We start from the raw sequence: 55,153 nt of genomic DNA, 5'->3' as shown, positions 1-55,153 counted from the left end.
GCCGCGGCGCTTGCGCGGGCGCTCCCGCCGACGGCCGCCGCTGGACCGGCAGCAGCCTGCGTACCAGCAGCGCCGCGCCGACGCCCAGCGCGGCGCCGGCCACCACGTCGCTCGGGTAGTGCACGCCGGTGTAGACGCGGGAGAACGCCACGCTCGCCGCGACCGGCGCCACCGCCGCGCCCCACGCGCCGGACTGCGCCGCCACCCCAGCCGCGAACGCCGCCGCGGAGGCGGCGTGCCCGGACGGGAAGGACGTCGTGACCGGCTGCCGCTGCAACTGCCGGATCACCGGCACCGCGTCCAGCAGCGGCCGCGCCCTGCGCACCGCGCCCTTGCCCACCGTGTTCACCGCCAGCGAGGCCAGCGCCAGCGAGCCCATCCCGCGCAGCGCCGCCTTGCGGCCGTTCGGCCCGCCCACCGCCGCCATGCCCGCCGCCAGCCCGCACCACAGCCGCCCGTGGTTCGCCAGCCGGCTCAGCCGGGGCAGCACGGGCTCCGCGCCCGGCCAGCGCCGCCCGGCCACGGCGGCGAACAGTTCCCGGTCCCAGTCCTTCCACGGATACGTCATGCGGCTCGGCTACCCCGGCCCGGCCCGCCCGCACCTGCCGTCCGGCTGGTGGCTGACCGCCGTCCGACGGGCGGTGAACCCCGAAACGGGGGAAGGTGGGGCACAGGGGGGCCGTTTTCCACGCCTGGAGGGTGCGCGATGCCGTGGGCCGACGGGACGAGACCCGATCCGGGGCTGCCGGTGCCCGGGTACTGGGCGGCGCGCGTGGCCGCGGCGGCGGCCGGGACGGAGCCGGTCGGAGGCGGCCCGGACCTGCTGGCCGCGGCCGACGGGTACTGGGCGCGGCGCGCGCTGCCCGGCGGCGCGGCCCACCTGCTGGCCGCGCCGGGCGCCGAGCAGCTGCTGCTCGCGGTGCTCGCGGCGAGCGAGGGCGACCCGGTGCTGGCCCGCCCGGCCGCGGCCTGGCAGCCCCCGGTGGCGCGGCTGCTCGGCCGCCGCGTGCACACCGTGCCCACGGCCGCCGAGGGCGGCGGCGTCCCCGACCCGGTCGCGCTGCTGGAGACCGTACGGCGGGCCCGGGCGCGCGGCGCGGACCCGCGGCTGCTGGTGCTGTCGGCCGCGGACGACCCGACCGGCACCGTCACCGCGCCCGAGCTGCTCCACGAGACGTGCGAGGCCGCCGCGGAGGCGGGCCTGCTGATCGTGTCCGACGAGACGTACTCCGACACGCTGCACCACCGCGAGACGGTCCTGCTCAGCCCGGCCGAGATGCTGCCCGAGCACACGGTGGTGCTCACCGACCTCGGCGCGACGCTGGTGCCCGCGGACTTCCCGGCCGCGCTGGCCCGCTTCCCCGGCACCGCGCACGGCACGTCCTGGCGGCGGCGCGCCGCGGAGGTGCTGGCCGGCCTGCGGGCGGTGCTGCCCGCGCCGGTCGCCGCCGCGACCGCGTACGTGCTCGGCGAGCCGGCCGAGGTTGCCGGCCGGGCCGCCGCCGCGAACCTGCTGCACGCGCGGACGGCGGCGGCCGCGTACCGGGCGATCACCGAGGCCGGGGCGTCCTGCCGCCCGCCGCGCGCCGGCTGGCAGCTCTACCCGACGGCCGGTCCGGCCGGCCCCGAGGCGGCCCGGCGGGTGGAGGAGTTCCTCACCGGCGCGCTGGGCCGTCCCGTGCCCGGCGGCCACCGCTTCGGCGACGACCCTCAGGAGCCGCGGGCCAGGATCGGCACCGGGGTGCTGCTCGGCGCCACCGAGGACGAGCGGCGCGCCGCGCTGGCCGCCGCCGACCCGGTCGCGGTGCCGCACGTCGCGGCCGGACTGGCCGCGCTGACCGACGCGTTCACCGCGCTGACCGGCCTGGGCGCGGTCAGCGGTTCGGCCGACACCGGATCGCGGGGCGGTGGGGCCTGACATACGTTCGGCAGAAGCGTTCCGGCCAGGCGGGGGAGCGAGGGAGCCCAGATGAGCGACCAGCGCGCGTCCGCCCCGACCGCGCCCGCGGCCACCGGCGCCCCCCGCCCGGACGGCTCTCCCCGCCCCGACAGCGCTCCCGGCCCGGACGGCGCGCCCGGCAGCGGCGGCCGGCTCGCCTCCGGCCGGCCGCGCGCCGCCGACGCGCCCGAGCCGTCCGCCCGGCCCCGCCGCTGGCCGGCCACTTTCGTCGACCGCCTCTCCGAACCGCTCCCGGCGACCGGCATCCGCGACATCGCCCGGCTGGTCCGCGAGTGCGCGGCCCGCCCGCCCGCGCACACCCTCAAGGACGTGCCCCTCCTGCCGGTCGCGCCCGCCCCGCTGCCCGCCGCCGGGCCCGGCACGGTCAGCGTGACCTGGGCCGGGCACGCCAGCTGGGTGGTCCGGATCGGCGGGCTGACGGTGCTCACCGACCCCGTCTGGTCCCGCCGCATCCCCGGCACCCCCCGCCGCATCACCCCGGTCGGCGTGCCGTGGCGGGCGCTCCCGCCGATCGACGCGGTCGTCATCAGCCACAACCACTACGACCACCTCGACGCGCCCACCGTCAAACGGCTGCCGCGCTCCACGCCCTGCTACGTGCCGGCCGGGCTCGGCAGCTGGTTTAGGCGCCGCGGCTTCCACCGCGTCACCGAACTGGACTGGTGGGAGGGCACCTGGCTGCGCGGGGTGCGGTTCGACTTCGTGCCCGCGCACCACTGGAGCCGCCGCACCCTGACCGACACCTGCCGGACGCTATGGGGCGGGTGGGTGCTCACCGACGCCGACGGGCACCGCGTGTACTTCGCCGGGGACACCGGATACGGCGCCTACTTCGCCGAGATCGCCCGGGTGCACCCCGGCATCGACCTCGCGCTGCTGCCGATCGGCGCGTACACGCCCCGCTGGATGCTGCGGCCGGTGCACACCGACCCCGACGAGGCGGTGCAGGCGTACCTCGACCTCGGCGCGGCCGCGATGGCCCCGATGCACTGGGCGACGTTCCTGCTCTCCGGCGAGCCGCCCCTCGAACCGCTCACCCGGCTGCGCGCCGCGTGGACCTCCGCCGGGCTGCCGCGCGAGGCGCTGTGGGACCTGCCGATCGGCGCGTCCCGCGTGCTGGTGCCCTGACCCCCGGGCCGTCAGCGCGTCAGGGCGCCGTACGCGGCTGCTCCGGCCGGTCGGCCGTACCCGCCCGGCGGACCTTCCGCACCCGCCCGGTGACCGCGGGCCCGGCCGCGATCAGGATCGTCAGCGCCACCGCCAGCACCACACCCTGCCACGGCTTGTCGAAGAGCGACCCGCCGAGTATCCCGATGAGCTGATAGGCCGCCGCCCACGCCAGGCACGCCGGGATGTCGCCGCGCACGAAGCGACGCAGCGGCATCTGCGCCAGCAGGCACGCCACCATCACCGGGATGCGCCCGGCCGGCACCAGCCGGGACAGCACCAGCACCGCCGCCCCGTGCCGGTCGAGCTGCCGCTCCGCCCGCTCCAGCGTGCCCTGTTCGGCGCGCCGCTGGAGCCGGTGCAGCCAGCGCGAGCCGTTGCGCGACCGCACCCCGCGCAGCCCCAGCCAGTACAGCGCCACATCGCCGAGGAACGCCGCGACCGACGCCACCGCGAAGACGAAGGCCAGCGCGACCGGTTCGGTCTGGTGGAAGGCGACCACCGCCGCTCCCGACACCAGCGCGCCGGTCGGCACCACGGGCACCAGCGAGCCGAGCACGATCAGCAGGAACAGCGACGGGTAGCCGACCGCCGACTGGGTGCCCTGCGACGCCGCCGGGTGCGCGGCCGGATGCGCCGCCGCCGCGGCCAGCAGGCCCATCATCCGCCGGCCCCCTGCCCGGCCCGGCCCAGGTCCGCGACCCGCACGCTCTGCCCGTGCGCCGGGCGGTGCACCGCCACCCCGGGCGCGAGTTCGGCGGCGAACCGCTCGAACTCCGCACCGGGCGCGTGGAACTCGTGCGGCCGCACCGCGTCCATGCCGATCGGCCAGTAGGTGCCGTAGTGCACCGGCACCGCCGTGCGCGGCCCCAGTTCGGCCAGCGCGCGCGCCGCCCGCTCGGCGTTCAGGTGCCCGGTGCCCAGGAACGGCCCCCAACCGCCCACCGGCAGCAGCGCGATGTCGCACGGTCCGACCGCGTCGGCCATCCCGTCGAACAGCCCGGTGTCCCCGGCGAAGTACGTCCGCGCCTCCCCGGCCACCACGTATCCGAGCGGCGCGGCGCGCTGCGGCCCGTACGGCAGCCGCCGCCCGTCGTGCGCGGCCGGCACCGCGCGCACCGTCAGGCCGCCGAACTCCACCGCCTCGCCGGCCACCACCTCCACCAGCCGCAGCCGGTCCCGTACCCGCCGCAGCGCCGGCACCGCGGCCCGCGCGCCGCGCGGCAGCAGCACGGTGGTGCCCGGCGCGAGCCGCGCCAGCGAGCCGACGTGCAGGTGGTCGGCGTGCAGATGGGACACCAGCACCACGTCGGCCCGGGCGGCCGCGGGGGTGGGCAGTGCGCCGCGCCGCCGGCGCAGGTGCGCCAACCGCCGTACGAACAGCGGGTCGGTGAGCACCCGGACGCCCGAGTCCTGGACGGTCACCGTGGCGTGCCCCCACCATGTGATCTCCACCACCACGCCGCCACGCCCTTCCCGCCGCTCACGGCACCGACCGGCCACCCGGCCCGGCCGTCCGCGGGTCCGCCCGCCTCTTCGGTGCCGGCGTCGCCGCCGGGGCCGTCCGACCTCGAGCGTATGCCCTGGCCGCCCCGGCCCGCCCGCCGCCACCCGATGACGCCCGCTGCCGCCTTCTGCCACGTGCTGCCACCTGATGAGACCTGCCGCCACCTGCCCGCCGTCGGTTGTCCACAGGCCCGAACCGGGCAGACCGGCGGATATGGCAGTCTGGTCGGGTGCCTCAGCCGGGAGAGAGTCGGAGACGGGCCGCGAGGCGCAGCGCCGTGCGGACCGTCGGCCGTGTGCTCGCGGTGTGGGTGGTCGCCTCGGCGACGCTCGCCGTACTCGCCGCGGTGCTGCCGGACTTCACGCTGGAGGCGCCCGGTGGCGACAGCCCCACCCAGGTCGCGGTCACCGCGGGGCTGGGGGCCGGCGCGTTCGGCGTGCTGAGCGCGCTGGTGTGGCCGCTGCTGGTCCGCGCGCTGCTGCTGGTGCCCGCGCTGGTGCTGGGCGCGCTGGTGTTCTTCCTCAACGGCTCGCTGCTGCTGGTCGCTTTGAGCCTGACCCCGCACGGCCGCAGCGAGGTCACCCCGGCCACCGCGGTGGTGATCGCCGCCGTGATGTCTGCGGCGTCCTCGGCGACGAGTACGGCGCTGGCCGTGCGCGACGACGCCGCCTACGGCCGCCGGCTGGCCCGGCTGGCCGGGCGCAGGCGGCGGCACGTCGGCGACCCGCCGCTGCCGACCACGCCCGGCACGGTCTTCCTCCAACTCGACGGTGTCGGCCACGACGTGCTGCGCGACGCGCTCACCGCCCGCCCGCCCGCGATGCCCACCGTCGCCTCCTGGCTGGACCGCACCCACCACCTCGTCGGCTGGCGCACGGACTGGAGCAGCCAGACCGGCGCCAGCCAGCTGGCGATCCTGCACGGCAGCAACCACGACGTGCCCGCCTTCCGCTGGTACGAGAAGGAGACCGGGCAGGTCATGGTCTGCAACCGGCCCTCCAGCGCGGCGGAGCTGGAGCGGCGGGCGGTGCGGCGCACCGGCTGCGGCGGGCTGCTCGCCGACGACGGGGCCAGCCGCGGCAACCTGTTCACCGGCGGCGCCGAGCAGTCCGCGCTGGTGATGTCGGTGGCGGCGCAGCGCGCGAAGTTCACCCGGTCCCGGTCGGGTTACTTCGCCTACTTCTCCGACCCGGCCAACGCGGTGCGCACCGCCTGGTCCTTCGCGGCCGAGGTGGGCCGCGAGATAGGCGAGTCCACCGCGGCCCGGCTGCGGCGCGACCGCCCGCGGATCAAGCGCGGCGGCCTGTACCCGCTGCTGCGCGCCTTCGCCACGGTCGTCGAGCGGGACGTGGCGGTGGCGGCCGTCGTCGGCGACATGCTCGCCGGGCGCACCGCGGTCTACGCCGACCTGGTCGCCTACGACGAGGTCGCCCACCACTCCGGTCCGCGCAGCCGCGACGCCCGCAAGGTGCTGGCCCGGCTGGACCGTTCGGTGCGGCTGATCGCCGACTCGGCCCGCTACGCCCCGCGCCCGTACCGGATCGTGCTGCTGTCCGACCACGGCCAGAGCGCGGGCGAGACCTTCGAGGGCGCCTACGGTACGGGGCTGCGCGAGCTGGTGCGGACCGGCTGCGGGCTGCCGGCGCACGGCAGGAGCGGCCGGCGGGCCGAGCGGCGCCGCGGCGGCGCCGAGGCGCGGACGGCGGCGCGCACCGCGCTGCGGCGCCCGGAGCGGGGCCGGCGGGCGGAGGAGGCGGAGTGCGAGGGGCCGCCGTCCGATCCGGTGGTGCTCGCCTCGGGGAACCTGGGGCTGGTGGCGTTCCCCGACATCGCCGGGCGGGCGACGCTGGAGGAGCTGGAGCGGCGCTGCCCGGACCTGCTGCCGACGCTCACCGCGCACCCCGGGATCGGGTTCGTACTGGTGCGCAGTGCCGTACGGGGCCCGGTGGTGCTCGGCCGGGGCGGCGCGCACGACCTGGCCACCGGGCGGGTGACCGGCGCCGACCCGCTGGCGCCGTTCGGCCCGGGCGCGGCCGCGGCGGTGCTGCGCACGGACGGCTTTCCGCACACCGCCGACCTGATGGTCAACTCCGCCTGCGACCAGGCGGCCGGCACCGTGCACGCCTTCGAGGAGCAGGCCGGTTCGCACGGCGGCCTCGGCGGGCCGCAGACCCACCCCTTCCTGCTGCACCCGGTGGAACTGCCGCTGCCGACGGCGCCGTTGGTCGGCGCACAGGCCCTGCACCAGCTCTTCCACGGCTGGCTCACCGCGCCGAACCGGCCGTCAGGACCGGACCCGCGATGTGATCGTCAACTGATGGTTGACGATGAGGAGGCGTCAACCTATAGTTGACGCATGACGGAACAGCAGCAGACCGTACGACTCGACGACCTCATCGACTACGTGAAGCAGCAGAACCCCGGCGACGACCCGCTCCAGAACCTGGAGCACGCCGTGGGTGTCGCCGGACACCTCGGCGACGTCGCGGACCACCTGATCGGACACTTCGTGGACCAGGCCCGGCGGGCCGGCGCGTCGTGGACCGACATCGGCCGGCACATGGGGGTCAGCAAGCAGGCCGCGCAGAAGCGGTTCGTGCCCAAGGCCCCGGAGGACCTCGGGCTCATGGACGGCGAGGCGGCCTTCTCCCGCTTCACCCCCCGCGCCCGCACGTCGGTGGCGTCGGCCGAGCAGGAGGCGCGCGAGGCCCGGCACTCCCTGGTCGAACCCGAGCACCTGGTGCTCGGGCTGCTCGACCAGGCCGACACCCTCGCGGTGCGCGCGCTCGTCGCGCTCGGCACCACCGTGGCGGACGTCCGCGCCGCGGTCGCCACCCCGGGGACCGAGGAACAGCCGATCATGGGCCACGTCCCGGTGAGCGCGGCGACCAAGCGCGTCCTGCAACTGGTGCTGCGCGAGGCACTGCGGCTCGGCCACAACTACATCGGCACCGAGCACATCCTGCTCGGCGTGCTCAGCGACGAACAGCAGCCCGCCGCCCAGGCGTTGACCACGCTCGGGATCACCCACGAGGCGGTCGAGCAGTGGGTGGTCGCCACGTTGGCCGCGTACGTCGAGGCCCGTCACACCGAGCAGTGAACGTCAGCCGCCGGCGGCTGCCGCCGGGCCGGCCGGCTCACGCCTCCTTGCGCAGCGCCAGCAGCCGGTAGACCGGATCGGCGCGCGGCACGTCGGGGTCCGGCAGCAGCGACAGGCGCCGGGCCAGCGCCCCGGACTGCTCCGCGTCCAGGGCGCCGGCCGGCGCGAAGTCGCCGCGCGCCACCTTCCCGGCCGCCCACGCCGGCGACATCCCCTGGCCGTGCCCGGTGAAGCGGGCCTCGCCAGCCCGGCGCAGGCCGTGCTCGGCGCCCACCGTCAGCACCCGCAGCGTCGCGTCATGGGCGCGCGCGGGCCGGAAGGGCGCGAGGAGTTCGCTGACGTCGCTGCCCATGTCGTACCCGGCGTCATGGTCCACCGAGGCCACGAACATCCCGCCCGGCCGCAGCACCCGCGCGCACTCCGCGACCACCGCGGCCGCGTCCGGCAGCAGGTGCAGCAGCCACACCGCGCTCACCGCGTCCAGGCTCCCGTCGGCGAACGGCAGCCTGCGGCAGTCCGCCAACACCAACCCGCCGCACAGCCGTTCGGACGCCAGCCGGGTCATCCCCGACGAAAGGTCCACGCCGAGCACCCGAAGTCCCGGCCGCAGCAGCCGCTCGGTCACCAGTCCGGTGCCGCAGCCCACGTCCAGCAGGGTGCGGGCCCGTTCCGGGACCAGGGCGAGCACCGCCCGCGCCGCGGAGCCCGCGCGCGGAACACCCCCGCGGGCGGCGTCGTAGCACGCCGCCTCCACGTCGTAGTCCAGCATGACGACGAATGTACGGGCGCCGGATGAACGGCGCTCCACCCCGCGTCTTGCGGTCCGGTTACACCTGCGGGTGCTGTGCAACAGGCGGGTGTGCCGTACCCTCACGGCCGGGTCCGCACGGGGGTGCGGCGGAAGGGGGAAACAGGCGCCGTGGCGGACAGGGACGGGGACCGGGATACGGATACGGATACGGGTACGGCCGGCGGAGCGGCGGCGCGGGCGCGCGGGCGGGGTCGCCCGGACCTGGCGCGGCGGCCCTTCCCGGCGGTGGCCGCCGGCACCCCGGCCGCCCAGCGGCAGGCCCTCGCCGACCTGCGCGGATGGGCCGAGCGCGGCGCCGAGGACGCCATCGACTGGTATCTGCGGGACAAGCGGGCCAAGCGCACCGCGTCACGGCTGCTCCAGGGGCTGGCGATCCTCCTCGCGGTCGCCGGGACCGCGCTGCCGCTGGGCGCCGCCGCCACCGGCTCGGCCGGCCAGGGCTGGGGATACGTCCTGCTCGCGGCCGCGGCCGGCTGCAAGGGCTTCGACCACTTCTTCGGGCTGTCCGCGGCCTGGATGCGGGACATCGAGGCCGCGCACACGCTGCGCTTCGAACTGAGCGCGGTCCAGTTGGAGTGGGCCGCCGACGTGCTGCGGGCCGGGCCCGCCGGCCAAAACCCGCCCGACGTGCCGCTCGAACCCGCCGAGGTGGAGCGGCAGTTGGCCCTGATCGGACGGCTCGCGGCAGCCGTGCGCGGGCAGGTCGAACGCGAGACGGCCACCTGGCAGGCCGAGTTCGGCGCGGCGACCCGGCAACTCCACGAGCAGGCCGGGCTGCCCGGGCCGCAGCGCGCACCGGGTGCCTGACCGCCGCGCCGACCGTATACCGCCCGACCGCCGACCACCGTGCGCGGCAGGCTGGTCGACGGCTGCCGCCGCGTCCCTCAGGCCCGGTACAGCGCGTCGATCTCCGCCGCGTACACCGTCTCGATCACGCGCCGCTTCAGCTTCATCGACGGCGTCAGGGTGCCGCGCTCCTCGGAGAACTGCGCGCCCAGGATGCGGAAGGTGCGGATCGACTCGGCCTGGGAGACAAGGGTGTTGGCGGCGACCACGGCCCGCCGGATCTCCGTCTCCAGCTCGGGGTCGTGCAGCAGCTGGGTGATCGGCAGCTGCGGCTTGCCGCGCATCTGGAGCCAGTGCCTGACCGCGTCGGGGTCGAGCGTCACCAGCGCGGCGACGTAGGGGCGGTTGTTGCCGACCGCCACGCACTGGCCGACCAGCGGGTGGGCGCGCACCCGGTCCTCCAGCGGGGTCGGCGAGACCGTCTTGCCGCCGCTGGTGACCAGGACCTCCTTCTTCCGCCCGGTGATGGTCAGATAGCCGTCCTCGTCGAGGGAGCCGATGTCGCCGGTGGCCAGCCAGCCGTCCCGCAGCACCTCGGCGGTGGTCTTCTCGTCGTTGAGGTAGCCGGCGAAGACCTGCCCGCCGCCGAGCCAGATCTCGCCGTCCTCGGCGATCAGCACGGTGGTGCCCGGCACCGGCAGCCCCACCGTGCCGAACCGGGTCTGCTCCGGGGGGTTCGCGGTGGCCGCGGCGGTGGTCTCGGTCAGGCCGTAGCCCTCGTAGATGGTCACCCCGGCGCCCGCGAAGAACAGGCCGAGCCGCCGCTCCATCGCCGAACCGCCCGAGATGCCGTGCCGCACCCGGCCGCCCAGCGCGCCGCGGACCTTGCTGTAGACCAGCTTGTCGTAGAGCTGGTGCTGCATGCGCAGGCCCGCGCTCGGACCCGGTCCGGTGCCGAACGCCCTGGCCTCCTGCGCCTCGGCGTACCGCACCGCGATGTCGACGGCCTTCTCGAACGGCCCGAGCCGCCCGCTCGCCTCGGCGCTGCGGCGCGCACCCTGGAAGACCTTCTCGAAGACGTACGGCACCGCCAGCACGAACGTCGGCCGGAAGGCGGCCAGATCCGGCAGCAGGTCGGCGGCGGACATGCTCGGCTGGTGGCCGAGCTTCACCCGGGCGCGGATGCAGCCCACCTCCACCATCCGCCCGAAGACGTGCGCCAGCGGCAGGAACAGCAGCGTGGACGGCTCCTCGCCCGGCCGGCTGCGGAACACCGGCTCCCAGCGGGCCACCACGTTGTCGGTCTCGGCCATGAAGTTGGCGTGCGTGATCACACAGCCCTTGGGGCGGCCGACCGTGCCCGAGGTGTAGATGATCGTGGCGACCGCGTCCGGCGTCACCGCGAGCCGGTGCCGCTCCACCACGTCGTCGGCCAGATGGCTCCCGGCCGCGCTCAGTTCCGCGACGCAGTCGGCGTCCAGCTGCCACAGCCGGGTCAGCCGGGGCAGTTCGTCGACGGCCGCGCCGATCGTCATCGCGTGGTCGCCGTGCTCCACGACCGCGGCGACCGCCTCCGAGTCGTGCAGCATCCACCGCACCTGCTCGGAGGAGGAGGTCGGGTACACCGGGACCGGCTGCGCGCCGATCGACCACAGCGCGAAGTCGAAGAGCGTCCACTCGTAGCGGGTCCTGGACATGATCGCGACGCGGTCGCCGAACCGGATGCCCTCGGCGAGCAGGCCCTTGGCCACCGCCAGCACCTCGTCGCGGAACTCCGCGGCCGTCACGTCGCGCCAGCCGCCCTGCCCGTCCGCACGCCCGAGCACCACCTGGCCGGGGTGGTCCCGGCCGTTGCCGTAGACGGCATCGGCCAGCCCTCCCGCCTGCGGCGTCGTGACCAGTGGGGGGACAGTGAACTGACGCAACTGTGGTTCTCCTATGGGGCCCTTCTGCGAGCCCGTAAGCTACCTGATCCCTGTCACCCGCGGGAGGGGCCGGACAGTACCCGCTCGGTCACTCATCCATGCGTTCCCACCACTGGTTACCGGTCGTAGCAGGGTAGGCGCCCGGTCGTCGGGACCGACCCGTGGGCGGCGCGGAACACGGATCTCCACCAAACCTGCCCTGGTCGAGCACGCCCACTCCACCCCGATTGCGCGGACGTGCGCCCTGGTCAGCGCTTTCGCGTCACTGGCGGGTGCCCGCCCCTCCCGTGCCCCCGGCTGCCGCGCTCACGCCTCCAGCGGCCGGTGCAGGGTGTCCCCGGCGGCGAGGAGCGCCCGCGACAGCGCGGCGGCCGCCTCCTGCGCCGCGCCGCGGGGCGCGCCGTGCAGCAGGACGAAGTCCACGCCGCCCAGTTCCGGCAGCCCCGCGGCGCGCGGCGGCAGCCGCACCAGCCCGGCCGGTACGAGCGAGCGGGCGTGCGCCATCACGCCCAACCCCGCGCGGGCGGCCGCGACCAGGCCGCTGAGCGACGCGCTGGTGCAGACCACCCGCCAGGTCCGGCCCTGCCGCTCCAGCACCTCCAGCGCGCGGGCCCGGGTGATCCCGGGAGCGGGGAAGACGATCAGCGGCACCGGACGCCGCGGGTCCAGCCGCAGCCGCTCGCTGCCGATCCACACCAGCGTGTCCTGGTAGACCAGTTGCCCCGGGCCGTCCGGCCCCGACCGCTTGGCCAGGCACAGGTCCAACTGCCCCGCGTCCAGCATCCGGTGCAGGATGCCCGACAGCTCGACGGTCAACTCCAGGTCCACCTCGGGGTGTTCCTGCCGGAAGGCGGCCAGGATCTCCGGCAGCCGGGTGAGCACGAAGTCCTCGGAGACGCCGAACCGCAGCCGCCCGCGCAGCCGGGTGCCCGCGAAGAAGCCGGCCGCCCGCTCGTTGGCGGCCAGGATCGTGCGGGTGAAGCCGAGCATGGCCTCGCCGTCCTCGGTCAGCTCCACGCCGTGGGTGTCCCGCAGGAACAGCCGGCAGCCCGCGGCCTCCTCCAGCCGCCGCACATGCTGGCTGACCGTGGACTGCCGCAGCTCCAGGCGCCTGGCGGCCTGCGTGAAGCTCAGGGTCTGGGCGACGGCCAGGAACGTGCGTAGCTGCACCGGTTCGAACACGCCACCCATCCTAGCGGCGGTCATCGCGATACGTGATGACAGTCAGTGCGGTGAGTTGGCTTGCCGATGTCGCTGGTGGCGGGCAGGGTGGAGGCGTGCCCAGCCCCACCGGGAGCCCGTCCCGCCGCAAGAACCCCGCTGCCGTGCTCCTGCGGCGCCTGCCCGTCGACCCGTACGTCGCCGCGCTGCTGGCCACCGTGCTGCTCGCCGCGCTGCTGCCCGCCACCGGCAGCGGGGCGCATGTCGCGAGCGGCGCCTCCGACGCCGCCGTGGGCCTGCTGTTCTTCCTCTACGGCAGCCGGCTGTCCACCGGCGAGGCGATGGCCGGACTGCGGCACTGGCGGCTGCACCTGGCGGTGCTCGCCGCCACCTTCGCCGTCTTCCCGCTGCTCGGGCTGGCCGCGCGCGGCCTGGTGCCCCACGTCCTCGCGCCCGAGCTCTACCCCGGCTTCCTCTTCCTGTGCGTGCTGCCCTCCACCATCCAGTCCTCGATCGCCTTCACCTCGATCGCCCGCGGCAACGTGGCCGCCGCGATCTGCGCCGGCTCCTTCTCCAGCCTCGCCGGGATCGTGCTCACCCCGCTGCTGGCCGCGCTGCTGATCGGGGGCGACGCGGGCGTCAGCGGGCACGCCGTGACCGGTATCGCGCTCCAACTCCTCGCGCCCTTCCTCGCCGGACAGCTGCTGCGCCGCTGGACCGCGCCGCTGCTCGCCCGCCACCGCAAGGCGCTCGGCTACGTCGACCGCGGCTCGATCCTGCTCGTGGTCTACACCGCCTTCAGCGAGGGCATGGCGGAGGGCATCTGGCACCAGGTGGCGGTGCCGCGGCTGCTGGAACTCCTGGCCGCCGAGGCCGCGCTGCTCGCACTGATGCTGACGGCCACCTCCTACGGCGCCCGCGCGCTCGGGTTCGGCCGGGCGGACCGGATCACCGTGGTGTTCGCCGGGTCCAAGAAGAGCCTGGCCTCCGGGCTGCCCATGGCCACGGTGCTGTTCGGCTCGGGCGCGGGCCTGGCGGTGCTGCCGCTGATGCTCTTCCACCAGATGCAGCTGATGGTCTGCGCGGTGATCGCGAAGCGGTGGGCGCGCGATGCGGAGGCCGGGCAGGACGAGGCGGGGCAGGAGGAGGCCGGGCTACGGTTGCCCGGTGACTCAGGAGAAGGCGTGGGGGACGGCCCGGCGGACGAACGGTTCCAAACCGGGGGTGTCGCCGCAGCGGGCGGCGGCGGACAGGGCTGACCGGGGAGGCGACGGGAGCGGTGACGGGGGCGGCGGTGACGGCAGCGGCTGGGGCGGTGACCTGCGTCCGCCGGAGGCCGAGACCGACGAGCGGACCACCCTGCTGACCTTCCTGGGCTACCTGCGCGAGTCGTTGATCCGCAAGGCCGAGGGCGTCCCCGACGACGTGGCGCGGACACCCGCGGTGCCGTCGGGCACCAGCCTGACCGGCATGCTGCGGCACCTGGCCGCCGTCGAGCTGAACTGGTTCGTGTGGGCGTACGCCGGCGAGGGCGGCGCCGAGCCGTGGGACGACGAACTGGCCGCCCCCGACGGCGACACCGTCGAGGCGGCCGCGGCGGCGTACCGGGAGGCGGCGCGCCGGGCCGACGCGGTGGTGCGGGGCTGCACGGACCTGGCGTGGCCGGGGGCGCGCTCGCTGCGGGAGACGCCCGCGCCGTCGATGCGGTGGGTGCTGGTGCACATGGTCGAGGAGACCGGCCGGCACGCCGGCCACGCGGACATCCTGCGGGAGCTGTACGACGGGTCGGTGGGGCGCTGACCCGGGCGGCCCCGTACCGACCGGCCGCGTACCCGCAGCGCTCCGGCGGGCATCAGTCCCGTACGGGCGCGGCGGGCGCGGGCTCGGCCGCCGGGGCGAAGCGCTCCTCGCCGGCGTAGACGTTCATCGAACTGCCGCGCAGGAAGCCGACCAGGGTCAGCCCCGACTCCGCGGCCAGGTCCACCGCGAGCGAGGACGGCGCGGAGACCGCCGCCAGCACCGGGATACCGGCCATCACCGCCTTCTGCACCAGCTCGAACGAGGCCCGCCCCGACACCATCAGCACCCGCCCGGCCAGCGGCAGCAGCCCCTCCCGCAGCGCCCGTCCGACCAGCTTGTCCACCGCGTTGTGCCGCCCGACGTCCTCGCGTACGTCCAGCAGCTCCCCGTCGCCGTCGAACAGCGCCGCCGCGTGCAGGCCCCCCGTACGGTCGAACACGCTCTGCGCCGCCCGCAGCCGCTCCGGCAGCGCGCTCAGCAACTCGGGTGTCAGGCGCGGCAGTCCCGGATCGAGCGGCGGCATACGGCTCGCGGTGCGCACCGCGTCCAGGCTCGCCTTGCCGCACAGGCCGCAGGAGGACGAGGTGTACACGTTCCGCTCCAGGGCGATGTCCGGGAGCGGCACGCCGGGGGCGAGGGCCACGTCCACCACGTTGTACGTGTTGCCGCCGTCGGCGGTGGCGCCCGCGCAGTACACCACGCTGGCCACGTCCTCCGCCCGGGCCAGCACCCCTTCGCTGACCAGGAAGCCGACCGCGAGCGCGAAGTCGTCGCCCGGGGTGCGCATGGTGATCGCCAGCGGGCGGCCGTTCAGCCGGATCTCCAGCGGCTCCTCGGCCACCAGCGTGTCCGCGCGGTGCCCGGCCGCGCCGTCCCTGATCCGCAGTATCCGCCGCCGCTCGGTGACGCGTCCCATGCCGTACCCGTCCTGGTGGTCTCGTCGGTTCCGGCCGGTGCTGCCCGCCGTCGGCCGGTTGTCGCGGTTGTCCCGTCGGGCCGCCCCGCCCGCGCACCTTGCCATAGGGTGTGCCAGGCAGAAATCGGACCACCACGGACTTCCCAGGATGGCAGACCGCATGACAGACCAGCCGACGCCGGCCGCAGAACACACCCTGGGCGGAAACGAACAGGCCCTGGCGAAGCTGCGCACCCTGCGCGGCAGCATCGACAACCTCGACGCGGCCCTCGTCCACCTGCTCGCCGAGCGCTTCAAGTGCACGCAGGAAGTGGGGGAGTTGAAGGCCGCGCACGACCTGCCGGCCGCCGACCCCGCACGCGAGGCCGACCAGATCGCCCGACTGCGGCGACTGGCGGCCGACGCCCGCCTCGACCCGGCCTTCGCCGAGAAGTTCCTCAACTTCATCATCGACGAGGTCGTCCGCCACCACCGGGCGATCGCCGCCCGCCAGGACGGCTCCGCGGAGGCGTGACCCGCCCCGCACCGTCCCTCCCCGCGGCCCCCGCGGCCGGGCGCCGCACCCTCTGCGCCCACCGGAATCCCAGGTGAGGAGCACCCCGAATCCTTGGTATCGTGGAGTCGTCACCGAGACCCACCGGTCCCGGCGGCTCCACCGGTCCGGGTGGCGGAATGGCAGACGCGCTAGCTTGAGGTGCTAGTGCCCTTTATCGGGCGTGGGGGTTCAAGTCCCCCCTCGGACACTTTCACTATGCCTACGGGTGTCGGCTGAGTTCCGGCCGAGGCGCGGATACCCCGCAGTTGGGCCTCGCAGCCCCGGCCGCCGACGCCCCGCGGGCCGCAAGGCCCCACCGGCACTCTGTCGCACTCACCTCGCAGAGGCGCTCCTGTCCGGCCACACGGCGCGAACCGCGTCCGGAAGTCCCGACACTCGCCCGGAGCCGAGTGACGCCAACTGGAGGATGTAGCCGGGTACCGTGGCCACGATCACCTGGGTGAGGGGCTCTGCCGCAACATCCGGCGGAAGGTCTCCGGTTTCCTGACTCGCCCGCACGATCCGGGCGAGTTCGGCGGTCACCTGGGTGAGCGTGGCCCTGATCCGCTCGGCGAGCCTCGGGTCGCGCAGGGACTCGGACCACACCAGGAGTGCCATGGCGGCGAAGCCGTTCTCCTCGTGCTTGGCCTCGATCACCCGGAAGAGGTCGGCGAGCAGCTCTCCGATGCCGACCGCCGGTTCGCGGTTCACCACCTTGTCGACCTCGGCCACGACCTCGCGCAGGTTCTCCTCGGCGATCGCGGCGATCATGTCCTGCTTGCTGGCGAAGTACCGGTACACCGCCCCCGCCGACAGCCCCGCCTCGACCAGCAGGTCCTGCATGGACGTCGCGTGGAAACCTTCGCGCAGGAAGCAGCGCCTGGCCGCGGCGAGGATCTCCGCGCGACGTGCGTCGAGGTGCTGCTGGCTCACTTTGGGCATGGCGCCGAATATACATGAAAAGCGATCATTCGTTCTCCTGGAAGGAGGCGGGAGTGTGCCCATCCGGAATGCGTGGCAATCCGCTCCGCGGTCAGGTGGAGTCGATCAGGTCATGGTGCGCAGGTACGTGATCATCGGACGGGCGGATCGAGTTCGACGCGCAGGAGGGCGGCGTTGCGCACGATGCCTTCGGGTGGGGCGGTACGGCCGCCGTCGGTCGTGACATACAGGACACGGCCGTGGTCGCCGGGCTCGCCGCCCCAGTAGGCGCTGGACGGCCCGGCGATCACCGGGTCGAAGGGGTCGCCGGCGAGGTGGCGCACCTCGCTGCCGTGGGTCGGTGCGAGCGGGACGCGGTCGAGGGTGTTGGCCCGGTGCCGGGTGACGTACGCGAAGCCGGCGTCCTCGTCGACGCAGAAGTCGTCGGCGTTGTCGATGGCGGCGACGAATTCGGGGGCGCCGGACGGGTCGAGCGTGGTCGGGTCGACCGGCACACGCATGAACACCTTCTGGGCGGTGGAGGTGTAGTACAGGTAGCCGGTCTTCGCGCCGTACCGCACGCCGTTGATGCCCGGCTGCGGCGGCGGGGCGACCTCGCCGTCGGGGTCCCAGGCCATCGTGTCGTGTGCGAGCCATACCCGGGCGGTGGCGTGGTGGGCCCCGTCGGCCAGGTCGACGCGCCAGACCAGTCCGGCGAAGCAGTCGGCGACCGCGAGCACCCCGGGGCCGAGCGCACAGCTGCCGTTGAGGGCGCGGACCCTCTCGTCGAACGTGAAGATGATCTCCGGAACGACCGGAGTGCCCGGTGCCCAGCCGTTGAAGTCGAGCCGGGCCAGGTGGGATTCGTGCGTGGTGTAGCCCTCGGTGAGACTGACGACGAAGACGTCCGGTTCGACCTCGACGATGCCGGTGACCGGGTGGTCGAAGGTGTGCACGAGCACCGGGTCGACCAGGGTGCGAGGGGCGGGGCCGGGGACGTACCACAGCTCCTGCTGCACCACGGCGGTGATCAGCAGCGAGCCGTCGGCGCGGACGACCAGGTTTTCCAGGAAGTGGCCCTGCGGGAAGTGGGCCACCGGGGTCAGGGTGACGTCGGGAAGAGGCGCGATGGCCATGGCGGTTTCCTTTGATTCCTCGTTTGTCGTGCGGTGTCGTGGGGTTGGGCCGGGTGTCGTGGCGCTGGAGTTGCTGCTACTGCTCGAGCCCGACAGCACCGGACGGCACGTCGTAGGCCATCAGCGTCAGGCAGACCGCGGTGAACCAGCCCATCAGGACAGTGACGTCGACGATGCCCGGGTCGCCGAGCAGTTCCTGCGCACGGCGGAACAGGCTCTTGGGCACCACGCGCGCCGCCGCCAGCGCCGAGGACAGCTCGTAGACCACCTGCCGGCGCGGGTCGTCGAACGCGGTGGGCCGGCCGGTGATCAGGGACTCGACCTGTGACGCGTCGAGTTCGCCGAAGATCACGCCGATCTTCTCGTGCTCGAAGTTGCTGTACGCCGCGCCCCAGCGCCCGTTGATGACGTTGGTGACGATCTCGATTTCGGCCTTCGACAGGCTCGACTTCGTCTGGAAGTACGCTCCGGTGGGCACGATCGTCATCGACAGTGCCGGGTTGGCCAGCCATATCTTGTGCGGGCCGGGTACCAGCCCGCGCATCCTCGTTGTCACGTCGTACGCCTCGCGCATGGCCGCCGGCATCTCGTCGACCGGCGTCTCCACGAAGCGGCCGAAGGTGCCGAAGTCGGTGGGGTCCTCGAGCCGGGCCAGCAGTTCCTTGGCACTCGTCATGCTTTCCCTCCTTCGGGAGCGCCGGCCACGGGACGGCCGGCGGGCACGTCGTAGGCGTTGAGCAGGACGCCCAATGCCACGTAGTGGACGGTGATGAACACCACGGCGTCGAAGCCCGGACGGCCGAGCTTGGCGACGGCGGCGTCGTACAGCGGCCCGGGAACCGCGCCGGCGCGGACCAGCGCTCCGGCCACGTCAGCGGCCAGCAGTTCTTCCTCGCTCAGGTCGGCGGGGCGCGCCCCGGCACTGAGGGCCGCGATCTGGTCCGCGCGCAGTCCGGCGCGTGCCGCCAGCGGAGCGTGCGCGTACAGCTCGTACGCGACATTGAAGCGGGCCCCGACCGTCAGGATCACGACCTGCCGGGCTCTCTCACCGAGCCCGGGCAACTTCTGCGCGAGGTCGATGAACCGGCCCAGCGGCACGGCGAGTTCAGGGAAGTGGAGCATGACGCCCCACGGGCCGACGAACGCACCCTGGGGGTCTCGCACCTCGAAGCCCTGGTACTCGGCGTCCCGGGTCATCGTCTCGAATGCCTCGTAGAGGGGGCGCTGCCCGGCGGTCAGCTCCGCCGGGGGCACCAGTGGCAGTCGCATGGGACTCCCCTCTCTCAAAACGAACGATCAATCGCTTTCTTTTTGAACCGTAGCCCGTTCTCGGCCTCATCACAAGGCGAATGTTCGTTTTTTTACAGACTCCCGCCTCCAGGAGCGCGATGGCGTGCGGCAAGCCACGGCCTGGCAGCCGACGTCTCCCGGACCTGTCGCTCCTCCCGCGGCCGGGCCTCGCCGGTGGGACCGTTCATTGCGGCGCACGGACCTCGGAGCTGTCGGAGATCCGCAGAGCTTCGCCGCGCCCGGCACTGCGGTTGGTCTACGGTGTCGATTCCCCCGGGCACACGAACCCCTGTTGAGCAGGGGCTTTTCTGTTTTCGCCGGCTGCCGCGGCTCGGCGGTGCTCGCTCAGGGTCCGGTCAGGGCTTTTGCAGGGCTTCGGCGAGCATCACGATGATGCCGCTGGGGCCGCGGACGTAGGTGAGTTTGTAGATGTCCTCGTAGGTGGCCACACCGCGCAGGGGGTGGCAGCCGTGTCGCGCCGCGGTCGCGAGGGCCTCGTCGAGGTTGTCGACGGAGAAGGCGACGCGGTGCATGCCGATCTCGTTCGGGCGCGTGGGCTGCGTCTCGATCGCCTCGGGGTGGAGGTACTCGAAGAGTTCGAGTCGGCCGTGGCCGTCGGGCGTCTGGAGCATGGCGATCCTGGCGTGGTTGCCGTCGAGGCCGACCGCGGTGTCGGTCCACTCGCCGCTGACCGTGTCCCGGCCGAGGACGGTGAGGCCGAGGTCGGTGAAGAAGGCGATCGCGGCTTCGAGGTCCCGGACGGCGATGCCGACGTTCTCGAGTCTGATGGGCATGCCTCGCATGCTAGGCCCGGCGGCCGGGTGGGATGCGTCAGACGGCCTGGCCCGCCGGGGTGAAGTAGTCGCCGTGGGCGAGGTCGTCGAGGAGGGTCGGGTGGGTGGGGGTCCAGCGCAGCAACTCCTGGGTGCGGGCGCTGGATACGGGGGAGTCGTGGGCGTAGAGGCGTGCCATGAACGGGGAGGCGTAGTGGCCTGAGGCCTGGTCCGGGGTGAGGGAGCGGGTGGGGACGGCCAGTTCGTCGGCGATGGCCTGCGCGATGTGCCGCAGGGGCACCCCGGTCTCGGCCACGCCGTGCAGCACGCTGCCCGCGGGGGCGCCCTCCAGGGCCAGCCGGAAGAGGACGGCCGCGTCGCGGCGGTGGACGGCGGGCCAGCGGTTGGCGCCGTCGCCGACGTACGCGGAGCAGCCGGTCGCGCGGGCGGTGGCGATGAGCATGGGGACGAAGCCGTGGTCGCGCGGCCCGTGGACGGTGGGTGCCAGGCGGACCACGCTCGCGCGGACCCCGCGGTCGGCGAAGTCCAGGCAGGCCCGCTCGCCCGCGATGCGGAAGGCGGCGATCCCGGAGGCGTCGGGGGCGTCCCGTTCGGTGGTCTCGCGGCCCTCGGGCATGACGAGCGTGCCCGAGGTGACGACGAGCGGCTTGCCGGTGTGCTCCAGCGGCCCGCCGAGCGCCTCGATCGCCGTCCGGTCGCGCCGCTTCATGTCGTCCAGGTCGGAGAAGTCGCCCCCGTAGGCCATGTGCAGCACGCCGTCGGCGGCCTCCGCGCCCCGGCGCAGGCTGTCGTGGTCGTCGAGCGAGCCGCGGTGCACCGCCGCGCCCAGCGCTTCCAGGGTGGCCGCGCCCGCGTCCGAGCGGGCCAGGCCGGTGACGTCGTGGCCGGCTGCGACGAGTTCGGCGACGACGGCGGGACCGGTCTGGCCGGTGCCGCCGGTGACGAAGATGCGCATGGGGCGCCTTTCGGTAGGTCGGGGTGGGGGGGGACGGGTGGGTCCGCCGCGGTGCGACGGCCGGGCGGAAGGGGAGCTCCGGCCCGTAGCGCCAGTCACTGACTCTAAGTAGCGCCAGTCGCTGGCGTCAAGTAGTGCCAGTGACTGGCACATGGGGTACGTTCGAGAGGTGCCACGTAGCGGAGCAGAAGCGCGCCGCCGCCTCCAGCAGGCGGCCCTGGAGCTGTACCGGGAGCGCGGGTTCGACCGGACCACCACCGCCGAGATCGCCGCGCGCGCGGGGGTGAACGAGCGGACCTTCTTCCGGCACTTCCCCGACAAGCGGGAGGTCCTCTTCGACGGCGAGGCCGACCTGCGGGCCGCGCTCACCCGCGAGGTCGCCGCCGCCCCCGCGGACCTGCCGCCGCTCGCCGTACTGCTGCGGGCCTTCCGCAAGGCCGCGCGGATACTGGAGGACAACCGGCCGTTCGCCGAGCCGCGGCTCGCGCTCATCGCCGAGACCCCGGCGCTGCGCGAACGCGACCTGGCCAAGGGCGCGGCGGTGTCCGAAGCCCTTGCCGAGGCGCTGCGCGGGCGCGGCGTCCCCGACCGGAAGGCCGACCTGGCCGCGCGGACCGGCTGGGCCGCCTTCCACCACGCCGCCCAGGCGTGGATCGACGACTCCGCCCCGGGCGACCTGGCCGAGGGCGGTTCGGCTGCGGGCGGCCCCGCAGCGGGCGGCTCCGCGCAGGGGCTCGACCGGCACCTGCTGCGGGCCTTCGAGGACCTGCGGTCGCTGGCGGCGCAGGCGCGCTGAGCACGTCCTCGGCCTCGGCTGACGGCTGCTCACCTTGCTGTGCGGAGAGCCCAGGAGGGCCCTGTTCGGACGGCGGTACGGGCCGGGGCGGGCGGCTGCCGTGGCCGTGACCTGTGGCCCGTTCGCTCGGGAGGGTGAACATCGCGGGGGGTGGGAACAGCGGTGGGGCGCCGGGGCTTGATACCGGCATGAGGATCTTTCGTACGTATGCGCGGGTGTATGGCAGCGACCTGGACGCGGTGGCGGTGCCGCTCGGCGAGATGACCGGGGAGCCGGTCACCGGCCGGTTCGCGCTGCCGAACGGGCTGGAGCTGGCCGCTGTCGGCCGGGTGCTGGTGGTGGCGGGGGAGGAGCAGACCCTGGCCCCCTACCGGGAGACGTCGGCGACACTGATCGTGGACGACCTCGACGCGTGCCTGGCGCTGCTCGATCAGGTGGGGGCGCGGGTCATACGGGGCCCGCAGGAGGTCCCCACCGGGAGGAATCTGACGGCCCGGCTGCCGGGCGGGGCCCAGATCGAGTACGTCGAGTGGGACGACGCGCAGTGGGAGCGGGCCGGTGGCCGCCCGGCCGGGTGAGGCGGCCCGGGCGCCGGGGCGAGGTCGTGGCGGGCGCCGGGGTCGCCGCGGCTACGGCTGCGGGCTGCTCCGGGTCCTCATCGCGTCATGCCTTCGGGTCATCCGAGCGGTCGGCCGCCGGCCGCTGGGCGGTCCAGGAGGTGAGGATGCGCAGGGCGTCGTGCGAGGGGGAGTCCGGTTCGGCGGTGAGGATCATCAGCCGCTGGCCGGAGCCGTCCGGGCTGGCCCAGGTGTCGCAGTCGAGGGTGAGGTCGCCGACGAGAGGGTGGTGGTAGTGCTTGGTGCCGTAACTGGCGCTGTTGACGCGGTGTTCGGCCCACCAGGTGAGGAAGTCCGGGTCCTGGAGGGACAGTTCGCCGACGAGCTGGGCGAGGTCCGGGTCGTCGGGGTCGGCGGCGGCCTCCATCCGCAGGGCGGCGACGGCCTCGCGGGCGTCATGGGCCCAGTTCCGGTGCAGGGCGCGTACCCCGGGGTGGGTGAAGACCAGCCGCAGGTAGTTGCGGCGGTGGGCCGGCAGGTCCGCGAAGTCCGTGTAGAGGGCCACGGCCGCGGGGTTCCACGCCAGGACGTCGAGCCGCTTGCCGAGGACCAGCGCGGGGCTCTCGGTGAGCTGATCGAGCAGGCGCCGCATGGGCGGGCGCAGGCGCTGGGCGGTGCGGCGGCGGCGCGGGCGGGCGTCGGTGCGGCCGGCGATCTCGTAGAGGTACCGCTGCTGGTCGTCGTCGAGGCGCAGCGCGCGGGCCAGGGTGGTGAGCACCGGGACGGACGCCCGGACCCGGCCCTGCTCCAGCCGCGTGTAGTAGTCGACGCTGATGGCGGCGAGCTGGGCCACCTCCTCGCGGCGCAGCCCGGCCACCCGGCGGGCCGCGTCGGTCTCCGGCAGGCCGCACTCCCGCGGGGTCAGCTGCGCCCGGCGGGCCTTGAGGAAGGCGCCGAGCGCCCGGGAGTCGGAGTCCGAGGTCATGGTCCCCAGTCTCCGCACGCGACGGTGGCCGGGGCAAACGCCGAAGGGGGGCACGTTCTTTCCCGGGCAGGAACCTGTCTCTCCCGCACCCGCGCCGACCGGTCGAATGTGGAGATGTGCCCGGCGGGGCACGGGCCCCGGCCCACCGCCCCCGCCCCTCGCCCCGCCTCCAGGGCACGCGTCAGCACCGTCAGCGTCACCCCTGCGAGGAGAGCACCATGGCCAGGACCAACGTCAGCTTCGACAGCGCCGGCATCCGCATCGCCGCCCACCTCTTCACCCCCGACACCGCACCCGGCGCCGCCTCCGACACCGCCTCCGGAGCCGCTTCCGCCGCCTCCGGTACGTCCTCCGTCGCGGGCCGGCGTCCGGCACTCGTCGTCGGCCACCCCGGCGCGGGCGTCAAGGAGCAGACCGCCGGGACGTACGCCCAGCGCATGGCCGAGCGCGGCTTCGTCACCCTCGCCTTCGACGCCGCCTACCAGGGCGAGTCCGCGGGCCTGCCGCGCGGCCTGGAGGACCCGGCCCAGCGGGTGGAGGACTTCAAGGCCGCCGTGTCCTTCCTCACCACCCGTGAGGAGGTCGACCCCGACCGCATCGGCCTGCTGGGCATCTGCGCCTCCGGCGGCTACACCCTCACCGCGGCCGGGGGCGACCACCGCGTCAAGGCGGTCGCGACCGTCTCGGGTGTCGACATCGCCCGGCAGTTCCGGCTCGGTGCCGACGGCACCCAGGACCCGGCCGCCTTCCAGGGCATGCTGGACGCCGCAGGCCAGGCCCGTACCGCCGCCGCCCGCGGTGAGGACCCGGGCGCCCTGCCGGTCTTCCCCGAGACCGCCGAGCAGGCCGCCGCCGTCGGTGGCGAGCACGCGGCCGAGGGCTTCGACTACTACTGCACCGACCGGGGCCGCCACGAGCGCTCCGCGCGGACCCTGGCCTGGCCGAGCATCGACAAGATGGCCGCCTTCGACGCCTTCCAGGCGGTGCCCCTGATCGGCCCGCGCCCGCTGCTCCAGGTCGTCGGCAGCCGCGCGGTCACCTCCTGGATGGCCGTCGACGTCCACCAGCGCGCCACCGGCCCGAAGGAACTGCACTGGATCGAGGGCGCCGGCCACGTGGACCTCTACGACCGCAAGCAGTACGTCGACCCGGCCGTCGAGAAGCTCGCCGCGTTCTACACGGCCCACCTCGCCGCCGCCCGCTGAGGGTCCGCGGGGTGCCGCGGGATGCGGCGGGGCGCCGCCGGGTGCCGCGGGGTCTGGCGCGGGGCGCTCCCGGGGCGGCCCGGACCGCTGCGCACCGCGGCAACGTACTGCAACGCACCGACTGCGGCCAACAGCCGTCCCTCGGGTGGCTTCCCGTGACAGCATGTGGGGACTTCATCCGAAGAAGGGGGAGCAGGGACTTGGTGGCGCCGGGCTTGTTCGTCGACCGTACGGAGACGATGGCGGAGCTGCACGCGCTCGCCACCGGGCAGCGCCGGGACCGGGCCGGCTGGGCCATGCTGGTCGGCGGCCCGCCGGGCATCGGGAAGTCGGCGCTCCTGGCGGAGTACCAGCAGCAGCTCACGGCCGGCGGCCTGAACCGGGTCTACTCGGTGCGGTGCCACCCCGGCATCGGCCCCGGGCTGACCTACGGGCCGGTGACCGAACTGCTCACGCTGTTCGCGCGGGAGTCCGCGGGCGGGCGCCGGCGGCTGAAGCGGGCGCTCAAGCAGGCCGGTCAGCAGGTCCTCGACTACGGCCCGGCCCTGCTGTCGATGCTGGTGCCCGGTCTCGGCGAGGCCTTCGCGGTGGGCCGCGACCTCACCCGCGCCTCGGTGTCGTCCGGGTCCATCCCGTTCGACAGCCTGGTGCCCTTCCAACAGGGCGCCGCCATGCGGATCGTGGACGAGCTCGTCCGGCTGATGGGCGAGGACGGGCCGGCGGTGGTGATCGTCGACGACATGGAGCACATCGACCACAGCAGTCTGCTGGTCCTGGACTACCTGCTGCGCCGGGCCCGGCCGGCCGGGTTCGGCCTGCTGCTCAGCCACACCACGGGCAGCGGCCCGGCCTCCGGTTCGGGTGCCGCTGTCGAGGAACTGCTCTACCGCTGGCAGCTGGACGGGCTGGTGGACCGCCGGGTGCTGCCGGGCCTGCCGGCGGAGGCCGTCCGCGAACTGGTGGTGAGCGTCCACCCGACGGCGCCGCCGGAGCTGTCCACCCGGCTGAGCCAGGTGACCGCGGGGCACTCGGTGTTCGTCAAGCTGTGCCTGGACGCGTGGAAGGAGGAGCAGGGCGCGGAGGTCACGATCCCCAGCACCCTGACCCGGGTCGTCGAGGCCCGGCTCGCCCACCTCACCGAAGCCGACCAGGAACTGCTGACCGTCGGCGCCACCGAGGGCAGCGTCTTCCTGTCCCGGACCGCGGCGTCCGTCCTGGAGCAGTCGCACGACCGGGTGATGGAGCAGTTGCGGAAGATCAGGGAGAACACCGAACTGCTGGTGCAGCACCCCCTGCCGGCCTGGGCGCGCGCGGACGTCAGCGACTGCTACGCCTTCACCTACCAGGCGTTGTGGAGCGTGGTCTACCAGCGGCAGACCCCCGAGCAGCGCAGGTCCCGCCATGAGCGCATCGCCGCGGCACTCGCGGCGCAGGCCCAGGGGGAGCCGCTGCTGGGGCGGCGGCTGGAGATCGCCCGCCACCTCAAGCGGGGCGGCAGCCAGTGCCTGGCCGCCTGTTCGGACGCCTACTACGGGCTGGCCCGGGACGCGGCGGTGGACGGCCTGTCGTTCTCCGAGGCCGAACAGCACTGCGAGGAGGCCATCCGTACGGCCCGGGAGTTGCCGCCGACGGTGCCGGGGCGCGACCGCCGCCTCGTGCTGGCCGTCGAACTGCTGCTCTCGCTGTCGGAAGTGCGCTGGCGCGGCCAGCACCGGGACGCCGCAGTGCCGGACATCGACGGCCTCGCCGCGGAGGCGGAGGAAGCGGCCGCCCGGTGCGGCGACCGCGACCTCATGATCCGTACCACCCTGATGCGCGGGAAGACCCAACTGGCGACGCGGGGGCTGGTCCCGGGGTTGGAGAAGCTGCGCCGCGCGGTGGAGCTCGCGGAGGAGCATGGCGACCCGGTGGCGCTGTTCGTCGCCCGGGTGGAGTACGGGCGCCAGGTCTCCAAGCGGCGGCTCGAGGAGGGCCTCGCACAGTTGGAGGAAGCGGAGCGGATGTACGCCGCCGACCCCCGGCTGGGCGGCAGCGGCGATCCGGTGCTCCAGCACGCGCGCAACCTCGCCGAGATGCAGTTGGGCATCTCGCTCTTCGACAGCGGCCGGCTGACCGAGGCGGTGACCCGGCTGCGGCGCTGCGTCGACCGGCTGCGGGGCGAGACCCTCAAGGCGGAGCTGCCGATCGCCCTGAACTACCTCGCCCAGGTCCTCACCGGCCTCGGGCAGGAGCAGCCGGCCGCCGACGTCCTGCGCGAGGCACTCGACTTCGAGGTCCGGCGCGGCGGTGACAGCGGCTGGCACGCCTACAACACGGCGCTGCTCGCCCAGCTGTACTCCCACGATCCGCAGCGCGCGGAGGAGACCCTCGCGCTCGCCGCCGACGCGTGGGCCGAGACCGAGCGGACCTGGCTGGCGAACCTGGTGCCGATCGTCCGGAACCTCTACGCGGACGTGCTGCTGCGCGTCGCGCGGCAGCGGGCGGAACTCCTGGAGCAGGCCGACCGGCTTGCCGTCGACACGATCCGTGAGACGGCGCACAGTGGGATGATCAGGAGCACGATCGCGGCGCACTCGCTGCGCAGCCGGACCTTCCTGCGAAAGGGGGACACCGTGGCGGCGGTGGCCGAAGCCGAGGAAGCACTGCGCATCCTGGACGAGGTCGGGCCCATGCCCGCCCTGCGCACGGAGGAGGTCCTCTACCACGCCGGCGTCGCCATGCGGCGCGGCGGCCGGGCCGCACAGGCGGACGGCCTGCTGGATCGAGCCCGCGAAGAGGTCGCGCGCAAACGGGCGCTGATCACCGATCCGGCGATGCGCGAGTCGTTCGGCGCGGAGCGGTTGAACCGGGTGATCCTCGGCGAGGGCGGGGGCGCGGCATGACGGGGAACCCGGGGCCTGCGGAGGAGGCTCGCGCGCGGGCGGGGCAACTGCCCGCGTGGGACATGGACAGCGCTGTCCTCACCATCACCAAGGAGTTCCACTTCTCGGCCAGCCATGTGCTGACGGGGCTGCCCGGCTGGCACCAGTGCGCGCGGATGCACGGCCACAACTACGTGGTGGTCCTGGAGCTGTCCGCGCGCACCGACCAGCTGACGGACAGCGGTTTCGTCCGCGACTACCGCGACCTGGACGGGTTCAAGAAGTGGCTGGACGACACGCTCGACCACCGCCACCTCAACGACGTGCTCGGCGAACTCCCGTCCTCCGCCGAGAACCTCGCCATGTGGATCTTCGGCGGGTGGACCGCGCGCCTGCCCGAGCTGGTGGCGGTCCGGGTTTCCGAGACCGTCAAGACCTGGGCCGAGTTCCGCCCGTCGCGGCGGCGGACCGACTGACCCGCGGCCGGGTGCCGCGCCGGGCGGCGCGCGGTCGGAGGGCCGGCTGCTACCAGCTGGCCTTGCGGACCCCGGGGAGGTGGCCGGCGTGCGCGTGGGCGCGCAGGGCCACGCGGGACAGGCCGAAGGCGCGCAGGTAGCCGCGGGGGCGGCCGTCGACCGCGTCGCGGTTGCGGACGCGGGTGGCGCTGGCGTCGCGGGGCTGGCGGCGCAGCTCGCGCTGGGCGGCCGCGCGGTCGTCGGCGGAGGTGGCGGGCGAGGCGATGACGCGCCTCAGTTCGGCGCGGCGCTCGGCGTAACGGGCCACGACGGCACGGCGCTTGTCGTTCTTGGCGATCTTGCTCTTCTTGGCCATGGCGCTGGTGTCCCCTCAGACCTGGTGGCCGCGTGCGCGGACGAGCCGGACGGCCTTCTCGATGCCGATGCGGTCGACGGTCTTGATGCCCTTGGCGCTCAGCGTCAGCCGCACATGGCGGTTCTCGCCGGGCAGCCAGTAGCGCTTGGTCTGGATGTTGGGGTCGAAGCGGCGCGCGGTGCGTCGGTGGGAGTGCGAGACGGTGTTGCCGAAGCCGGGTTTGCGGCCGGTCAGCTGGCAGTGGGCCGACATGGGGCTGCCTTTCCGTGGGTGGGCGAGTCGGACGGCCACCAGCTTAAGGAAAAGCGTTTTCATTTCCAAATGCACTCCGGGTGCCGGCATGCGCGAGGCCGGCGCCGCCCCGTCGTGACGGGACGCGCGCCGGCCTCGGCCGCTCCTGCTCGTCAGCGCCCCTGCGGTGCGATCCCCTTCGGGCCCTCGGCCGCACACGCGGCGCACGTGCCGAAGATCTCCATGGTGTGCACGATGTCCACGAACCCGTGCGCCGAGGCGGTCGATTCGGCCCACCGCTCCACCGCCGGGCCCTCCACCTCGACCGCCTTGCCGCAGGAGCGGCAGACCAGATGGTGGTGGTGGCCGCCCTCCGAACAGCGTCGGTAGACGGACTCGCCGTCGCCGGTGCGCAGGACGTCGACCTCGCCCGCCTCGGCGAGCGACTGGAGCGTGCGGTAGACGGTGGTCAGCCCCACCGACTCCCCGCGCAGCTTCAGGATGTTGTGCAGGTCCTGCGCGCTGCGGAACTCGTCGACCTCGTCCAGAGCGGCGGACACCGCGGTGCGCTGCCGGGTGGAACGGCTGCGGACGGACTGCCCGGCGGTGCTCACGGATCTTCCCTCCGTCGGTGGTGCGGTGCGTGCGCTGTGCTCGGCGGCGGCCTGCGGTGCGGCCGGGCGGTCACTCCTCGACATGCCGGATCGCGTCGAGCACGATGTGCGCGACGTGTTCGTCGACGAGGGTGTACTCGACCTCGCGGGCCTCGCGGTGGGTCGTCACGATGCGCGAGGTGCGCAGCACCCTGAGGTGCTGCGAGACCAGGGGCTGGTTGACCCCGAGTGCCGCGACGAGCTCATGGACCCGCTTGCCGCCGGTGGACAGCTCGCGCACGATGCCCATCCGTACCGGGGACGCCAGTGCGCGCAGCAGCTCGCTGGCCGCTCGCAGGGCGAGGGTCCGGTCGTCCGGATGCGCGGGAGCCGTCATATGCAGAACCTAACATATGAGAATCGGTCTCATATAGGGCCTGGGGGCGGTGGATCGGGAAACCGGCCACAGGGAGCCGGTGGTGCGGGGGGCTGCGGGCTCAGTGGTCGTCCCAGTGGCCCTCGTGGGCCGCGTGCCGGTGCCCGTCGTGTACGTAGTCCGTGTGGCCCTCGTGCGGGACCGCGACATGTCCGCAGCCGGGGCCGTGCTCATGGGCGTGGCCCTGGTGCTCGCTGTGCCGCGCGATCGTGCACTCGTCGGCGTGGTCGTCATGGGTGCGGTGCAGGTGGCCGTCGTGCACGTAGTCCGTGTGGTCGCCGTGCGGCACCGCGACATGCCCGCACTCGGCGCCGTGGACGTGTTGGTGGTCGGTGTGCGGCCGGTGCTCGGTCGAGGTGGTCATGCTGCCACTCCCATCAAGGTGCGTCGTGGTGCGACGGAGGCGCGCTCACGCCTCTATAGCGACATTAACATATGGCAATCTCTGCATGTATCGAGGTCGCGGGCGTGCCGCGCCGACGGAGAGGGCCTGCCGCGCCGTAGGGACGACGGCCCGGTGCCCGTACGGGTGAGGCGCGGGTCAGCGCACCGCCACCAGCACGTGGCTGCTGCCGAACTGCCAGACGGAGCCGGCCTGGCCGAACCCCGCCGCCCGCAGCAGCCGCACATGGTGGGAGAGGGGCAGGTCGCTGTCCTTGGTGCTGGGCACCGACCCGGCGCGGCGGTGCCGCTCGGCGACGAGCTCGCTGAACGCCGGGTCGTCCGAGACCGCGCGCCACCACTGGTCCCAGTCCTCGTGGTCGAACGCCCGCTGCCGCTCGGCCCGCAGCCGCCCGACGCGGGCGCTGATCTCGCGCGGCCCGGTGGGCTCGGGGGCGAAGTGGTCGCCGTTGACCAGCGCCCCGCCCGGCCGCAGGAGCGCGCCGAGCTGCCGGTAGGCGCGGCGCAGCAACGGCTCCGGCAGGCAGTGCAGCGTGGTGGTGGAGACCACGGCGTCGACCGGCCGGTCCAGGCCCAGGTCGGCGGTCCACCGCTCCGCTCCGATCGCCGCCTCCACGAAGCGGACCGCCGCGCCATGGCACTGCCGGGCCAGGCCCAGGACGACCGGGTCGCGGTCCACGCCGACGAAGTCCACGCCGGGCAGCCGGGCCGCGAGCCGGGCGGTCAAGGTGCCCGGCCCGCAGCCCAGATCGACCACGAGCGGGCGCTCCCGCCCGGCCGTGACGTGCTCGACCACGTCGGCGATGACGCCGGCGCGCTCCTCGCGCGCGATGGCGTAGCGCTGCTGCTGGGCCTCCCAGCGCTCCGCGTACTCCCGTGCCCGCACCGTGTCCATCGCCCTCGCCGCCCGCCTGAGCCGTCTGCCGCCGTTCCGTGTCCCCGTCTCCCTGCCAGCCTATAGTTGAAAACAGTTTTCATTCCAATGGGAGTGCGGCGCGTCGGCGGCGGTTCCGCCCGATGGTCGCTCTCCGGTCCGGTGCGCGCCCCTTCAGTCCAACGCGCGCAGCGCCTCCACCAGCCGGTCGATCTCCTCGACCGCGGTGTAGGCGTGCGTGCTGACCCGGACCGACCCGGTCTTCTCGCCGGACGCGCCCTGGCAGTGCTGGTCGCTGCGCACCATCAGCCCGCGGTCGAACAGGATGAACCCCAGGTCGCCGGAGGGGATCGCCCGGTGCCGGAAGCTGACCAGGCTCTGGCGGCGCTGGACGGTGGAGCCGGCGGCCAGGCTGGTCCGGCAGCCCAGCACCTGGTATGAGCCGAGCCGGCTCAGCGCGTCGGTCAGCCGCGCGGTCAGGGCGCGGGTCCAGCGGTGGACTCGCCCGGTGTCGGTGTCCCGCAGCCAGTCCAGCGCCGCGGACAGCGACACCGCGCCCACCGTGTTCGGGGTGCCGGACCACCCGCCCGGGCGCAGCTCGGGGCCGCGCGCCTGCCGTGCCCACAGCGCGCCGGTGCCGGGCAGCGCCAGCGCCTTGTGGCCGGAGAACGCCACGAAGTCGACGTCCAGGGCGTCCAGCCGGATCGGCTGGTGGCCGACGCTCTGCGACGCGTCGAGGCAGATCGGGACGTGCGGGCCGACGGCGGCGCGGACCCGGTGGACGTTCATGTCGTTGCCGTAGACGTGGTGCACATGGGTGGCCGCGACGAACCGGGTGCGGGCACCGACCTGTTCGGCCAAGGCCACGTGGTCGTAGTCGCCCGACCCGCGCTGGTACGGCATCGGCCGCAGCACCACGCGTACGCCCTGCCGGGCGAGCAGGTCCCGCACCTCCTGCCAGGGGGAGATGTTCGCCTGGTGGTCGGCGAAGGGCACGATCACCTCGTCGCCGTCGGCGAGTTGGGCGGCCAGCCAGTCCCGGGCCACCAGGCGCAGCGCCTCGGTCGCGCCGCTGGTCAGCACGACCTGCGAACGGTCCGGGTCGGGGTCGCCGAGCGACTGGGCGACCTGCCGGCGGGCCTGAGCCACCAGCGCGGTGGTGCGGTTCGCCCACGGGTACGACCCGCGGCCGGAGTTGGCGTTCGACGTCGTCAAGTAGCCCTGGACCGCGTCCAGGACCGCCTGCGGCTTCTGCGAGGTGGCGGCGCTGTCGAGGTAGGCCAGGCCGGGTTCGGCCCGCAGGATCGGGAACTGGGCGCGCACCTCCTCGTGCCAGGACGCAAGTTCGCGCAGCACGTCGTCGGGGGACTCGGCGGCTTCCGGGTTCTCGGGTGTCGTCATCGGCGTCAGTCCCGGGTCAGGGGTGCGCCGGCGTCGCGCCAGGCGACGATGCCCCCGGTGAGGCTGCGGGTGTCGGGGTGCCCCATCCGGGTGAGCAGCGCGGCGTACCGCGCGGACTGCTCGCCGACCGGGCAGGCCAGCAGCACCGGCCGGCTGCGGGCGAACGGCACACCCGCGCGCAGGAGTTCACCGAGGATCTCGTCGGTGATGTTGACCGCGCCGGCCATGTGCAGGGCCGTGTACGCGTAGGTGCTGCGCAGATCCACGACCAGCGGGTCCGCCTCCTCGATCCAGGCGCGCGCCTCGGCCACGGTCACCGCCGGGGCCGCGGCGACCTCGGCCGCGGTCAGCCCGGCGACCGTGTTCGGGGTGCGGGCGGTGTCGCCGAGCAGGTCCGGCCGCCGCTGCCGGATGTAGCTGAGGTAGCCCTCGACCCGGTCGCAGACGATGAACACCGCGGTCTTCCGCTCGGCGGGGGGCTGCCCGCTGCGCGCGAGCGACTCGTCGGCCGCGCGCAGGTGCCGCAGCGCGCCGTGGAAGGCGGCGCCGCCGGTCGGCCCGGCGAGCAGCCCGCAGCGCCGGATCAGGGTGACCATGCCGTCGATCGCCTCCCCGGAGTCCACCGCGGCGAGCGTGTCGTAGGTGGCCGGGTCGAACAGGCCGACCTCGTGCACCTCGTCGCGGGTGCGGATGCCGGGGATGAAGTCGGACTTCGCCGCGACCAGGCCGACCACCTCGACGTCCGGGCGGTGGGCGCGCAGCGCGCTCGCCACCCCGGTGGAGGAGCCGGCCGTGCCCACGCACGCGATGAAGTAGTCCGGCGCGCGGCCGTCGAGGTCGGCGACGATCTCCGGGCCGGTGCCCTCGAAGTGGGCTTCGCTGTTGCGGGGGTTGAAGTACTGGTCGGTGTGGAGCAGCGGGGTCGGCGAGTCCGCCAGCGCCTGGTGGAAGAGGGTGAGCGGGTCCTCGGTGTCGGTGGGGTCCAGGCACTCGCTCTGCCCGGGCAGCTCCTCGATCTCCGCGCCGAGCAGCAAAAGCAGTTCCTTGGTCTCCGGTATGCGCATCCGGTTGGTGACGCTCTTGAACGTCAGGCCGTGCATGCCCGCGATGACCGCCAGTGCCTTGGCGGTGTTGCCGCTGGACAGCTCGACGATCCGGCTGCCGTCGGCCTGCGCGTCCGGCAGGCCGGCCCGCGCCATGTGCCAGGCGGCGCGGTCCTTGACCGAGCCGAACGGGTTGAGCATCTCCAGCTTGGCGAACAGGTCGATGTGGCGCAGGCCGTGCACCGCCGGATCGATGCGCACCAGCGGTGTGTTGCCGATGGCGTCGGTGATGCGGTCGTACCTCACTGCGGCTCTCCCTTGTGAACTGTCGGCCAGTACGCCTCGTCCAGGCACCACTTCCAGCTCCCGCCCGACCGCCACAGGGCGACCTTGCGGGCGGCCGGGTGGCGTTGGGACCGCCCGGCGTGGAAGTCCATGCAGTACGCGGCGGTGTTCGCGAACGCCAGCACGTCACCGGGCCGCGGCGCCCGCGGCAGGTGGACCAGGCGGCGGGTGATCAGGTCGGTCTCCAGGCACAGGTGCCCGAACAGGTGCACCGCCACGGGCCCCCGGCCGTACGAGCCCGCGCCGTACGAATCCACGCCGTACGAGCCCGTGCCGTACGGTGCCTGGTCCGCCGCTTCGCCGGTGCCGGGGCGGGGGAGCAGCACCGGGTCGAGCAGCACCCCGTGCTCCTCCAGGGCGATGTCGTCGGCCTTGGCGGCCAGCCGCACCCACAGGTCCGCGCCCCCCTCCGGCGGCCGTCTGACCTCCTGCACCGTCGCCAGGGTCAGCCCGCACTGGTCGAGCAGGGCCCGGCCGGGCTCGGCGTGCACGTCGTAGAGGTGCTCCAGCGCCAGCGCGGCCAGCGGGCGGCCGCCCAACTGCGCGGACGACGGCGCCGACAGCAGCTCGTCGAGGTAGTGCGCGCCCGCGGCCGGCCGCCAGGACGGGTACAGCGCGAGCGACCCGCGCAGGGTGCCCTTGTCGTTGCGCAGCCCGTAGCCGTGGCCGCCCCAGGCGAGGGCGGGTCGGGTGCCGAGCGCCGCGGCGGACAGCGCGCTGGTGTACGTGTCCCAGTCCTCGCGGTGGGCGAGGTAGCTGATCCCGAACCCGCCCCCGATGTCCACGATGCCGGGGGACAGTTCGCGGTCACGGCACGCCGTCAGCGCCCGAAGGCACCCTTCCAGCGCGGTCGCCTTCTCCGTCAGGCTCGTGGTGTCCAGGTGGTAGGCGACACCGACGAGGTCCAGCACGTCCCCGTACCGGACGACGCGGTCCAGCGCGTCCTCCAGCGCCGCCACCGGTATGCCGAACCGGCTGAGCCGGGAGCGGACCCGGACGCCCGGTGCCGTGAACCCGCTCAGCCGCAGCATCGTGCGGCAGCGCGGCAGGGCGTGGCCGCGTAACAGCCCTGCCAGCAGGTCGAGTTCTTCGGCCGAGTCGACCGCGACCGTCACCCCGCTGCGCGCGGCCAGCCACAGGCACTGCGGGCTCTTCGGGCCCGTCGCGGTGATCCGGTCCGGTGCGAAGCCGCAGCCCAGCGCGTGCTGGAGCTCACCCAACGACGCCACGTCCACCCCGGCGGCGGTGTCCGCCAGCCGCCGCAGCAGCGCGCTCGACGCCGACGCCTTGTGCGCGAACAGCACCCGCCCCTTCAGCCGGTGCCGTCCGAGCACCGCGCCGAACTCCTCGGCGTTCGCCGCCGCCTGCTCGGGGAGCACCACGTTCAGCGGCGACTCCAACGCGTCCACCAGCGAGTGCACCAGCTCCGGTTCCGCCAGCAGCGCCGCCGCCTGCCCCTCGACCCGCGCCCGCAGATACAGCGGCTCGGCCATCGTCTCGTCCTGCCTTCCATGGAACCCCTGACCACCGGGGCCGGGGCTGAGCTGTCGGGGTGCGGTCGCGCCGGCCCGGCCCGGCCGGGCGGCTACGGTCTGCTGGCCGCGGTCTGTCGGTCGTGGTCTGTCGGTTGCGGGTGGGCGCTGCCGGATCGGTGCGGCCGGGCGGTCGCGGTCTGTCGGTTGCGGATCGGTGCGGGCCGGTCTGTCGGTGCCGGGCTGATCGCTCCGGACTGGTGCTGCCGTGTCGGTGGTGTCGGTCTGTCGATGTCGTCCTGCCTGTTTCCGTTCGCAGCCGCCGTGTTGGCGGTGCTGATCCGGTGGTGCCGGCCTGGCGCTCGCATGTTGTGGCCGTCACGGTTCGGCGTTCTCGGCCCGGCGGTCTCGGTCCGGTCGTTGCGGGTTGCGGCTGGCAAGCCGGTGTCGGGCTGGTTCGGCGGTGTCGGTCTGGTGGTTGCGGTTCGGCGTTCTCGGCCCGGCGGTCTCGGTCCGGTCGTTGCGGGTTGCGGCTCGCAGGCCGGTGTCGGGCTGGTTCGGCGGTGCCGTTGTGGTCGTGGCGGTTTGCTGTTCGCGGTTCGGTGGTGGCGTTCCGGTCGTTTGCGGGCTGCGGCTCGCAAGCCGGTGTCGGGCCGGATCGGCGGTGGCGGTCTGTCGGTTGCGGACTGGTCGGTCCGGTTCGGTCGTTGCGGGCTGGTGCGGTTGCAGCATGTCCACCGCATCGGGCGGCTAAGCCCGGCGCAGCCGCCCACGGGGCCCGCCGGAGGCCGCCGCGGGGGCCGGGCGCGGCCGCGGCCCGAGCGGCCCGGTCCCCCGCCCACCGCAGGTGACCTGCGGGGACGCGGGTCCCGCCGGCCCTGGACCGTGCACAGCCGACTCAAAGGTCAAGATTCTGTAATGATTTTCATCTCGCGTAGCGGAAAGTGGGATTGGGAGTCGTTTTCAATTACGGTGAGGGGGTCGCGGCCGGACGTGCCGCGTTGCCGCCACCACTGCCCGAGGAGAACCCATGGCCAGCCCCGACAACCGCAGCGCGGCGCCCCGCCGCCGCCACCTGCTCGCCGCGGGCGGGATAGCCGTCGCCGCGCTGGTCGCGACCAGCGCCTGCTCCACCAGTTCCCCGAGCGACGACGGCAAGGCCGGCGCCTCCGCGGGCAGTTCGGGCAGCGCCAAGAGCAGCGGCAAGGTCATCCAGGTGGTGGCGGCGGAGAACTTCTGGGGCAGCATCGCCGAGCAGATCGGCGGCAGCCACGTGAAGGTGACCAGCATCATCACCAACCCCGACACCGACCCGCACGACTACGAGCCGACCGCGGCGAACGCGCGGACCGTCGCCTCCGCGTCGTACGCGATCGTCAACGGCATCGGCTACGACTCCTGGGCCTCGAAGCTCCTGGCGTCGAACCCCTCCGCGCAGCGCACCGTGCTCACCGTCGGCGACCTGGTCGGCGTGAAGCAGGGCGGCAACCCGCACCGCTGGTACTCCCCGGACGACGTGCACAAGGTGATCGAGCAGATCACCGCCGACTACAAGAAGGCCGACCCGGCCGACGCGGCGTACTTCGACGCCCAGAAGACCACCTTCGAGACCAAGACCCTCGGGGAGTACAACACGCTGATCGCCGACATCAAGGCGAAGTACGCCGGCACCCCGATCGGCGCGTCCGAGTCGATCGTCAGCCCGCTCGCCGACGGCCTCGGCCTGAAGATGCTCACGCCGTACTCGTTCCTCAGCGCGATCAGCGAGGGCGCCGACCCCACCGCGCAGGACAAGACCACCATCGACCACCAGATCGCCACCCGGCAGATCAAGCTCTACGTCTACAACAGCCAGAACGCCACGCCCGACGTGCAGGCGCAGGTCAAGGCCGCCAAGGCGAAGGGCATTCCGGTCGCCACGGTCACCGAGACCCTCACCCCGGCCGGGGCGTCGTTCCAGCAGTGGCAGGTGACCGAGCTCAAGGGCATCCAGCAGGCGCTGGCCGAGGCGACGGGCAAGTAGGGATGCATCCGCTCACCAGACTGCGCGAGGCCGTACGGCCGCAAGTGCCCGCGGCGCGCGAGGAAGCCGCCGCCCCGGAAACCGCCGAGCCGCAAGCCGCGCCGCAAGCCGCGCCCCCGGCCGCGCCGGAGAGCGCCCGGCCGCAGGACCCCGCGGCCGGGCCCGCGGTGGTCTCGCTGCGCGACGCGGCCGTGCGGGTCGGCGGCCGCACCCTGTGGTCGCACGTCGAACTCGACATCGAGCCGGGGGAGTTCGTCGCCGTACTCGGCCCGAACGGGGTCGGCAAGTCGACCCTGGTCAAGGCGATACTCGGCCTGGTCCCGACCGCCGCAGGCAGCATCAGCGTGCTCGGGCGGCCGCCGGGCCGGCGCGCGCAGCAGGTGGGCTACCTGCCGCAGCGGCGCAGTTTCGACCCCGGGCTGCGCATCCGCGGCGTGGACGTCGTCCGGCTGGGCTGGGACGGCGACCGCTGGGGGCTGGGGCGGCCCGGGTCGGCGCGGGCGGCCCGGGAGCGGATCGCCGAAGTGGTGGAGACGGTCGGCGCGAGCGCCTACGCGCACCGGCCGATCGGCCAGTGCTCCGGCGGCGAGCAGCAGCGGCTGCTGATCGCCCAGGCGCTGGTCCGGCGCCCCCGCCTGCTGCTGCTGGACGAGCCGCTGGACAGCCTCGACCTGCCCAACCAGGCCGCGGTGGCCGCGCTGATCGGCCGGATCTGCCGAGAGGAGCAGGTCAGCGTGGTGATGGTCGCGCACGACGCGAACCCGATCCTCGCGCACCTGGACCGGGTGGTGTACCTCGCCGAGGGCGGGGCGGTGGCCGGGACCCCGGCGGAGGTGATCACCTCGCGGACGCTGAGCCGGCTGTACCGCACGCCGATCGAGGTGCTGCGGACCTCCGACGGGCGGCTGGTCGTGGTCGGCCAGCCCGAGGCGCCCGCGGTGCACACCGACCGGCACCCGCCGGCGGGGGAGGGGGCCGGCCGTGGGACTCGCTGACGGCGCGGCCGGCTGGTCGTGGAACCCGGTGGCCGACGTCCAGCAGATGTGGGCGTACCCCTTCATGGTCAACGCCTTCCGGGCCGGCGCGATCGTGGCGGTGCTGGCCGGGGCGATCGGCTGGTTCATGGTGCTGCGGCGGCAGAGCTTCGCCGGGCACACGCTGTCGGCGGTGGCGTTCCCCGGCGCGGCCGGCGCGACCCTGGTCGGGGTGGGCGCGGTCTACGGCTACTTCACGTTCTGCGTCGGCGCGGCCCTGGTGATCGCCGCGATCCCGCGGGCCGGGGGCGGCACGGGCTCCGGCGGGGGGACGGGCGCCGGCGGCGGCGAGGAGGCGGCGGTGACCGGCACGGTCCAGGCGTTCCTGCTGGGCGCCGGCTTCCTCTTCATCGCCCTCTACAAGGGCTTCCTCGGCGGGGTGGACGCCCTGCTGTTCGGGAGCTTCCTGGGGATCACGACCGGCCAGGTGCGGGTGCTGGCGGTCGTGGGCGCGGTGGTGCTGCTGGTGCTGGCCGCCGTCGGGCGGCCGCTGCTGTTCGCGTCCGTGGACCCGGCGGTCGCCGCCGCCCGCGGGGTGCCGGTGCGGCTGCTGTCGGCGGTGTTCCTGGTCGTGCTGGGCGCGGCCACGGCGGCGACCAGCCAGATCACCGGCGCGCTGCTGGTGTTCGCGCTGCTGGTGATGCCCGCGGCCACCGCCCAGAACCTGACCGCCCGCCCGGTGCGCGGCCTCGCCGGCTCCGTGCTGATCGCGCTCGTGGTGACCTGGACCAGCCTGACGGTCGCCTACTACTCGCCCTACCCGATCGGATTCTGGGTGACCAGCTTCGCCTTCGCCGCCTATGCGGCCAGTTGGGGCGCGCGGCTGCTGCGCGAACGCGCCGGACGCGCGCCGGACCGTGCGGGCCCGGGCGCCGTACCGGCCGAGGCCGCGGCCGTCTGGACCTCGGGGAGCCTGCTGTGAACACCCTCGCCCTCGGCTGGCCCGGCGCTCTCGGGCACCCCTTCTTCCTGCACGCGGTCCTCGCCGGCGGGGCCGTCGCCGCCGCGTCCGGCATGGTCGGCTACTTCCTGGTGCTGCGCGCCCAGGTCTTCACCGGCGACGCGCTCAGCCACATGGCGTTCGCCGGGTCGCTCGCCGCGCTCGCCGCGGGCGTCGACCTGCGGCTGGGCCTGTACGCGGCGACCATCGCCGTCGCGGTGCTGCTCGGCACCCTCGCCCGCTCCGGCCGCGCGGACGACGTCGCCATCGGCAACGTCTTCGCCTGGATCACGGGCCTGGGCACCTTCTTCCTCACCATGTACAGCACCTCCGGCGGCGCGGACAACGCCGGCGCCGGGGTGCGGGTGCTCTTCGGCTCGATCTTCGGGATGTCGGCGGGCCAGGCCGGTACCGCCGCCGCGGTGGCCGCCGGGGTGTGCGCGGTGGTGCTCGCCGTCTTCCGTCCGCTGCTGTTCGCGTCCGTGGACGAGGCGGTCGCGGCGGCGCGGGGCGTGCCGGTGGGCCTGCTCGGCTACGGCTTCCTGGCGCTGATCGGCGTGACCGCGGCCGAGGCGAGCCAGGCGGTCGGGTCGCTGCTGCTGCTCGGCCTGCTCGCGGCGCCGGCGGGCACCGCCCAGCGGCTCACCGACCGCCCGGCCCGGGCGTTCGCCCTGTCCACGGTGCTCGCGGTCGCCGAGATGTGGGGCGGGCTGTCCCTGAGCTACGCGGTGCCGAAGATGCCGCCGAGCTTCGCGATCGTGGCGCTGGCCGCCGCGGTGTACGCGGCGGCCTTCGCCGTCGGCGGCCGGCGTCGGCGCCGCGGTCCGGGCCTCGCGGCCCCGGGCGCCGGACTGCGCCGCGCCTGAGTCCCGGCGCCGGTCCCGTACGAACCCGAGCACGCACCCCAGGGGGCCAACCGTGCACAGCACCTCCGCGGGCGGGCAGCCGCCGCGGCGCGACGACGACCGGGTGCCGGGGCGCCGCACCCAGCAACGCAGGGCCCTGCTGCGGGCGTTGGTCGACGGCGACGGCTTCGTCAGCGCGCAGAGCCTGCACGCCGCGGTGGTCGCGGCGGGCGTGCCGGTCGGCCTGAGCACCGTCTACCGCACGCTGGCCGCGCTGGGCGACGCCGGTGTGGTGGACGTGGTGCGCGACGCCGGGGGCGAGCGGCTGTTCCGGCACCGCCCGAGCCGGGAGCACCGGCACTACCTGATCTGCCGTACCTGCGGGGCCAGCAGCCCGGTCGAGGCGTCCGCGGTCGAGAGCTGGGCGCGGACCGTCGCCGAGGAGTCGGGCTTCGCCGAGGTGGAGCACACCGTGGAGCTGACCGGCGTGTGCGCGGACTGCCGTGGCGGCGCCGGGCGGCGGGCGGAGCCACCCGGCACTGATTGGTAATGGAAGTCGTTTTCATATAGCGTCGAGCCTGTCATCCCGACCCACCGGAGGAGCCAACCATGGCCGTACCCAAACGGAAGATGTCGCGCAGCAACACCCGGCACCGGCGCGCCCAGTGGAAGGCGAGCGCGCCCCGGCTGGTGGCCGTCACCGTGGACGGCGCCACCCACCTGGTCCCGCAGCGCCTGGTCGCGGCGTACGAGCGCGGGCTGCTCGACCCGGCCCGCGCCGGCCTCGGCCGGGTCCACGGGGGGCGTTGATGGACCCGCGCGGGAAGCTCCCCGTCGTCATCGTCGCCGGGATGCACGCGCAGGCGCGCCGGACGGCGGTCGGGAACCTGCTGACGATGGTGCCCGGCAGCGTCGCACTCCACCACGACCTGTCCTCGGCGGCCGACGGCACGGTGCGGCGCACCGTCCGCGACGCCGACGGCCTGCTCTCGGAAGGCGAGACCCCGCTCGTCAACGACTGCGCGTGCTGCGCGCTGCGCGCCGACCTCGTCCCGGAACTGGAGCGGCTGGCCGGGGACGGCCTGACCCGGCTCGCGGTGGTCGAGCTGTGGGACTCCGTCGAGCCGCAGGGGATGGCCGAGGTCATCGCCGGGCAGGGCGGGCGGTTCCTGGAGCTCGGCAGCGTCATGACGGCGGTCGACCCCGGCCTGGTGCTGCCCTGCCTCGCCAACGGTGACGACCTGGAGGAGGCCGGCCTCGCCGCGGCCCGGGAGGACCGCCGCACCGTCGGCGACACCTGGGCGCGGCAACTGGAGTACGCGCCCGTGCTGGTCGTCGCGCAGGACGCCGAGGCGACCGACGAGGACCGCGCGCTGCTGTCCCAACTGCACCCCACCGCACGGCAGGTCTCCGACCGCTCGACCGAGCTGGCCCGGGCGGCGTTCGCCGGGTTCGACGTCGAGGCCGCCGCCGCGGCCCAGCACCCGGCCTGCTCGCGGCTGCCCCAGCAGGCGGACGAGGCCGGGGTGGGCACCCTGGTGTGGCGGCGGCGCCGGCCCTTCCACCCCGGGCGGCTGTACGCCGCGCTGGAGGACCTGGTCTGCGCCGCCGCCCGCAGCCGGGGCCGGTTCTGGCTCGCCGACCGGCCCGACACCCTGCTGTCGTGGGAGGCGGCGGGCGGCGCACTGGTGGTGGAGAACGCCGGGCCGTGGCTGGCCGCGCTGCCCGGGGCCGCCTGGGAGATGGTGCCCGCGATGCGGCGCGCCGCCGCCACGCTCGACTGGGACCCCGAGCACGGCGACCGCTGCCAGCACCTGGTCTTCACCTCACCCGCGCTGGACCGGGACGGGCTGGCGCGGGTGCTGGAGTCCTGCCTGCTGACCGACGCGGAGTACGCCGCCGGACCCGACGGGTGGCGCCGCTTCCCGGCCGCCTTCGACGAGTTGCTCGACCCGGTCTCCTGAGACCTGGCCTTCCTGAGGCCCGGTCTCCCGCACCCCCCGCCTCCGCGCCCCAACGCCCCCGCGCCCCCTGGGCCTTGGCGCCCGTATCCGTCCCGCAGTCCGTATCCCCCCGCCCGCACCGAGGAGTGCCCTCATGGCCCGCCGTTCCGCCGATCCCCGCAAGCCGCTGAAGCCGCGCGTCAACCCGCTGGACGCGGCGAAGATCACGTACATCGACTACAAGGACACCGACCTGCTGCGGAAGTTCATCTCCGACCGCGGCAAGATCCGCAGCCGCCGGGTGACCCGGGTCAGCGCGCAGCAGCAGCGCCTGCTGGCCCGCGCGATCAAGAACGCGCGGGAGATGGCGCTGCTGCCGTACTCCACCTCCGTGCGCTGAACCGCGGTGTCAGGCCGGGGCGTTGGCGTCCAGCGCGGTGTGGGTGCCGAAGGCCCGGGCGTGGTAGGTCAGGGGCCGGGCCGGCGCGGTGTCCGCGCTGAGCACCCGGCCGAAGACCACGACGTGGTCGCCGCCGACGACCAGGTCGGTCACTTCGCACGCCAGGAAGCCGGTCGCGCCGGGCAGCCGCGGCACCTTTCCGCCCACCTGCCACTCGACCCCGCCGAACTTGGCCGGGCCGCCCTTGCGGGCGAAGTTCACCGCCAGCTCCGGCTGCTGCGCCCCCAGGATGTTGAGGCCGAACCGGCGGCTGCCGTCGATCACCGCCAGCAGGTCGGAGGACCGGTCCAGGGAGACCAGCACCATCGGCGGGTCCATCGACAGCGAGGTGAAGGCGCTGACGGTGGTGCCGTACGGCGCCGGGCCCGCCATGGCGGTGACCACCGCGACGGGTGTGCACACCCCGGCCATGGCCTCCCGGAACGCGGACTTCAGCTCCTGCTCGACGTCCGGGCGGGACTCGGTACTGGTCACGAGGGCTCCTCCCGCGGTGCCGAGCCCAGCGCGTACAGCCGGGGGAGGTTGACCACGATCGCCTCCTGGGTGCTGCGGGCGATGACGACCACGGCCTCGTCGTCGGGGTCCGGGTTCTCCTCCCGGTGCGGCACGTAGGGCGGCACGAAGATGTAGTCGCCCGGCGAGGTGCGCAGCCGCACCTCCTGCGGCGTGTCGCCGGAGTCGTCGACGAAGACGAACTCCGGGTGCCCGCTGACCACGTGGATCGCGGTCTCCGAGGCGCCGTGGTGGTGGTCGGAGGAGGCGGTCGACGGCGCCACGTGCGTCTGGCCCATCCACAGCTTCTCCGAGCCGACCGTCTTCCCGCTGATGGCGGCGAACCGGCGCATCCCGCCGGTCTGCGCGGTGTCGCCGTCGAGTTCGCCGGCGCGGACGTGGTGCAGGCGGGCCCGCAGCGGCGAGGTCGGGGATGCGGCCGGGGCGTCGGGCAGATGGGGGTGGAAACCTTCACCGGGCTGGGTCGGCGGCGTACTCATGGCTCCGGACGCTAGGCGGCCGCCGAAAAGGATGTCAAGAGGTGTCCATTACGCTTCACCTGCGGCAATGTTCCCGCAATGGTCGGGACACGGCGGGGAGACCCGTAGCGCGGGGGGATCGGGCATGATGAGGACATGCATATCTCCGCGAAGGCGGACTACGCCACGCGCGCCCTCCTGGAACTCGCCAGCGAGCCCGCGCGCCCGCTCAGTTGCGAGGCCATCGCCTCGGCACAGGAGATCCCGTTCCGGTTCCTGAAGTCCGTGGTGGCCGAGTTGCGAAGAGCCGGGCTGGTGCGCAGCCAGCGCGGCTGCGAGGGCGGCTACTGGCTGGGCCGAGCCGCGGAGGAGATCACGCTCCTGGACGTCGTGCGCGCCGTCGACGGCGAGCTGATCACCCTGCGCGGGGAGCCGCTGGCGGGCCTGGCCTACCCCGGCCCCGCGGCCGGGCTCACCGCGGTCTGGCGGCAGGTCGAGGCCGAGGCCGCCGCGGTGCTCGGCGGCGTCACCGTCCACACGCTGCTGGCCTCGGCGAAGGGCGGGCGGCCGGACGGGAAGCGCGCGGCGTGACGCCCCCGCGGGCGGCGGTGCGCACCGGCGGGGCCCCGGGCGCGGGCGGCGTGGCCGGTGCCGAGGCGGGTGCTGAGGCCGGTGCCGAGGTGGGTGCTGAGGCCGGTGACGTGGCCGGTGTCGAGGTCGTGGAGTACACCGACCCGCTGTGCCCGTGGTCGTGGGGCGCCGAGCCGGTGCTGCGGCGGCTGCGGGCCGAGTCGGCGGGGCGGGTGCGGTGGCGGCGGGTGTACGCGGTGATGTTCGACCACGACGACGACCCGCCGCCCGATCCCGCCGCCGAGACGGCCTGGTACACGCGCTACGTCGCGGGCGTGACCGAGCACACCGGGGCACCGTGCGCGGCCCGGCTCAGCCGGGTGGCGGCCAGTTCGTGGCCGGCCTCGCTGGTGGCCGAGGCGGCCGCGCGCCAGGGCGCGGAGGTGGGCGAGGCGGTGCTGCGGCGGCTGCGCGAGACGGTGTTCGTGCTCGGCGAGCCGGCCGACACCCTGCCGCTCGCGCTGGCCGCGGCGCGCGGGGTGCCCGGCCTCGACCCGCGCCGGCTGGCGGCCGACGCCGCCTCGCCGCAGGTGCTGCGGCAGGTGCGCGCGGACCGCGAGGAGGCCCGGCGCCCGGTGCCGGAGGTGCTGGCCGGGCAGACCGGCTCGCCCCACCCCGGCCGGGCCAAGGAGACCGCCGACGGCGGTCACCGCTACGCCCTGCCGACGCTGCTGCTGCGGGCGCCGGTCGGCCACCGCGCCGTGCCCGGCTGGCGGTCGTACGAGGAGTACGCCGCGGCCTTCGACGCCGTGCGCCCGGGCCTGCTGGCCGGCGCGGTGCGCCTGCCCGCCGCTGCGGCGCTGGAGCGCTACCGCAGCCTGACCGACCCCGAGCGGCTGCTGCTGGCCGAGGGGTCCTGGCCGCCGCCGGGCGCGGTGCGGGTGCCGACCGGCAACGGCCCGCTGTGGCTGCACCCGGCCGAGGCGGCGCAGCACCCGGCCGCACCCGGGACGGCCGGTCCGCCGGTTCCGCCCGGTCCGCCGAATGAGACATCAAAAGGTGTCCATTGACAGCCGCTCGCCGTACCCCACAAGATGTGCAGCATGCTCTCGACGCACCCTGGTGTGGTGTGCCGCTACGTGGACCTGCGGCGCACGTGCAGCGCCCTCTGTCGCTGACCACCGGTCACCGACCGTCCACCGGCGCCTGACCGCCCCCCGCGGCAGCGGCCCCTCCTTCACACCGCCCAGCGGCACCGCCGCCGCTCCGCGCCCTTGACGCCCTTTCCCGCCCGGCCTGCCCTCGTGCGACCCGCGCCCTGACCGACCTCCCGGCAGCCCCCGGGGAATCCCGGATTCCTCCGGATTCCCTCTGGGGCAAGCGGAGTCGGCGGTGCGCGGCCCGGCCGACCGATGCCCCGCGCCGTACCGGCCTACCCGTGCCGTACCGGCGTGCCCGCGCCGACCCGCCCTCCGCCCTGCCGCTCCCGCCTGCCCAGACCGGGCTGGAGTGCGTCGACAGAAAGTACGAGATGTCCATACGTATCGCGCTTCGCCGTACCCCGGTCGGCCCGAGCCGCCGCCCCGGCCGCACCCGGCTCACCGCGCTGTCCGCCGTGCTTGTCACCACCGCGGGCCTCTCGCTCACCGCCTGCGGCGGCCAGTCCGCGTCCGCGGGCGGCGCCGGCACGCTGAAGTGGGCCTCGTCCTCCTTCCCGAGCCACTGGGACCCGGTGGTCAGCGGCAGCGGCGCCCAGTTCCGCGAACTCGCCCTGGTCTACGCCTCCTTGACCCGCACCGACGACACCGGCAAGGCCGTGCCCGACCTCGCCAAGAGCTGGCAGTACAACGCCAAGGGCGACCAGGTCACCTTCCACCTGCGGCCGAACCTCAAGTTCAGTGACGGCACCGCGCTGGACGCGACCGCCGTCAAGGACGCCATCGAGCGGGCCAAGACGCAGAAGAACTCCGCCCTGTTCGGCGACCTGACGTCCATCAGATCCGTGGACGCCGACGGGCTCGACGTCGTCGTCCACCTCACCCAGGTCGACTACCAGATCCCGCAACTGCTCGGCGAGCGCGTCCTCCAGGTCGCCAGCCCCAAGGCCGCGGCGAACCCGGGGAAGCTGGACCAGAGCCCGGTCGGCGCGGGGCCGTTCACCGTCACCCAACTGGTGCCCGGCACCAAGGTGCTGCTGAAGAAGAACCCCGACTACTGGGACGCGAAGGACATCCACATCGACAACGTGGAGCTGACCTCCGCGCCGGACGCGGCCACCGTCGTCTCCGGCCTCCAGACCGGCGTCTACAACTTCGCCGACATCGAGGCCAGCCAGGCCGACGCCGCCAAGAAGGCCGGCCTGGACGTGTTCGTGCAGCCCGGCTTCAACGCCGAGAACATCAGCCTGAACATCAACAAGGCGCCGTTCACGAACTCCAAGGTCGTCGACGCGGTCCGCTACGCCGTCAACCGGCAGGAGTTCGTCGACAAGCTGACCTTCGGCTACGGCTCCGCCACCGACCAGCCCTTCCCCAAGGGCTACGTCGCCTACGACCCGAAGTCCGCCGACCTCTACCCCTACGACCCGGCGAAGTCCAGGCAACTGCTCGCCGAGGCGGGCTACAAGCCCGGCGCGATCAAGCTGACCCTGGACATCCCCGCCGCCGACCCGCAGGCCGAGATCGTCCAGTCCCAACTGGCCAAGGTCGGCATCACCGTCACCATCAAGGTGGACAAGAACTGGGCCACGCCCTTCTTCGCCAAGGACCTCACCTTCTCCCTGTACGGCACCACCGGCCGCGACTCCGCGCTCCAGACGCTCACCGCGCACTTCGGCCCGAACGGCCCGCTGAACCTCAGCACCCCCTATGAGCCGGCCGGGTTCGAGGCGGCCGTGGCCAAGGTCCGGCAGACCAGCATCGACGCACCCGACTACGCACAGGTCCTCCAGGCCGCCACCCGCGCCGGGCTGAAGAGCGAGGCGCTGGTCTTCACCTACTCCGCGCCGAACCTCTTCGCCAAGAGCAAGTCGGTCTCCAACCTGCCCAAGAACCCCGGCCACATCGACTGGACCGGCGTGACCATCGGCAACTGACGCCCACCCCGCACAGAGAGGGGGCCACCCCATGACGACGACAACGACCACGGCGGCGCCAGCCGCCCCCGCCCCCGCCTCGGCGGCCGCGGCCAGGACCCGCCACGCGCTGGTCCGGGTCCTGGCCACCGTCGCCCGGTCCGCCGCGATCTTCGTACCGGTCTTCCTGGTCGCGACGTTCGTGACGTTCGCGCTGCGCTCGCTGAGCGGGCTCAGCCCGGCCCGCATCCAGCTGGGCGAGGACGCGACCCCCGAGGCGATCCACCGCGTCGAGGCCCAATGGGGCCTGGACCGGCCCTTCCTGGTGCAGTACGGGCACTGGTTCAGCGGTGTGCTGCACGGCCAGCTCGGCACCAGCTGGACCAACGGCGCCGACATCTCCACCCTCATTGGCCTCGGCCTGGGCGTGAGCCTGTCGGTGGCGACCTTCGCGCTGGTCATCGGCGTCTGCGCCGGCTTCCTGCTCGGCACCGCCGCCGCACTGCGCCACACCACCTGGATCGATCGCGCGATCACCGGTTTCGTCACCCTCATCTCGGTGATGCCCGCGTTCGTGGTCGGCATCGTGCTGGTGGAGGTCTTCGCGGTCGGGCTGCACCTGTTCCCCGCGGCCGGCTACGTGCCCGCCGCGCAGGGCCTGACCCCGTGGCTGGAGCACATCACGCTGCCCGCGATCGCCCTGAGCTTCGACGTGGTCGCCGACGTGGCCCGGCAGTTGCGCACCAGCCTCATCGCCGCCTACCGGGAGAACTACGTCATCGGCGCGATGGTGCGCGGGCTCAGCCCCCGGCGGATCTTCTTCCGCCATGTGCTGCGCAACGGCCTCGGGCCCGCGCTGGCCACCCTCGGGCTGAAGTTCCCCGCGCTGGTCGGCGCCTCCGTGGTCACCGAATGGGTCTTCGGCCTCCAGGGCTTCGGGCGGTTCGCCAACGACTCGGCCCAGTCCGGCGACGTGCCCGCCGTGCAGGGCGTCCTGGTGGTGTCGATCGTCCTCGTCGTCGTCTTCAACCTGATCGTCAACCTGGTGCTGGCCCGTGTGACGCCGGCGTCCCAGCGGGGGGTGTGAGCGATGTTCCGCCGCGTACTGTCGCTGCCGACCGGCCGGATCGCCCTCGCGATCCTCACCCTGATCGCCCTGCTGGCCGCCTTCGGCCCGCTGCTGGCCCCGCACCCGCCGCTCGCCACCAGCGCCCACACCCTCGCGCCCGCCTCCGGCGCCCACTGGCTGGGCACCGACTACCTCGGCCGGGACGTGCTCAGCCGGCTGCTCGACGGCTCCCGGGTCAGCGTGCTCGGCTCCCTCGAAGTGGCCGGCACCGCCTTGGTGGTCGGGGTGGTCCCCGGCATCCTGTCGGTCTACCTCGGCCGGGTCTTCGAATGGGTCACGCTGCGCGTGGTCGACACGCTGGTGGCGCTGCCGTTCCTGCTCTTCGCCGTCGCGGTGATCGCCCTGCTCGGCAACGGCATCACCCAGGCCATGCTGGTCACCGGGGTGCTGGTCTCCCCGCTGTTCTACCGCGTCGCGCGCGCCGCCACGCTGACCGTCGCCCGCTCCCCGTACGTGGAGGCGGCGCTCATCTCCGGTGCCTCCGTGGGCTGGGTGGTCCGCCGCCACGTGTGGACCAAGGTGCTCCCGCCGATCGCGGTCGCGCTCGCCCAGACCATCGGCGTCGGCTTCGTCATCGTCTCCAGCCTCACCTTCCTCGGCATCGGGGTGCAGCCGCCCAAGCCCACCTGGGGCGGGCTGCTCGCCTCCGACCTCGGCTACCTCAGCTACCAGCCGTGGGCGCCGCTGGCTCCCGCGCTGCTGATCATGGCCACCGTCTGGGCGAGCAACCTGCTCGCCGACGCGATCCGCGACGTCTCCGGCGAGGCGGGCCGCGCCCTGGTCAACCACCGCAAGGTCCGCGCCGGGCGGCGCGACCGGACCGCAACCGCACCGGCCGGAGGCACCTCATGACGGCACCGTCGAAGAACCCGCCCGCGCCCGCGGAGGTGGCCGGGCCCGGCCCCAGGACCGGGGCCGACCCCGCGGACGACGCCGGCCGCACCGCGGAGACGGCGGACACCGCGGACACCGCGGAGACGGCTGAGACGGCTGAGACGGCTGAGACGGCTGAGACGGCTGAGACGGCGGCCGTGCTGAAGGTCACCGACCTGCACATCACCGACCGGGCCGGCGACCGCGAGATCGTGCACGGCGTCAGCTTCACCCTCACCCCCGGCAAGGCCGTGGGCGTGGTGGGGGAGTCCGGCAGCGGCAAGACCCTCACCTGCCGTGCCGCGCTCGGCATCCTGCCCCCGCACTTCGAGATCTCCGGCGGCTCGGTCGAGATCGACGGCACCGACACCGCCGCGCTCACCGCCCCGCAGTGGACTGCGCTGCGCGGCGCCACCATCAGCGCCGTCTTCCAGGACCCGGCCTCCTACCTCAACCCGTCGATCAAGGTGGGCCCGCAGATCGCCGAGGTGCTGCGGGCCAAGAAGGGCCTGGGGCGCCGCCCGGCCCGGCAGCGCGCCCTGGAACTGCTGCGCGCGGTCCACCTGCGCGACCCCGGACTCGTCTACGGCCAGTACACCTACGAGCTGTCCGGCGGGATGCTCCAGCGCGTCCTGATCGCGGCGGCGATCGCGGCCGGCCCGCGCGTGCTCATCGCCGACGAGGCCACCACCGCGCTCGACGTCACCGTGCAGGCCGAGATCCTCGACCTCCTGACCGACCTGCGCGAAAGCACCGGCCTGGCACTGGTCGTGGTCTCCCACGACCTGGCCGTGGTGGCCCAGATGTGCGACGAGGTGCTGGTCATGCGGCAGGGCGAGGTCGTCGAGCACGGCCCGACCCGCCAGGTGCTGCACCATCCGCGGCACCCCTACACCCGGCTGCTCGTCGCCGAGCACGAGCAGTACGGACTCGACCGGTTCCGTTCCCCGGCGGCCGGGGAGCCGGCCCCCGCCGCCACCGAACCGGCGGACCCAGAGGAGACGTCATGACGCCCGCCGCAGGCACCCCCGCAGGCACCCCCGCCGACGCCGATGCCGACGCCACCCCCGCCCCGCGCGGCCCCGTGCTCGCCGTCGAAGGACTCGACGTCCACTACGGCCACCGCCGGCGGCGGCGGCGCGCCCTGAGCGGAGTGTCGCTGAGCGTCGCGGCCGGCGAGACCGTGGGCGTCATCGGCGAGACCGGCTCCGGCAAGTCCACCCTCGCCCGCGCCGTCCTCGGCCTGGTCCGCACCTCGGCGGGCACCATCACCGTCGGCGGCGAGGACATCACCGGGTACGGCGCCGCGAAGTGGCGGGCGCTGCGCCGCCGCGGCGTGGTGCAGTACGTCTTCCAGGACCCGCTGCGCAGCCTCGACCCGGACCTGACCGTCGCCGACTCGCTCACCGAGCCGCTGCTGCTTCGCGGCGTCCCGCGCGCCGAGGCGGCGACGCGGGCCCGCGCCTTCCTCACCCGGGTCCGGTTGGACGAGGAGCTGCTCGACCGGCTGCCCGGCGAGCTGTCCGGCGGCCAGCGCCAGCGCGTCGCGGTCGCCCGGGCCCTGGTCACCGGGCCCGAACTGGTCATCCTCGACGAGCCGGTGAGCGCTCTGGACTCCGCCAACCGGGTCCAGGTGCTGGAGATCCTCAAGGAACTGCGCGCCACCGGCGTGGCCATCGTGCTGATCTCCCACGACCTCGGCTCCGTCGCCGGGATCGCCGACCGCATCGCCGTGCTCTACCGCGGCGAACTGGTGGAGGACGGCCCCGCCCGCGAGGTCATCGACACTCCACGGCACCCCTACACGCGGTTGCTGGTCAGCTCCGCGCCCACCCTGCACACCGCCCCCGCCGACCGGGCCGAACGCGACGCGCTGCGCGCCCTGCTGAACGCCTGACCGCGGCGTACCGGTCCCCGCCGCACCTCGACGAGCCCCCGTCGCACCCCCCGACGAACCGCCGCACCCGGCCTCCGGGCGGCGCCGACCCACGGAGAGAGCCATGCCCCGCAAGATCCACCTCGCCCTGCACCCCTACGGCGTCGGCGGCCCCGGCCAGCACGGCCTGTGGAAGGACCCGAGCGTCGCGAAGAACGCCAGCATCGACATCAACTACTACATCCGGCAGGCGCAGGCCGCCGAACACGCCCTGTTCGACGCCCTGTTCATCGTGGACAGCCAGTTCATCAACGCCACCTACCCGGCGCACTACCTCAACCGGCTGGAGCCGCTGACCCTGCTGTCCGCGGTCGCCACCCACACCCGGCACGTCGGCCTGGTGGGCACCGCCAGCTCGACGTACAACTCGCCCTTCAACCTCGCCCGCCGCTTCGCCTCGCTCGACCACATCAGCGGCGGCCGCGCCGGGTGGAACGTGGTGACCAGCTTCGACACCGGCGCCTCGCGGAACTTCGGCCTGGAGGAGCACCTCGACTACGCCACCCGCTACGGCCGCGCGCTGGAGTTCGTGCAGGTCGCCCGCGGGCTGTGGGACTCCTACGAGGACGACGCCTTCCCCGCCGACGTCGAGGGCAACGTCTTCCTCGACCCGGACAAGCTGCACGCGCTCGACCACGTCGGCGAGCACCTGCGGGTGGCCGGACCGCTCAACCTCTCGCGCTCCCCGCAGGGCCAGCCGGTGATCTTCCAAGCCGGGGTCTCGCCGGAGGGCCGCGACCTGGCCGCACAGGTCGCCGAGGGCATCTACGCGCCCGGCGGCGGCCTCGAGCAGGCCAAGGAGTACTACGCCGACATCAAGCAGCGCACCGCCGCCTACGGCCGCGACCCGGAGCACATCAAGATCTTCATCCACGGCAGCCCGATCGTGGCCGGCACGGAGGAGGCCGCCCGGCGCCGCGAGCGGGAGATCTTCGAGGAGGACGACGACTTCGACCGCAACCTCGCGCTGCTCGGCCGCTCCTTCGGGGCGTACGACTTCAGCGTGCACGACCTGGACGCCCCCTTCCCGGACGTCGCGCACCTGGCCGAGCGCGGTGGCCGCACCGGCGCGGCCGGCATCATCGCGCGGGCTGCCGAACAGAACCTGACGTTGCGTCAAGTGGCCAACTCCATCCGGGAGTTCCGCCGCTCGCCGTTCGTCGGGACCCCGCAGGGCGTCGCCGACAGCATCGAGGAGTGGTTCCACGCGGGCACCTTCGACGGCATCAACCTCGCCTTCCGCACCGAGGCCGAACTCGCCGCCTTCGTGGACGGCGTGGTGCCGATCCTCCAGCAGCGCGGGCTGTTCCGCACCGAGTACGAGGCCGACACCCTGCGCGGCAACCTCGGCCTGCCGATCCCGGTCAACCGCTACACGCGCGAGCGCCAGCTCGTGAACGACTGAGGCCGGCCGATGACTGCCACGTCCACCGCCACCGCCACCGCCACGTCCACCGCCGCCGCCACCGCCACCTCCGCGTCCCCAGCCGCCGCCGAAGAGCTGTTGTCCCCGACCGGCGGGCGCGACGTGCACACCGTCCGCTTCCCGGTCGCCACACCCCCCGCCGCCGTCGACGTGCTGATCGTCGGCGGCGGCCCGACCGGCCTGGCCGCGGCGGTCGAACTGACCTCCCGCGGGGTGCGGGTGGCCGTCGTCGAGCGGGCCCGCACCGCCACGCTGGTCCGGGCCGGTGCGATGGGCCACACCCCGCGCGTGGTCGAACACCTGCGCCGCTGGGGGCTGCTGCAACGGGTCCGCGACGCCTGGACCTTCCCGCCGGAGTGGAACCAGGGCATCCGGCTGGTCACCTCGCTGGCCGGCCACGAACTGGTGCCGGTGCCCCGCCCGCAGTTCCGCGCAACGCCCGGCACCCGCCCCGCGGGCCCCTCCGCGGACGAGGCGCTGCGCCGCCCGCAGACCGTCCTCCAGCACGTCTTCCTCGAACACCTCCGCGAGCGCGGGGTGAGCGTGGCCGGCGGGTGGGAGCTGCGGGCGCTGCGCCAGGACGCGGACGGGGTGGACGCCGAGGTCACCGGCACGGGCACGGGCACCGGCACCGGCTCCGGCACCGGCGAACAGCGGGTGATCCGGGCCCGCTACGTGCTGGCCGCCGACGGCGGCCGCAGCACCACCCGCACCCTGGCCGGCATCGAGCGCGAGGGGGAGCACGCCACCGAGAAGCGGCTGCGGCTGATCGTGCGCACCGGCGACATCACCGACCGGGTCGGCCCCGCGCCCAGCGGCACCAACATCGTCTTCAACCCGCACGCGTCCGGCTTCCTCGCCGCCGTGAGCACCCGCGAGTGGCGGGTGTACGCGGGGCCGTACCCGCTGCACCACGAGCCCACCGAGGACGAGTTGCTGGCCACCGCCCGGGCCGCCTTCGGCTTCGACGCGGAGCTGGAACTGGTGTCGGCCACCACCTTCTACCACGCCACCCGGATCGCCCGGACCTTCCGCGCCGGCCGGGTGCTGCTCGTGGGCGACGCCGCCCATGTGCGCACCCCGGGCGGCAACCTCGGCGAGGGCATCGGCGACGTGGTGAACCTCGGCTGGAAGCTCGCCGCCGTCCTCGGCGGCCAGGCGCCGCCCGCGCTGCTCGACTCCTACGACCGGGAGCGCCGCCGCCACAACCAGCGCGTCGCCGACCACGCGCTGGAGCGGGCCCGCAGGGCCCAGGCCACCCTGGCCGACATCCGCGCCGGCGGCATCCCCGACGACGCCGACCTCGGCCCCGCGGCCACCGCCCGCCGCGCCGAGATCGGCGCCCGCCTGCGCCGGGAGCGGACCGGCTCCGACGGCGTCACCTTCGACGAGCGGTACGACGACTCGGCCGTCGTCTGGTACGAACCGGACCAGCTCGCCACCGAACCCGCCTGGCGCCCGGACGTCTACACCGACGACCCGCGCCCCGGCCACCGGGCGCCCGACGGGATCGTGGACCCCTACGGCGGCACCCTCCACGACCGGATCGGCACCTCCTTCGCCCTGCTGGTCCTCACCGAGGACCGCGCCGTCGAGCGGGACTTCGCCGCACAGGCGGCGGCGCGGGCCCTGCCGTTCACGGTGGTCCACCTCACCGACCCGGCCGCCCGCGCGCTGTACGGCACGGCGAACGTGCTGGTCCGCCCGGACCAGCACGTCGCCTGGCGCGGCGCGCGCCTGCCGGCCGGCGGTGCCGGCGCGGTCCTGGACCGGGTACTGGGCGCGGGCGGTTAGCCGCGCGGGGGCGGACCCGTACCGACCGCTGCGGGCCCGCCCCGCAAAGGGCTCCCCCGACCCTCCGAGCCGCGCGGCCGGGAGCGGCGGGCTCTGCGAGAATCGACGTGCCGCCGCACCCTGGGAGGAACCACGTGCCACCTGCATCGCAGCCGCTGCGGAAGCTGGGCTTCCTGACGATCGGGCTCTTCGACGAGGCCGACCCGCGCGCCGGCCACGAAACGACGCTCCGCATCATCGAGTTGGGCGAGCAACTGGGCTTCGACAGCGCCTGGGTGCGCCACCGGCACCTCCAGTACGGCATCTCCTCGCCGGTGGCGGTGCTCGCCGCGGCCTCGCAGCGCACCCGCCGGATCGAGTTGGGCACCGCGGTGATCCCGCTCGGCTGGGAGAACCCGCTGCGCCTGGCGGAGGACCTGGCCACCGTGGACCTGCTGTCCGGCGGTCGGCTCAACCCGGGGGTCAGCGTCGGGCCGCCCGCCCGGTACGACCAGGTCAAGGACGCCCTCTACCCGGACACCGCCGACGCCGAGGACTTCGGGTACGAGCGGGTGCGGCGGCTGCTGTCCTTCGTCCGCGGCGAACCGGCGACCGCGACCGCCGCGACCGAGGGCTTCGAGGTGTTCTCGCCGCGCGTCCAGCCGCACTCCGCCGGGCTCGCCGAGCGGATGTGGTACGGCGGCGCCAGCCTGCGGTCGGCCCGCTGGGCCGGTGAGCAGGGCATCAACTTCCTGACCAGCAGCGTCATCAAGGCCGAGGAGCCGCAGGCGGACGCATCCGGGACCGGCACCGGCACGGCCGCGCAACCCGACGCGGCCGCGGAGCCCGACGGCGGCGCGGCCGCGGCCACCGCCCGGTTCGCCGCGCTCCAGCAGGCGCAGATCCGCGCGTTCCGCGCCCACCACCCGGCAGGCGACCGGGCCCGGGTCTCCCAGGGACTCGTGGTCATCCCCACCGACAGCGCGACCCCCGAACAGCGCACCAGGTACGAGGAGTTCGCCCGCAAGCGGCTGCCGCGCACCGCCACCCCGCAGGGGCCCGGGCGGCTGCTGTTCGCGCCCGACCTGGTCGGCGGGTCCGGCGAGATCGCCGAGGCGCTGCACGCGCACGCCGGCTTCCGCGAGGTCGACGAGGTCGCCTTCGCGCTGCCCTTCACCTTCGAGCACGCCGACTACGTCCAGATCCTCACCGACATCGCCACCCGCCTCGGCCCCGCCCTGGGCTGGCACCCCGCCGCGTCCTGAACCGGCGGGCCGCGACCTGCTGCGCCGACCCGCGGCGCGGGGGGGGGGGGGGGGGGGGGGGGGGGGGGGGGGGGGGGGGGGGGGGGGGGGGGGGGG

The 55,153-nt window shown here is 74.4% G+C and carries 56 protein-coding genes and 1 tRNA gene (1 of these 57 cut by a window edge); 32 read left to right on the top strand and 25 right to left on the bottom strand.

The window, feature by feature from the left end:
- Window positions 1-568: the beginning of a bifunctional phosphatase PAP2/diacylglycerol kinase family protein gene (locus tag AC3EVP_RS31360; protein WP_435135771.1), read on the bottom strand. The gene continues 887 nt to the left of window position 1, outside the view; 568 of the gene's 1,455 nt are visible here — the first part of the coding sequence; it begins with the start codon at window positions 566-568; its stop codon lies off the left edge, out of view.
- 138 nt (window positions 569-706) lie between these two features.
- Here AC3EVP_RS31360 and AC3EVP_RS31355 point away from each other — a divergent pair, with 138 nt between their 5' ends.
- Window positions 707-1,918, top strand: coding sequence for an aminotransferase class I/II-fold pyridoxal phosphate-dependent enzyme (locus tag AC3EVP_RS31355; protein ID WP_435135769.1), 1,212 nt, complete (start codon window positions 707-709; stop codon window positions 1,916-1,918).
- 51 nt (window positions 1,919-1,969) lie between these two features.
- Window positions 1,970-3,088, top strand: a complete 1,119-nt coding sequence (locus AC3EVP_RS31350; RefSeq protein ID WP_435135767.1) for an MBL fold metallo-hydrolase — start codon at window positions 1,970-1,972, stop codon at window positions 3,086-3,088.
- Window positions 3,089-3,107: 19 nt separating this feature from the next.
- Here AC3EVP_RS31350 and AC3EVP_RS31345 read toward each other — a convergent pair whose 3' ends face one another.
- A complete protein-coding gene (locus tag AC3EVP_RS31345; RefSeq protein WP_335978838.1) occupies window positions 3,108-3,788 on the bottom strand; it encodes a DedA family protein in 681 nt (226 codons plus the stop codon).
- Window positions 3,788-4,588, bottom strand: a complete 801-nt coding sequence (locus tag AC3EVP_RS31340; RefSeq protein WP_435135765.1) for an MBL fold metallo-hydrolase — start codon at window positions 4,586-4,588, stop codon at window positions 3,788-3,790. The genes AC3EVP_RS31345 and AC3EVP_RS31340 overlap by 1 nt, the downstream gene beginning before the upstream one ends.
- Before the next feature lie 323 nt (window positions 4,589-4,911).
- On the opposite strand from AC3EVP_RS31340, the gene AC3EVP_RS31335 reads away from it, so the two are divergent.
- Entirely contained in the window at window positions 4,912-6,987 is a 2,076-nt protein-coding gene (locus AC3EVP_RS31335) for a phage holin family protein (protein ID WP_435135763.1), read from the top strand.
- Between the two features lie 3 nt (window positions 6,988-6,990).
- Window positions 6,991-7,734 carry a Clp protease N-terminal domain-containing protein gene (locus AC3EVP_RS31330; RefSeq protein ID WP_435135761.1) on the top strand — a complete coding sequence of 248 codons (744 nt, stop codon included), beginning with the start codon at window positions 6,991-6,993 and terminating at the stop codon, window positions 7,732-7,734.
- A 37-nt stretch (window positions 7,735-7,771) separates the two neighbouring features.
- Here the strand turns inward: AC3EVP_RS31330 and AC3EVP_RS31325 are convergent, their stop codons facing one another.
- Entirely contained in the window at window positions 7,772-8,503 is a 732-nt protein-coding gene (locus tag AC3EVP_RS31325) for a class I SAM-dependent methyltransferase (protein ID WP_335978678.1), read from the bottom strand.
- A 123-nt stretch (window positions 8,504-8,626) separates the two neighbouring features.
- On the opposite strand from AC3EVP_RS31325, the gene AC3EVP_RS31320 reads away from it, so the two are divergent.
- A complete protein-coding gene (locus AC3EVP_RS31320) occupies window positions 8,627-9,352 on the top strand; it encodes an SLATT domain-containing protein (RefSeq protein WP_435135809.1) in 726 nt (241 codons plus the stop codon).
- Between the two features lie 77 nt (window positions 9,353-9,429).
- Here the strand turns inward: AC3EVP_RS31320 and AC3EVP_RS31315 are convergent, their stop codons facing one another.
- On the bottom strand, window positions 9,430-11,256 hold the full coding sequence (locus AC3EVP_RS31315; protein ID WP_335978674.1) for an AMP-dependent synthetase/ligase: 1,827 nt from the start codon (window positions 11,254-11,256) through the stop codon (window positions 9,430-9,432).
- Window positions 11,257-11,562: 306 nt separating this feature from the next.
- On the bottom strand, window positions 11,563-12,438 hold the full coding sequence (locus AC3EVP_RS31310) for a LysR substrate-binding domain-containing protein (protein WP_435135758.1): 876 nt from the start codon (window positions 12,436-12,438) through the stop codon (window positions 11,563-11,565).
- A 158-nt stretch (window positions 12,439-12,596) separates the two neighbouring features.
- On the opposite strand from AC3EVP_RS31310, the gene AC3EVP_RS31305 reads away from it, so the two are divergent.
- Together AC3EVP_RS31305 and AC3EVP_RS31300 are read left to right on the top strand one after the other, a co-directional pair.
- On the top strand, window positions 12,597-13,676 hold the full coding sequence (locus AC3EVP_RS31305; RefSeq protein ID WP_435135807.1) for a bile acid:sodium symporter family protein: 1,080 nt from the start codon (window positions 12,597-12,599) through the stop codon (window positions 13,674-13,676).
- Window positions 13,642-14,217 (top strand): DinB family protein, encoded by a 576-nt coding sequence (locus tag AC3EVP_RS31300; protein ID WP_435135756.1) that lies wholly within the window; start codon window positions 13,642-13,644, stop codon window positions 14,215-14,217. Before AC3EVP_RS31305 ends, AC3EVP_RS31300 begins: the two co-directional genes overlap by 35 nt.
- A gap of 52 nt (window positions 14,218-14,269) precedes the next feature.
- Here the strand turns inward: AC3EVP_RS31300 and fdhD are convergent, their stop codons facing one another.
- Complete coding sequence (gene fdhD / locus AC3EVP_RS31295; protein ID WP_435135754.1) at window positions 14,270-15,133, bottom strand: formate dehydrogenase accessory sulfurtransferase FdhD; 864 nt, start codon at window positions 15,131-15,133, stop codon at window positions 14,270-14,272.
- A gap of 160 nt (window positions 15,134-15,293) precedes the next feature.
- On the opposite strand from fdhD, the gene AC3EVP_RS31290 reads away from it, so the two are divergent.
- Together AC3EVP_RS31290 and AC3EVP_RS31285 are read left to right on the top strand one after the other, a co-directional pair.
- Window positions 15,294-15,647, top strand: coding sequence for a chorismate mutase (locus tag AC3EVP_RS31290; RefSeq protein ID WP_335978670.1), 354 nt, complete (start codon window positions 15,294-15,296; stop codon window positions 15,645-15,647).
- Window positions 15,648-15,791: 144 nt separating this feature from the next.
- A tRNA-Leu gene (locus AC3EVP_RS31285) sits at window positions 15,792-15,876 on the top strand.
- A gap of 125 nt (window positions 15,877-16,001) precedes the next feature.
- On the opposite strand, the gene AC3EVP_RS31280 is transcribed toward AC3EVP_RS31285, so the two are convergent.
- The 6 genes from AC3EVP_RS31280 to AC3EVP_RS31255 all read right to left on the bottom strand — a co-directional run bounded on the left by AC3EVP_RS31280 (window position 16,002) and on the right by AC3EVP_RS31255 (window position 20,764).
- Complete coding sequence (locus AC3EVP_RS31280) at window positions 16,002-16,610, bottom strand: TetR/AcrR family transcriptional regulator (protein WP_435135751.1); 609 nt, start codon at window positions 16,608-16,610, stop codon at window positions 16,002-16,004.
- A gap of 131 nt (window positions 16,611-16,741) precedes the next feature.
- The gene (locus tag AC3EVP_RS31275) at window positions 16,742-17,725 is read right to left on the bottom strand and encodes an SMP-30/gluconolactonase/LRE family protein (RefSeq protein WP_435135749.1); all 984 of its coding nucleotides are present in this window, start codon (window positions 17,723-17,725) and stop codon (window positions 16,742-16,744) included.
- A gap of 76 nt (window positions 17,726-17,801) precedes the next feature.
- A complete protein-coding gene (locus AC3EVP_RS31270) occupies window positions 17,802-18,401 on the bottom strand; it encodes a carboxymuconolactone decarboxylase family protein (protein WP_435135747.1) in 600 nt (199 codons plus the stop codon).
- A complete protein-coding gene (locus AC3EVP_RS31265) occupies window positions 18,398-18,994 on the bottom strand; it encodes a carboxymuconolactone decarboxylase family protein (protein WP_435135745.1) in 597 nt (198 codons plus the stop codon). Before AC3EVP_RS31265 ends, AC3EVP_RS31270 begins: the two co-directional genes overlap by 4 nt.
- A 377-nt stretch (window positions 18,995-19,371) precedes the next feature.
- Window positions 19,372-19,809 carry a VOC family protein gene (locus tag AC3EVP_RS31260; RefSeq protein WP_435135743.1) on the bottom strand — a complete coding sequence of 146 codons (438 nt, stop codon included), beginning with the start codon at window positions 19,807-19,809 and terminating at the stop codon, window positions 19,372-19,374.
- Window positions 19,810-19,846: 37 nt separating this feature from the next.
- The gene (locus tag AC3EVP_RS31255) at window positions 19,847-20,764 is read right to left on the bottom strand and encodes an SDR family oxidoreductase (RefSeq protein WP_435135741.1); all 918 of its coding nucleotides are present in this window, start codon (window positions 20,762-20,764) and stop codon (window positions 19,847-19,849) included.
- 169 nt (window positions 20,765-20,933) lie between these two features.
- Between AC3EVP_RS31255 and AC3EVP_RS31250 the strand changes: the two genes are divergently transcribed.
- On the top strand, window positions 20,934-21,560 hold the full coding sequence (locus AC3EVP_RS31250) for a TetR family transcriptional regulator (protein WP_435135739.1): 627 nt from the start codon (window positions 20,934-20,936) through the stop codon (window positions 21,558-21,560).
- Window positions 21,561-21,748: 188 nt separating this feature from the next.
- On the top strand, window positions 21,749-22,138 hold the full coding sequence (locus tag AC3EVP_RS31245) for a VOC family protein (protein WP_335978663.1): 390 nt from the start codon (window positions 21,749-21,751) through the stop codon (window positions 22,136-22,138).
- Between the two features lie 85 nt (window positions 22,139-22,223).
- Here AC3EVP_RS31245 and AC3EVP_RS31240 read toward each other — a convergent pair whose 3' ends face one another.
- On the bottom strand, window positions 22,224-23,102 hold the full coding sequence (locus tag AC3EVP_RS31240) for a helix-turn-helix domain-containing protein (RefSeq protein ID WP_435135737.1): 879 nt from the start codon (window positions 23,100-23,102) through the stop codon (window positions 22,224-22,226).
- 218 nt (window positions 23,103-23,320) lie between these two features.
- On the opposite strand from AC3EVP_RS31240, the gene AC3EVP_RS31235 reads away from it, so the two are divergent.
- From AC3EVP_RS31235 to AC3EVP_RS31225, 3 genes are all read left to right on the top strand, one after another.
- Window positions 23,321-24,307 (top strand): alpha/beta hydrolase, encoded by a 987-nt coding sequence (locus tag AC3EVP_RS31235; RefSeq protein ID WP_435135735.1) that lies wholly within the window; start codon window positions 23,321-23,323, stop codon window positions 24,305-24,307.
- Window positions 24,308-24,510: 203 nt separating this feature from the next.
- Complete coding sequence (locus tag AC3EVP_RS31230; protein WP_435135733.1) at window positions 24,511-27,189, top strand: AAA family ATPase; 2,679 nt, start codon at window positions 24,511-24,513, stop codon at window positions 27,187-27,189.
- Window positions 27,190-27,251: 62 nt separating this feature from the next.
- A complete protein-coding gene (locus AC3EVP_RS31225) occupies window positions 27,252-27,644 on the top strand; it encodes a 6-pyruvoyl trahydropterin synthase family protein (RefSeq protein ID WP_335978832.1) in 393 nt (130 codons plus the stop codon).
- A 49-nt stretch (window positions 27,645-27,693) separates the two neighbouring features.
- On the opposite strand, the gene rpsN is transcribed toward AC3EVP_RS31225, so the two are convergent.
- The 9 genes from rpsN to AC3EVP_RS31180 form a co-directional block, all read right to left on the bottom strand.
- A complete protein-coding gene (rpsN, locus tag AC3EVP_RS31220) occupies window positions 27,694-27,999 on the bottom strand; it encodes a 30S ribosomal protein S14 (protein ID WP_335978657.1) in 306 nt (101 codons plus the stop codon).
- Between the two features lie 15 nt (window positions 28,000-28,014).
- Window positions 28,015-28,251 carry a 50S ribosomal protein L28 gene (gene rpmB, locus AC3EVP_RS31215; protein WP_335978655.1) on the bottom strand — a complete coding sequence of 79 codons (237 nt, stop codon included), beginning with the start codon at window positions 28,249-28,251 and terminating at the stop codon, window positions 28,015-28,017.
- Window positions 28,252-28,403: 152 nt separating this feature from the next.
- Window positions 28,404-28,844: a Fur family transcriptional regulator gene (locus AC3EVP_RS31210; RefSeq protein ID WP_335978653.1), complete on the bottom strand. Its 441-nt coding sequence runs from the start codon at window positions 28,842-28,844 to the stop codon at window positions 28,404-28,406.
- A 70-nt stretch (window positions 28,845-28,914) separates the two neighbouring features.
- A complete protein-coding gene (locus AC3EVP_RS31205) occupies window positions 28,915-29,220 on the bottom strand; it encodes an ArsR/SmtB family transcription factor (RefSeq protein ID WP_335978651.1) in 306 nt (101 codons plus the stop codon).
- Window positions 29,221-29,320: 100 nt separating this feature from the next.
- A complete protein-coding gene (locus AC3EVP_RS31200; protein ID WP_435135729.1) occupies window positions 29,321-29,623 on the bottom strand; it encodes a hypothetical protein in 303 nt (100 codons plus the stop codon).
- 177 nt (window positions 29,624-29,800) lie between these two features.
- Window positions 29,801-30,556 carry a class I SAM-dependent methyltransferase gene (locus tag AC3EVP_RS31195; protein WP_435135727.1) on the bottom strand — a complete coding sequence of 252 codons (756 nt, stop codon included), beginning with the start codon at window positions 30,554-30,556 and terminating at the stop codon, window positions 29,801-29,803.
- Window positions 30,557-30,709: 153 nt separating this feature from the next.
- Window positions 30,710-31,936 carry an aminotransferase class V-fold PLP-dependent enzyme gene (locus AC3EVP_RS31190; protein ID WP_435135725.1) on the bottom strand — a complete coding sequence of 409 codons (1,227 nt, stop codon included), beginning with the start codon at window positions 31,934-31,936 and terminating at the stop codon, window positions 30,710-30,712.
- A gap of 5 nt (window positions 31,937-31,941) precedes the next feature.
- Window positions 31,942-33,285 carry a pyridoxal-phosphate dependent enzyme gene (locus AC3EVP_RS31185; RefSeq protein ID WP_335978645.1) on the bottom strand — a complete coding sequence of 448 codons (1,344 nt, stop codon included), beginning with the start codon at window positions 33,283-33,285 and terminating at the stop codon, window positions 31,942-31,944.
- The gene (locus AC3EVP_RS31180; RefSeq protein ID WP_435135723.1) at window positions 33,282-34,817 is read right to left on the bottom strand and encodes a type III PLP-dependent enzyme domain-containing protein; all 1,536 of its coding nucleotides are present in this window, start codon (window positions 34,815-34,817) and stop codon (window positions 33,282-33,284) included. Before AC3EVP_RS31180 ends, AC3EVP_RS31185 begins: the two co-directional genes overlap by 4 nt.
- A gap of 1,009 nt (window positions 34,818-35,826) precedes the next feature.
- Between AC3EVP_RS31180 and AC3EVP_RS31175 the strand changes: the two genes are divergently transcribed.
- The 8 genes from AC3EVP_RS31175 (at window position 35,827) to rpsR (ending at window position 41,981) form a co-directional block, all read left to right on the top strand.
- Complete coding sequence (locus AC3EVP_RS31175; RefSeq protein ID WP_435135721.1) at window positions 35,827-36,819, top strand: metal ABC transporter solute-binding protein, Zn/Mn family; 993 nt, start codon at window positions 35,827-35,829, stop codon at window positions 36,817-36,819.
- A gap of 2 nt (window positions 36,820-36,821) precedes the next feature.
- Window positions 36,822-37,814 (top strand): metal ABC transporter ATP-binding protein, encoded by a 993-nt coding sequence (locus tag AC3EVP_RS31170; RefSeq protein ID WP_435135719.1) that lies wholly within the window; start codon window positions 36,822-36,824, stop codon window positions 37,812-37,814.
- On the top strand, window positions 37,801-38,775 hold the full coding sequence (locus tag AC3EVP_RS31165) for a metal ABC transporter permease (RefSeq protein WP_435135717.1): 975 nt from the start codon (window positions 37,801-37,803) through the stop codon (window positions 38,773-38,775). Before AC3EVP_RS31170 ends, AC3EVP_RS31165 begins: the two co-directional genes overlap by 14 nt.
- Entirely contained in the window at window positions 38,772-39,659 is an 888-nt protein-coding gene (locus AC3EVP_RS31160) for a metal ABC transporter permease (protein WP_335978635.1), read from the top strand. The genes AC3EVP_RS31165 and AC3EVP_RS31160 overlap by 4 nt, the downstream gene beginning before the upstream one ends.
- A 52-nt stretch (window positions 39,660-39,711) precedes the next feature.
- On the top strand, window positions 39,712-40,188 hold the full coding sequence (locus AC3EVP_RS31155) for a Fur family transcriptional regulator (RefSeq protein WP_435135714.1): 477 nt from the start codon (window positions 39,712-39,714) through the stop codon (window positions 40,186-40,188).
- A 59-nt stretch (window positions 40,189-40,247) separates the two neighbouring features.
- Window positions 40,248-40,448: a 50S ribosomal protein L32 gene (rpmF, locus tag AC3EVP_RS31150; protein WP_335978631.1), complete on the top strand. Its 201-nt coding sequence runs from the start codon at window positions 40,248-40,250 to the stop codon at window positions 40,446-40,448.
- A complete protein-coding gene (locus AC3EVP_RS31145; RefSeq protein WP_435135711.1) occupies window positions 40,448-41,602 on the top strand; it encodes a CobW family GTP-binding protein in 1,155 nt (384 codons plus the stop codon). The genes rpmF and AC3EVP_RS31145 overlap by 1 nt, the downstream gene beginning before the upstream one ends.
- Window positions 41,603-41,735: 133 nt before the next feature.
- Complete coding sequence (rpsR, locus tag AC3EVP_RS31140) at window positions 41,736-41,981, top strand: 30S ribosomal protein S18 (protein ID WP_435135709.1); 246 nt, start codon at window positions 41,736-41,738, stop codon at window positions 41,979-41,981.
- A 9-nt stretch (window positions 41,982-41,990) separates the two neighbouring features.
- Here rpsR and AC3EVP_RS31135 read toward each other — a convergent pair whose 3' ends face one another.
- The gene (locus AC3EVP_RS31135) at window positions 41,991-42,515 is read right to left on the bottom strand and encodes a flavin reductase family protein (RefSeq protein ID WP_435135707.1); all 525 of its coding nucleotides are present in this window, start codon (window positions 42,513-42,515) and stop codon (window positions 41,991-41,993) included.
- On the bottom strand, window positions 42,512-43,033 hold the full coding sequence (locus AC3EVP_RS31130) for a cupin domain-containing protein (RefSeq protein ID WP_335978623.1): 522 nt from the start codon (window positions 43,031-43,033) through the stop codon (window positions 42,512-42,514). The genes AC3EVP_RS31135 and AC3EVP_RS31130 overlap by 4 nt, the downstream gene beginning before the upstream one ends.
- A gap of 135 nt (window positions 43,034-43,168) precedes the next feature.
- Between AC3EVP_RS31130 and AC3EVP_RS31125 the strand changes: the two genes are divergently transcribed.
- From AC3EVP_RS31125 to AC3EVP_RS31080, 10 genes are all read left to right on the top strand, one after another.
- Window positions 43,169-43,603 (top strand): RrF2 family transcriptional regulator, encoded by a 435-nt coding sequence (locus tag AC3EVP_RS31125; protein WP_335978621.1) that lies wholly within the window; start codon window positions 43,169-43,171, stop codon window positions 43,601-43,603.
- Window positions 43,604-43,692: 89 nt separating this feature from the next.
- On the top strand, window positions 43,693-44,652 hold the full coding sequence (locus AC3EVP_RS31120; protein ID WP_435135805.1) for a DsbA family oxidoreductase: 960 nt from the start codon (window positions 43,693-43,695) through the stop codon (window positions 44,650-44,652).
- Between the two features lie 461 nt (window positions 44,653-45,113).
- Window positions 45,114-46,676 carry an ABC transporter substrate-binding protein gene (locus AC3EVP_RS31115; protein WP_435135704.1) on the top strand — a complete coding sequence of 521 codons (1,563 nt, stop codon included), beginning with the start codon at window positions 45,114-45,116 and terminating at the stop codon, window positions 46,674-46,676.
- Window positions 46,677-46,707: 31 nt separating this feature from the next.
- A complete protein-coding gene (locus AC3EVP_RS31110; protein ID WP_335978619.1) occupies window positions 46,708-47,742 on the top strand; it encodes an ABC transporter permease in 1,035 nt (344 codons plus the stop codon).
- 3 nt (window positions 47,743-47,745) lie between these two features.
- Window positions 47,746-48,636, top strand: a complete 891-nt coding sequence (locus AC3EVP_RS31105; protein ID WP_335978617.1) for an ABC transporter permease — start codon at window positions 47,746-47,748, stop codon at window positions 48,634-48,636.
- Window positions 48,633-49,667, top strand: coding sequence for an ABC transporter ATP-binding protein (locus AC3EVP_RS31100; RefSeq protein ID WP_435135701.1), 1,035 nt, complete (start codon window positions 48,633-48,635; stop codon window positions 49,665-49,667). Before AC3EVP_RS31105 ends, AC3EVP_RS31100 begins: the two co-directional genes overlap by 4 nt.
- Entirely contained in the window at window positions 49,664-50,554 is an 891-nt protein-coding gene (locus AC3EVP_RS31095) for an ABC transporter ATP-binding protein (RefSeq protein WP_435135699.1), read from the top strand. The genes AC3EVP_RS31100 and AC3EVP_RS31095 overlap by 4 nt, the downstream gene beginning before the upstream one ends.
- A gap of 103 nt (window positions 50,555-50,657) precedes the next feature.
- Window positions 50,658-51,998 carry an NtaA/DmoA family FMN-dependent monooxygenase gene (locus AC3EVP_RS31090; protein ID WP_435135697.1) on the top strand — a complete coding sequence of 447 codons (1,341 nt, stop codon included), beginning with the start codon at window positions 50,658-50,660 and terminating at the stop codon, window positions 51,996-51,998.
- 9 nt (window positions 51,999-52,007) lie between these two features.
- The gene (locus tag AC3EVP_RS31085; RefSeq protein ID WP_435135695.1) at window positions 52,008-53,813 is read left to right on the top strand and encodes an FAD-dependent oxidoreductase; all 1,806 of its coding nucleotides are present in this window, start codon (window positions 52,008-52,010) and stop codon (window positions 53,811-53,813) included.
- 134 nt (window positions 53,814-53,947) lie between these two features.
- Window positions 53,948-55,057, top strand: coding sequence for an LLM class flavin-dependent oxidoreductase (locus AC3EVP_RS31080; protein ID WP_435135693.1), 1,110 nt, complete (start codon window positions 53,948-53,950; stop codon window positions 55,055-55,057).
- Window positions 55,058-55,153 lie beyond the last annotated feature (96 nt).

The sequence above is a fragment of the Actinacidiphila sp. bgisy144 genome (assembly GCF_057708105.1).
Note: the sequence above shows the minus strand (reverse complement) of the source record. Positions and strands in the feature narration are given on the sequence as shown.

Bases quoted from the DNA above. Each gene is read 5' to 3' on its own strand.
- AC3EVP_RS31355 (WP_435135769.1), top strand. From the start codon at position 707: ATGCCGTGGGCCGACGGGACGAGACCCGATCCGGGGCTGCCGGTGCCC.
- AC3EVP_RS31350 (WP_435135767.1), top strand. From the start codon at position 1,970: ATGAGCGACCAGCGCGCGTCCGCCCCGACCGCGCCCGCGGCCACCGGC.
- AC3EVP_RS31345 (WP_335978838.1), bottom strand. From the start codon at position 3,788: ATGGGCCTGCTGGCCGCGGCGGCGGCGCATCCGGCCGCGCACCCGGCG.
- AC3EVP_RS31330 (WP_435135761.1), top strand. From the start codon at position 6,991: ATGACGGAACAGCAGCAGACCGTACGACTCGACGACCTCATCGACTAC.
- AC3EVP_RS31325 (WP_335978678.1), bottom strand. From the start codon at position 8,503: ATGCTGGACTACGACGTGGAGGCGGCGTGCTACGACGCCGCCCGCGGG.
- fdhD (WP_435135754.1), bottom strand. From the start codon at position 15,133: ATGGGACGCGTCACCGAGCGGCGGCGGATACTGCGGATCAGGGACGGC.
- AC3EVP_RS31290 (WP_335978670.1), top strand. From the start codon at position 15,294: ATGACAGACCAGCCGACGCCGGCCGCAGAACACACCCTGGGCGGAAAC.
- AC3EVP_RS31280 (WP_435135751.1), bottom strand. From the start codon at position 16,610: ATGCCCAAAGTGAGCCAGCAGCACCTCGACGCACGTCGCGCGGAGATC.
- AC3EVP_RS31275 (WP_435135749.1), bottom strand. From the start codon at position 17,725: ATGGCCATCGCGCCTCTTCCCGACGTCACCCTGACCCCGGTGGCCCAC.
- AC3EVP_RS31270 (WP_435135747.1), bottom strand. From the start codon at position 18,401: ATGACGAGTGCCAAGGAACTGCTGGCCCGGCTCGAGGACCCCACCGAC.
- AC3EVP_RS31265 (WP_435135745.1), bottom strand. From the start codon at position 18,994: ATGCGACTGCCACTGGTGCCCCCGGCGGAGCTGACCGCCGGGCAGCGC.
- AC3EVP_RS31260 (WP_435135743.1), bottom strand. From the start codon at position 19,809: ATGCCCATCAGACTCGAGAACGTCGGCATCGCCGTCCGGGACCTCGAA.
- AC3EVP_RS31255 (WP_435135741.1), bottom strand. From the start codon at position 20,764: ATGCGCATCTTCGTCACCGGCGGCACCGGCCAGACCGGTCCCGCCGTC.
- AC3EVP_RS31245 (WP_335978663.1), top strand. From the start codon at position 21,749: ATGAGGATCTTTCGTACGTATGCGCGGGTGTATGGCAGCGACCTGGAC.
- AC3EVP_RS31240 (WP_435135737.1), bottom strand. From the start codon at position 23,102: ATGACCTCGGACTCCGACTCCCGGGCGCTCGGCGCCTTCCTCAAGGCC.
- AC3EVP_RS31235 (WP_435135735.1), top strand. From the start codon at position 23,321: ATGGCCAGGACCAACGTCAGCTTCGACAGCGCCGGCATCCGCATCGCC.
- AC3EVP_RS31225 (WP_335978832.1), top strand. From the start codon at position 27,252: ATGGACAGCGCTGTCCTCACCATCACCAAGGAGTTCCACTTCTCGGCC.
- rpsN (WP_335978657.1), bottom strand. From the start codon at position 27,999: ATGGCCAAGAAGAGCAAGATCGCCAAGAACGACAAGCGCCGTGCCGTC.
- rpmB (WP_335978655.1), bottom strand. From the start codon at position 28,251: ATGTCGGCCCACTGCCAGCTGACCGGCCGCAAACCCGGCTTCGGCAAC.
- AC3EVP_RS31205 (WP_335978651.1), bottom strand. From the start codon at position 29,220: ATGACGGCTCCCGCGCATCCGGACGACCGGACCCTCGCCCTGCGAGCG.
- AC3EVP_RS31200 (WP_435135729.1), bottom strand. From the start codon at position 29,623: ATGACCACCTCGACCGAGCACCGGCCGCACACCGACCACCAACACGTC.
- AC3EVP_RS31195 (WP_435135727.1), bottom strand. From the start codon at position 30,556: ATGGACACGGTGCGGGCACGGGAGTACGCGGAGCGCTGGGAGGCCCAG.
- AC3EVP_RS31190 (WP_435135725.1), bottom strand. From the start codon at position 31,936: ATGACGACACCCGAGAACCCGGAAGCCGCCGAGTCCCCCGACGACGTG.
- AC3EVP_RS31180 (WP_435135723.1), bottom strand. From the start codon at position 34,817: ATGGCCGAGCCGCTGTATCTGCGGGCGCGGGTCGAGGGGCAGGCGGCG.
- AC3EVP_RS31175 (WP_435135721.1), top strand. From the start codon at position 35,827: ATGGCCAGCCCCGACAACCGCAGCGCGGCGCCCCGCCGCCGCCACCTG.
- AC3EVP_RS31170 (WP_435135719.1), top strand. From the start codon at position 36,822: ATGCATCCGCTCACCAGACTGCGCGAGGCCGTACGGCCGCAAGTGCCC.
- rpmF (WP_335978631.1), top strand. From the start codon at position 40,248: ATGGCCGTACCCAAACGGAAGATGTCGCGCAGCAACACCCGGCACCGG.
- AC3EVP_RS31145 (WP_435135711.1), top strand. From the start codon at position 40,448: ATGGACCCGCGCGGGAAGCTCCCCGTCGTCATCGTCGCCGGGATGCAC.
- rpsR (WP_435135709.1), top strand. From the start codon at position 41,736: ATGGCCCGCCGTTCCGCCGATCCCCGCAAGCCGCTGAAGCCGCGCGTC.
- AC3EVP_RS31130 (WP_335978623.1), bottom strand. From the start codon at position 43,033: ATGAGTACGCCGCCGACCCAGCCCGGTGAAGGTTTCCACCCCCATCTG.
- AC3EVP_RS31125 (WP_335978621.1), top strand. From the start codon at position 43,169: ATGCATATCTCCGCGAAGGCGGACTACGCCACGCGCGCCCTCCTGGAA.
- AC3EVP_RS31115 (WP_435135704.1), top strand. From the start codon at position 45,114: ATGTCCATACGTATCGCGCTTCGCCGTACCCCGGTCGGCCCGAGCCGC.
- AC3EVP_RS31110 (WP_335978619.1), top strand. From the start codon at position 46,708: ATGACGACGACAACGACCACGGCGGCGCCAGCCGCCCCCGCCCCCGCC.
- AC3EVP_RS31105 (WP_335978617.1), top strand. From the start codon at position 47,746: ATGTTCCGCCGCGTACTGTCGCTGCCGACCGGCCGGATCGCCCTCGCG.
- AC3EVP_RS31100 (WP_435135701.1), top strand. From the start codon at position 48,633: ATGACGGCACCGTCGAAGAACCCGCCCGCGCCCGCGGAGGTGGCCGGG.
- AC3EVP_RS31095 (WP_435135699.1), top strand. From the start codon at position 49,664: ATGACGCCCGCCGCAGGCACCCCCGCAGGCACCCCCGCCGACGCCGAT.
- AC3EVP_RS31090 (WP_435135697.1), top strand. From the start codon at position 50,658: ATGCCCCGCAAGATCCACCTCGCCCTGCACCCCTACGGCGTCGGCGGC.
- AC3EVP_RS31085 (WP_435135695.1), top strand. From the start codon at position 52,008: ATGACTGCCACGTCCACCGCCACCGCCACCGCCACGTCCACCGCCGCC.